Annotated in this window: 39 protein-coding genes (1 of these 39 cut by a window edge); 14 read left to right on the forward strand and 25 right to left on the reverse strand. The window is 35.8% G+C overall.

All coding sequences use genetic code 11. From position 1 onward, the window contains the following. The 9 genes from ABEB23_RS12545 to ABEB23_RS12585 all read left to right on the forward strand — a co-directional run. A protein-coding gene (locus ABEB23_RS12545; protein WP_348812945.1) for a S9 family peptidase crosses the window boundary here: on the forward strand, positions 1-743 show its 3' end. 1,510 nt of this gene lie to the left of the window's left edge; the window shows 743 of its 2,253 coding nt (coding positions 1,511-2,253); the start codon falls outside the window, past its left edge; its stop codon occupies positions 741-743. 61 nt (positions 744-804) lie between these two features. Continuing rightward, positions 805-3,867, forward strand: a complete 3,063-nt coding sequence (locus tag ABEB23_RS12550) for a beta-L-arabinofuranosidase domain-containing protein (RefSeq protein WP_348812946.1) — start codon at positions 805-807, stop codon at positions 3,865-3,867. Between the two features lie 37 nt (positions 3,868-3,904). After that, positions 3,905-5,596 (forward strand): DUF885 family protein, encoded by a 1,692-nt coding sequence (locus ABEB23_RS12555; protein ID WP_348812947.1) that lies wholly within the window; start codon positions 3,905-3,907, stop codon positions 5,594-5,596. 86 nt (positions 5,597-5,682) lie between these two features. After that, entirely contained in the window at positions 5,683-8,373 is a 2,691-nt protein-coding gene (locus tag ABEB23_RS12560; protein ID WP_348812948.1) for a DUF5695 domain-containing protein, read from the forward strand. Positions 8,374-8,406: 33 nt separating this feature from the next. Then, positions 8,407-10,482, forward strand: coding sequence for a beta-galactosidase (locus ABEB23_RS12565; protein ID WP_348812949.1), 2,076 nt, complete (start codon positions 8,407-8,409; stop codon positions 10,480-10,482). 36 nt (positions 10,483-10,518) lie between these two features. Further along, the gene (locus ABEB23_RS12570) at positions 10,519-12,663 is read left to right on the forward strand and encodes a family 43 glycosylhydrolase (RefSeq protein ID WP_348812950.1); all 2,145 of its coding nucleotides are present in this window, start codon (positions 10,519-10,521) and stop codon (positions 12,661-12,663) included. A 569-nt stretch (positions 12,664-13,232) separates the two neighbouring features. Further along, positions 13,233-13,826 carry a DUF937 domain-containing protein gene (locus ABEB23_RS12575; protein WP_348812951.1) on the forward strand — a complete coding sequence of 198 codons (594 nt, stop codon included), beginning with the start codon at positions 13,233-13,235 and terminating at the stop codon, positions 13,824-13,826. 376 nt (positions 13,827-14,202) lie between these two features. After that, the gene (locus tag ABEB23_RS12580; RefSeq protein WP_348812952.1) at positions 14,203-14,973 is read left to right on the forward strand and encodes an LOG family protein; all 771 of its coding nucleotides are present in this window, start codon (positions 14,203-14,205) and stop codon (positions 14,971-14,973) included. 47 nt (positions 14,974-15,020) lie between these two features. Beyond that, on the forward strand, positions 15,021-16,415 hold the full coding sequence (locus ABEB23_RS12585; RefSeq protein ID WP_348812953.1) for an MBL fold metallo-hydrolase: 1,395 nt from the start codon (positions 15,021-15,023) through the stop codon (positions 16,413-16,415). A 57-nt stretch (positions 16,416-16,472) separates the two neighbouring features. Here ABEB23_RS12585 and ABEB23_RS12590 read toward each other — a convergent pair whose 3' ends face one another. The 5 genes from ABEB23_RS12590 to ABEB23_RS12610 form a co-directional block, all read right to left on the reverse strand. Continuing rightward, positions 16,473-16,835, reverse strand: coding sequence for a nuclear transport factor 2 family protein (locus ABEB23_RS12590; protein ID WP_348812954.1), 363 nt, complete (start codon positions 16,833-16,835; stop codon positions 16,473-16,475). Positions 16,836-16,922: 87 nt separating this feature from the next. Then, a complete protein-coding gene (locus ABEB23_RS12595) occupies positions 16,923-17,831 on the reverse strand; it encodes a pseudouridine synthase (protein WP_348812955.1) in 909 nt (302 codons plus the stop codon). Positions 17,832-18,113: 282 nt separating this feature from the next. Beyond that, positions 18,114-19,070, reverse strand: coding sequence for a geranylgeranylglycerol-phosphate geranylgeranyltransferase (locus tag ABEB23_RS12600; RefSeq protein WP_348812956.1), 957 nt, complete (start codon positions 19,068-19,070; stop codon positions 18,114-18,116). A gap of 33 nt (positions 19,071-19,103) precedes the next feature. Further along, a complete protein-coding gene (locus ABEB23_RS12605; RefSeq protein WP_348812957.1) occupies positions 19,104-20,042 on the reverse strand; it encodes a mevalonate kinase family protein in 939 nt (312 codons plus the stop codon). Positions 20,043-20,131: 89 nt separating this feature from the next. Then, positions 20,132-21,214: a diphosphomevalonate decarboxylase gene (locus tag ABEB23_RS12610; RefSeq protein WP_348812958.1), complete on the reverse strand. Its 1,083-nt coding sequence runs from the start codon at positions 21,212-21,214 to the stop codon at positions 20,132-20,134. Between the two features lie 272 nt (positions 21,215-21,486). Between ABEB23_RS12610 and ABEB23_RS12615 the strand changes: the two genes are divergently transcribed. Further along, positions 21,487-21,963, forward strand: coding sequence for a TspO/MBR family protein (locus ABEB23_RS12615; RefSeq protein ID WP_348812959.1), 477 nt, complete (start codon positions 21,487-21,489; stop codon positions 21,961-21,963). Between the two features lie 56 nt (positions 21,964-22,019). Here the strand turns inward: ABEB23_RS12615 and ABEB23_RS12620 are convergent, their stop codons facing one another. The 11 genes from ABEB23_RS12620 to ABEB23_RS12670 all read right to left on the reverse strand — a co-directional run bounded on the left by ABEB23_RS12620 (position 22,020) and on the right by ABEB23_RS12670 (position 37,622). Continuing rightward, the gene (locus tag ABEB23_RS12620; protein WP_348812960.1) at positions 22,020-22,751 is read right to left on the reverse strand and encodes a BamP family beta-assembly machinery protein; all 732 of its coding nucleotides are present in this window, start codon (positions 22,749-22,751) and stop codon (positions 22,020-22,022) included. 97 nt (positions 22,752-22,848) lie between these two features. After that, positions 22,849-24,057 (reverse strand): BaiN/RdsA family NAD(P)/FAD-dependent oxidoreductase, encoded by a 1,209-nt coding sequence (locus ABEB23_RS12625; protein ID WP_348812961.1) that lies wholly within the window; start codon positions 24,055-24,057, stop codon positions 22,849-22,851. Next, positions 24,054-24,731, reverse strand: coding sequence for a glycerophosphodiester phosphodiesterase (locus tag ABEB23_RS12630; protein ID WP_348812962.1), 678 nt, complete (start codon positions 24,729-24,731; stop codon positions 24,054-24,056). The genes ABEB23_RS12625 and ABEB23_RS12630 overlap by 4 nt, the downstream gene beginning before the upstream one ends. Before the next feature lie 80 nt (positions 24,732-24,811). Then, on the reverse strand, positions 24,812-26,476 hold the full coding sequence (locus ABEB23_RS12635; protein WP_348812963.1) for an alpha-amylase family glycosyl hydrolase: 1,665 nt from the start codon (positions 26,474-26,476) through the stop codon (positions 24,812-24,814). A 13-nt stretch (positions 26,477-26,489) separates the two neighbouring features. Then, the gene (locus tag ABEB23_RS12640) at positions 26,490-28,862 is read right to left on the reverse strand and encodes a glycoside hydrolase family 31 protein (protein WP_348812964.1); all 2,373 of its coding nucleotides are present in this window, start codon (positions 28,860-28,862) and stop codon (positions 26,490-26,492) included. A 9-nt stretch (positions 28,863-28,871) separates the two neighbouring features. Then, complete coding sequence (locus ABEB23_RS12645) at positions 28,872-29,798, reverse strand: alpha/beta hydrolase (RefSeq protein ID WP_348812965.1); 927 nt, start codon at positions 29,796-29,798, stop codon at positions 28,872-28,874. Between the two features lie 87 nt (positions 29,799-29,885). Further along, positions 29,886-31,763 (reverse strand): glycoside hydrolase family 13 protein, encoded by a 1,878-nt coding sequence (locus ABEB23_RS12650; RefSeq protein WP_348812966.1) that lies wholly within the window; start codon positions 31,761-31,763, stop codon positions 29,886-29,888. 222 nt (positions 31,764-31,985) lie between these two features. Further along, a complete protein-coding gene (locus ABEB23_RS12655) occupies positions 31,986-34,289 on the reverse strand; it encodes a glycoside hydrolase family 65 protein (protein WP_348812967.1) in 2,304 nt (767 codons plus the stop codon). 119 nt (positions 34,290-34,408) lie between these two features. Next, complete coding sequence (gene pgmB / locus ABEB23_RS12660) at positions 34,409-35,062, reverse strand: beta-phosphoglucomutase (protein WP_348812968.1); 654 nt, start codon at positions 35,060-35,062, stop codon at positions 34,409-34,411. Positions 35,063-35,079: 17 nt separating this feature from the next. Beyond that, complete coding sequence (locus tag ABEB23_RS12665) at positions 35,080-36,411, reverse strand: MFS transporter (protein ID WP_348812969.1); 1,332 nt, start codon at positions 36,409-36,411, stop codon at positions 35,080-35,082. 188 nt (positions 36,412-36,599) lie between these two features. Continuing rightward, positions 36,600-37,622 carry a LacI family DNA-binding transcriptional regulator gene (locus tag ABEB23_RS12670; RefSeq protein WP_348812970.1) on the reverse strand — a complete coding sequence of 341 codons (1,023 nt, stop codon included), beginning with the start codon at positions 37,620-37,622 and terminating at the stop codon, positions 36,600-36,602. Between the two features lie 237 nt (positions 37,623-37,859). On the opposite strand from ABEB23_RS12670, the gene ABEB23_RS12675 reads away from it, so the two are divergent. The 4 genes from ABEB23_RS12675 (at position 37,860) to ABEB23_RS12690 (ending at position 46,495) form a co-directional block, all read left to right on the forward strand. Then, entirely contained in the window at positions 37,860-40,802 is a 2,943-nt protein-coding gene (locus ABEB23_RS12675; protein ID WP_348812971.1) for a SusC/RagA family TonB-linked outer membrane protein, read from the forward strand. 17 nt (positions 40,803-40,819) lie between these two features. Then, positions 40,820-42,418: a RagB/SusD family nutrient uptake outer membrane protein gene (locus ABEB23_RS12680; protein WP_348812972.1), complete on the forward strand. Its 1,599-nt coding sequence runs from the start codon at positions 40,820-40,822 to the stop codon at positions 42,416-42,418. A 22-nt stretch (positions 42,419-42,440) separates the two neighbouring features. Then, positions 42,441-43,547, forward strand: coding sequence for a SusE domain-containing protein (locus tag ABEB23_RS12685; RefSeq protein ID WP_348812973.1), 1,107 nt, complete (start codon positions 42,441-42,443; stop codon positions 43,545-43,547). A 74-nt stretch (positions 43,548-43,621) separates the two neighbouring features. After that, entirely contained in the window at positions 43,622-46,495 is a 2,874-nt protein-coding gene (locus ABEB23_RS12690; protein ID WP_348812974.1) for an alpha-amylase family glycosyl hydrolase, read from the forward strand. Positions 46,496-46,606: 111 nt separating this feature from the next. On the opposite strand, the gene acs is transcribed toward ABEB23_RS12690, so the two are convergent. The 9 genes from acs to ABEB23_RS12735 form a co-directional block, all read right to left on the reverse strand. After that, a complete protein-coding gene (gene acs, locus ABEB23_RS12695) occupies positions 46,607-48,514 on the reverse strand; it encodes an acetate--CoA ligase (RefSeq protein WP_348812975.1) in 1,908 nt (635 codons plus the stop codon). 56 nt (positions 48,515-48,570) lie between these two features. Further along, entirely contained in the window at positions 48,571-50,466 is a 1,896-nt protein-coding gene (locus ABEB23_RS12700) for an acetate--CoA ligase (protein ID WP_348812976.1), read from the reverse strand. Positions 50,467-50,484: 18 nt separating this feature from the next. Beyond that, complete coding sequence (locus tag ABEB23_RS12705; protein ID WP_348812977.1) at positions 50,485-50,847, reverse strand: response regulator transcription factor; 363 nt, start codon at positions 50,845-50,847, stop codon at positions 50,485-50,487. 5 nt (positions 50,848-50,852) lie between these two features. Beyond that, on the reverse strand, positions 50,853-53,555 hold the full coding sequence (locus tag ABEB23_RS12710; protein ID WP_348812978.1) for an ATP-binding protein: 2,703 nt from the start codon (positions 53,553-53,555) through the stop codon (positions 50,853-50,855). Further along, positions 53,548-53,742: a hypothetical protein gene (locus tag ABEB23_RS12715; RefSeq protein ID WP_348812979.1), complete on the reverse strand. Its 195-nt coding sequence runs from the start codon at positions 53,740-53,742 to the stop codon at positions 53,548-53,550. Before ABEB23_RS12715 ends, ABEB23_RS12710 begins: the two co-directional genes overlap by 8 nt. 134 nt (positions 53,743-53,876) lie before the next feature. Then, positions 53,877-54,104 carry a DUF6814 family protein gene (locus ABEB23_RS12720; protein ID WP_348812980.1) on the reverse strand — a complete coding sequence of 76 codons (228 nt, stop codon included), beginning with the start codon at positions 54,102-54,104 and terminating at the stop codon, positions 53,877-53,879. Between the two features lie 11 nt (positions 54,105-54,115). After that, the gene (locus tag ABEB23_RS12725; RefSeq protein ID WP_348812981.1) at positions 54,116-55,651 is read right to left on the reverse strand and encodes an MFS transporter; all 1,536 of its coding nucleotides are present in this window, start codon (positions 55,649-55,651) and stop codon (positions 54,116-54,118) included. A gap of 21 nt (positions 55,652-55,672) precedes the next feature. Beyond that, the gene (locus tag ABEB23_RS12730) at positions 55,673-56,911 is read right to left on the reverse strand and encodes a hypothetical protein (protein ID WP_348812982.1); all 1,239 of its coding nucleotides are present in this window, start codon (positions 56,909-56,911) and stop codon (positions 55,673-55,675) included. Positions 56,912-57,018: 107 nt separating this feature from the next. Next, positions 57,019-57,438 carry an IS1/IS1595 family N-terminal zinc-binding domain-containing protein gene (locus ABEB23_RS12735; RefSeq protein WP_348812983.1) on the reverse strand — a complete coding sequence of 140 codons (420 nt, stop codon included), beginning with the start codon at positions 57,436-57,438 and terminating at the stop codon, positions 57,019-57,021. Between the last annotated feature and the right edge of the window lie 233 nt (positions 57,439-57,671).

Consider the following 57,671-nt stretch of genomic DNA (forward strand, 5'->3'; position numbering starts at 1 on the left):
ATATTTGGGGTGTTATAGTTCGTCCGACTACTTTTGACCCTAAACGCAGTTATCCGGTCATCGAATATATTTATGCGGGACCGCAAGATTCATTTGTTCCAAAAAACTTTCAACCATACTACTGGGCAATGTCATCTTTGGCAGAATTAGGATTCATCGTAGTGCAAATTGATGGTATGGGGACTTCAAACCGATCTAAAGCTTTCCATGATATATGCTGGAAAAATTTAAAAGATGGAGGTTTCCCCGATAGAAAACTTTGGATGAAAGCCGCTGCAGCTAAATATCCTTATATGAATATTGATAAAGTGGGGATTCACGGTACATCGGCAGGAGGACAAAACGCAGGGGCAGCATTAGTTTTTAACTCAGATTTTTATGATGTGGCTGTAGCTTCTTGCGGTTGTCATGATAATCGTATGGATAAAATGTGGTGGAACGAACAATGGATGGGATATCCGATAGGATTAGAATATGAGGCTTGCTCCAATGTAGCCAATGCGGCACAGTTAAAAGGGAATTTAATGTTAATTGTTGGAGAAGTTGATGATAATGTTGATCCGGCATCGACCATGCAATTTGCTAACGCATTGATTAAAGCTAATAAAAATTTTGAATTAATTACGATTCCAGGAATGGGACATTCTGCCGGAGGTGATTTTGGAGAACGAAAACGCAGAGACTATTTTGTTCAACATTTATTAGGTGTTACACCGCCAACTTGGGAAGAAATTTATAATTAGAAAAACCCAAAAAAGAGAATAGAAAAAATAGAGGTTTTGTAAATCAGAAGAAAAACAATTAATGATGAAAAAATATCAGTTATTTATTTGTGCCGTAGTGAGTTTTTGGGCATCATGTACCACAACTTTACACGCACAAAACGGTGATCAGATTTTAGACGGAATTGGTGAAACAGGATTAATTGCTCGCTATGTATTTGATGGCGATGCAAAAGATTGGTCGCGAAATAATTTGCACGGTAAAATTCAGGATGTCAAAGCCAAGTTCGTAAATGACGAACAGTTTGGTACCGTACTTTCTTTGCCGGCAGACAGTAAAGCTTTTGTCTCAATTCCTGGTGATGGATTGATAGGAGAAGAATCACTAAGTATTTCAGGATGGATTTATTTACGTTCTACACAAAAAGGGCAACGATTTTTTGATTTTGGAAAAAACATCAATTCCCATTTGTTTTTTGCTCCGACAGGAACAGAAAAGGAAGATGGGGTTCAGACGGAAGTTATTACAGAAACCGGCGTAAAATACAAAACAAAATCAGCGGCTTTAGAAACGGGTAAATGGAATCATGTAGCCGTGGTTATTAATATTCCTTCAAAATTGATCAGTACGTACATGAATGGTGTAATCGTGAGCGAAACCAAGAATGCAGAACTGGATTTGGCAAAATTATTCGATTATAACTCGGCTGAAAAAAACAGGCTTTACATAGGAAAATCGCTTGCAGATGAAAACATTTATTTGAATGCAAAATTGCACGATTTCAGAATTTACAGAGTTCCTTTAACGGACAAACAAATTAGCAGAATTTACAATAATGCTTTGAAAGAAGGTCAGGAAGAAGAGGAATCAGGAGAAGAACAAACAGCAGATTTACCAAAGTTTTCTGAAACAACTCCGCAGCTTTATAATGCATTCCTCATGAATGTTTCAGATGTTAAAGTAGAAACCGTTGTAGGGTCACTTCCACGATTACCAAGTTACATAAAAGGTGTTTACAAAAATGGAATTGAAGGACCTGAGGTGCGTGTGATTTGGCCTTCGCCAAAAGACAATAGCCAAGTCCTTAAAAGTGGTCAATATACGGTAACCGGAACTATTTCTGGTACAGATTTAAAACCAAAAGCCATCGTAACTGTAAAAGAAGCTAAAGAAGCTGCTACACCAGACCGTAAACTGGAAGTTTTCAAATTGGATCAGGTTGCATTAAATACTGATCTTAACGGAAATCAAACCAAATTTATAGAGAATCGCGATAAGTTCTTAACTACACTTGCGACAACAGATCCGGATTCTTTCCTATATATGTTTCGTAATGCCTTTGGACAAGAACAACCAAAAGAAGCAGAACCACTTGGTGTGTGGGATACGCAGGAAACCAAATTGCGCGGTCATGCTACAGGACATTACCTGACTGCAATTGCTCAGGCGTATGCGAGTACAAGTTATGACAAAACGCTTCAGGCTAATTTTGCCAATAAAATGGATTATATGGTAAATACTTTGTACCAATTATCTCAGCTTTCGGGCAAACCAAAAACAGCAGGAGGAAAATTTGTGTCAGATCCAACTGCTGTTCCCTTTGGTCCTGGCAAAACAGCCTATGATTCCGATTTGAGTCCAGAAGGTATTCGTACGGATTATTGGAATTGGGGAAAAGGATTTATTAGTGCTTATCCGCCAGATCAATTTATTATGTTAGAAAACGGAGCAACTTACGGAGGGCAGAAAACTCAAATTTGGGCACCATATTATACGTTGCATAAAATTCTTGCCGGTTTGATGGATGTTTACGAAGTCAGTGGCAATGAAAAAGCGCTTGAAACGGCAAAAGGCATGGGAGATTGGGTTTATGCCCGTATGAAAAAGTTACCAACGGAGACACTTATCAGTATGTGGAACCGATATATTGCCGGAGAATTTGGAGGAATGAATGAAGCTATGGCAAGACTTTACAGAATCACAAAAGATCCTCATTATCTAGAAGTCGCGCAATTATTCGACAACATCAAAGTATTTTATGGCGATGCAAATCATTCACACGGGCTGGCAAAAAATGTAGATACGTTCCGAGGATTGCATGCTAATCAGCACATTCCCCAAATTATGGGAGCACTCGAAATGTACCGCGATTCTGATACCCCAGAATATTACCGTGTAGCCGATAATTTTTGGTATAAAACGGTAAACGATTATATGTACAGCATCGGAGGAGTTGCAGGAGCTCGTAATCCAGCGAATGCAGAATGTTTTATCAGCCAGCCAGCCACTATTTATGAAAATGGCTTTTCATCTGGCGGACAAAACGAAACTTGTGCTACTTATAACATGCTTAAATTAACCGGAGACCTCTTTCTTTACGATCAGCGTGCGGAGTTAATGGATTATTACGAGCGTGGTCTTTACAATCACATCCTTGCTTCTGTAGCAGAGAATAGTCCCGCGAATACGTATCATGTGCCGTTAAGGCCGGGTTCAGTAAAACAGTTTGGAAATGCACATATGACGGGCTTTACTTGCTGCAACGGTACGGCTATTGAGAGTAATACAAAATTTCAGAATTCAATTTATTTTAAAAGTGCGGATAATAATGCGTTGTATGTAAATCTTTATGTGCCATCCACATTAAAATGGACCGAAAAGAATGTGACTATAGAGCAAACGACTTCTTTTCCAAATGAAGATCATACTCGATTAGCGATCAAAGGCAATGGGAAATTTGATCTTAATGTACGTGTACCACATTGGGCAACCAAAGGATTTTTTGTAACGATAAATGGAAAGAAAGAAAAAGTGAAGGCACAACCAGGAAGCTATCTTACTTTAAACCGTAAATGGAAAGACGGGGATATAATTGAGTTGCGTATGCCATTTCAATTTCATTTAGAACCCGTGATGGATCAGCAAAATATCGCCAGTTTATTTTATGGACCTGTATTGTTGGCCGCTCAGGAATCTGAACCACGAAAAGAGTGGTGTAAAGTAACTTTAGACGTAAAAGATATCGGCAAATCAATAGAGGGGGACCCTAAGAAGTTGCAATTTAATATCGACGGAGTTGTTTTCAAACCTTTTTATGAAACCTATGGGCGTCATTCAGTTTATCTGGATGTGACACTGAAATAGTTGAGATTAAAGCATTAAGAATCACCAAACCAATAGTATGAAAAAATCAATTCTAAGCTTTATTTTATTTTTATTTATGGGAACGCCCCTGTTTTCCAGCGAGCTTATAGATGTAGTGAATACCTATCAGGCAGATAAAACTGCCTTACAAAATTTTTATACTAATAATGAGTCAGAAGAATATTATCTGCGATTTTCTAAGTTTTATGATGATTGGGAAAAAACAGTAAAAGATATCGATTTTAAAAATTTATCCAAAGATGGAAAAGTAGATTATTTGTTATTAAAAAACCTGATTAGCAAAGAAGATTATTTTTTGCAGATAGAGTACAAAGCGTATAAAGAAGTGGCTTCTGTGGTTGATTTTTCAGATGATATTAGTCTTTTTATTAAGGAAAGAAGAAGAGGAAAACGGCCAGTTTCAGATCAATTAGCCAAAGCTTTTGATGTGGCAGGAATTAGTATTGATAAGAAAATGGAGCTGCTTAAAACGAAACCTTTTAAAGATTGGTTTGCGGCAGAAAAAGCAGCAAAAGTGATCATTTCTTTTGAGAAATCATTAAAAGAAGCTTATGGTTTTTATTACAGTTATGATCCCGAATTTACCTGGTGGATGGAAAAACCGTATAAAAGTTTGTCCGATAAATTAAAGGTTTATGGGGAATTTCTAAGGACAAATTATTCGAAAACAAGTGTAAAAGATGATGGTAGCGGTATTATTGGAAAACCCATTGGAAGAGATGCTGTAATCAAAAGTCTATCGTTTGAATATATTCCGTATGCACCCGAGGAACTTATTGCTGCAGCCCAAAATCAATTTGAATGGTGTAAAAAAGAAATGATCAAGGCTTCTACAGAGTTGGGGTATGGTAAGGATTGGAAAGCTGCATTGGAACATGTTAAGAATACTTATGTACCGGCAGGTGAACAACCGCAGACAATTAATGATTTATATGCTCAATCGGTAAATTTTATTGAACAAAGAGATTTAATCACTATGCCTGATTTAGCAAAAGAAACCTGGCAAATGATTATGATGACGCCGGAACGTCAAAAGGTAAATCCGTTTTTCACAGGAGGATGGGAAATTAGTATTTCATATCCTACCGAAGAAATGGACCAAAGCGATAAGCTAATGAGTATGCGAGGTAATAACCCAAACTTTTCTCGAGCTACCGTTCAGCACGAACTATTACCGGGTCATAATTTGCAATTCTTTATGAACAGCCGTTATAAGTCGTATCGCGCTCCTTTTGAAACACCTTTCTGGATGGAGGGATGGGCTTTATATTGGGAAATTAATCTTTGGAACAAACAATTTCCGCAAACACCGGAACAAAAGTTAGGTATGTTATTTTGGAGGATACACCGATGTGCCCGAATTATTTTTTCATTAAAATATCATTTAGGTCAAATGAGTCCGCAACAATGCATCGATTTGTTGGTCAATGACGTCGGTCATGAATATGCCAATGCCGAAGCCGAAGTAAGGCGTTCCTTTGCCAGTGGAGATGCTCCTTTGTATCAGGTAGCCTACATGACAGGCGGATTACAATTTTATGCTTTGCGGAATGAATTACTGGCGAAAGGTTGGACTGAAAAACAGTTTCATGATCGCGTGTTAAAAGAGAATATAATGCCTGTAGAAATGCTTCGGGTTTTATTGGAAGACCAGACAATTTCTGAAGAATATAAAACGAATTGGAAGTTTTCCACAGATTTCAAATAATTAAGATAGTTTAGATTTTATCATTTAAAAAAGTATAACAAAGAGGTTAAATAGAGTCTGTTTAGATCTTGAAAAACAATAAGAATATGAAAAAAATACAACTTTTAGCTTTAATGATTTGTTGCGCAATGGCTTCAAATAACCTTCAGGCACAAGAATATTGGGATAAAATTAAAGCGAAAAAATCAACGCTTGAAGTAGAAAAAGGATTTATCAATTTGAGTACAAAATCTTTTGAACTAAAATTATTGAAATCATCTCAAACTGTAGCGGCTTTGTCTCCTCTTACAGATAAAACTTTCGATTTTACGCCAGGAGAGCGACTTTCTATTCGAGATAAAGACGGTCTTTACCAATTGGGAGATATCAATCTTCGAATTAAAGCAGCAGACGGAAGTTGGAAAAGTTATTCTACAGCTACCCAAAGAGCATCTATTACCGCTTTGAATGTTTCCGGAAATGTTTTGGCGGCAGCCGATCTTTCGAACACATTAGCGACAGATATTCCTGTATCGATAAAACGTTTTTATGAAGAAAAAGCAGGGAATTTAATCTTGCGTTTTGAAATTACAAACAAATCGAATGCCGCCCAAGAAATTGGTGCATTGGGTATTCCGATGGTTTTTAATAACATTTTGGAAGGAAAAACATTAGATGAAACACATCTTCACAATGTGTTCTTTGATCCTTATATTGGTAAAGATGCAGGTTATCTTGAAGTGAAACGATTAAGTGGTCATGGACCGGCATTGTTATTACTTCCAGAAGAGAATATGCCTTTTGAAGCCTATCGTCCACTATTGGATGATGACACCCCAAGAAGTATTGTTTTTGAAGGTTTCCATGAATGGATGCCATTCAGTAAAGCGTATGCCGATCAGGAATGGAAAACTGCTGAGCAATGGAATACGCCAACTTCATTAGTACTTCAACCCGGAGAGGCTAAAAGTTTTTCATTGAAGTTTGTATTGGTTGACCAAATTGAAAATATTCAATCTAGTTTAATTCAAAATGAGCGTCCTGTTGCAGTGGGAGTTCCGGGTTACGTTTTGCCTCAGGATGTTGATGGACAGCTTTTTTTGAAATATAAAAAAGCAGTAAAATCTTTTAAAGTAGAACCAGAAGGAGCTTTGACAGTAGAGGAACAATCAAAAAACAAAAATGGATATTTTCAGTACGCTGTCCATGGAAAAAAATGGGGAAGAGCGAGATTAACGGTAGTTTATGAGGATGGATTACAGCAAACAATCAATTATAAAGTAATAAAATCAGAAACAAATGTGGTGTCTGATTTTGGACATTTTTTGACAACAGCCCAATGGTTTGATGAAAAAAATGATCCTTTTCATAGAAATCCTTCGGTAATCTCCTATGATTATGAAACTAAAAAACAAGTGACTCAGGATAGTCGCGCTTGGATTTGTGGATTAAGTGATGAAGGTGGGGCAGGAGGATGGTTAGGTGCCATAATGAAGCAACTCATAGAACCTGACAAACAAGAAATAGAAAAGTTAGAGCAGTTTGTTGATAAAACTTTGTGGGGAGGAATTCAATATAATACAGCAGATACGCTTAAGTATGGAGTTAAAAAAAGTGTGTTTTATTATGAACCAACTTTAATGCCAGAAGGAACCTACAGCAAAGATGTGAATTACAAAACCTGGGCAGCATGGGACAAAAAAGGGGCTGATGATCCGGGAAGATCGTATAATTATCCGCACGTTGCCGCTGCCTATTGGACCATGTATCGCTTGGCCAGATATCATGATGGTTTGGTTACCAATCATGCCTGGGATTGGTATTTAAAAAATGCTTACGAAACCAGTATTGCCATGACAACATTAGCGCCCTATTATGCTCAGTTTGGACAAATGGAAGGAACGGTTTTTTTATTGATTTTAAAAGATTTAAAAACCGAAGGATATACAGAAATGGCCAATAATCTGGAAGCTAAAATGAAAGTTAGAGCAGATCATTGGAGAACATTAAATTATCCTTTCGGAAGTGAAATGCCTTGGGATTCTACTGGTCAAGAAGAAGTGTACATGTGGTCTGATTATTTTGGATATACCGATAAAGCGAAAATCACGCTGGATGCCATTCTAGCATACATGCCCACAATGCCGCACTGGGCTTATAACGGAAACGCCCGCAGGTATTGGGATTTTTTATACGGTGGTAAATTATCTAGAGTAGAGCGTCAGATACATCATTATGGTTCGGCTTTAAATGCAATCCCGGTTTTGGAGCAATTCAAAAAAACTCCTGATGATTTTCATTTGCTAAAAGTAGGTTATGGTGGATTGTTGGGTGGAATTTCAAATATTACTGAAGATGGTTTTGGAGCTGCAGCTTTTCACTCTTATCCGGAAACTTTGAGAATTGATTATTTATCAGGAGATTATGGTTCTGGTTTCTTTGGTTACGCTGTCAATACGGCTACTTTTATTACCAATGAAAAAGAGTACGGCTGGCTAGCTTTTGGAGGTAATTTAAAAGAAAAAGGAGATGAGGTTGAAGTAGATATTACAACTGCTGCAAAATCTAAAATATTTATTGCGCCGAAAAAAGTATGGCTGACATTAGACGCAGGAACTTTTAAAAAGGTAAGCTACAATACTAAAACGGGCACTATTACAATTACTTTAGATGCTAAAACAGCTTATACGCCTAATGCTTATTTAAGAGTAGATAAGGATGTAAAATTGCCTTTTGAAAAAATTAGAGGTGCTTATAAAATCGCTTTGAAAAATAAAGCGATTCAAATTAAACTATAATATGGAATGAAGCAGAAATCAAAAAAATACTTCTTGAAAAAAGCACTGTTTATTTTATTTGGATTACTGATTAGTTTAAATTCAGTTGCTCAAAAGTTTGATAAATATTTTCCTAAAAAAGACCTGACTACAGTAGGAGTTTACTATTATCCTGAACATTGGGATGAGGGTCAATGGGATCGTGACTTGAAAAAAATTGCCGAAATGGGCTTTGAATTTACCCATTTTGGCGAATTTGCTTGGGCGCAGCTAGAACCGCAAGAAGGAGTTTATGATTTTAAATGGCTGGATAAAGCTGTTGGTATTGCCATAAAATATAATTTAAAAATTATCATGTGCACTTCGACAGCAACTCCTCCTGTCTGGCTTGTTCGCAAGCATCCCGATATTCTGGCTACTTATGAAGATGGTACAAAAACAGATCACGGTTCAAGACAACATGCGTCATTTTCAAGTAATTATTATCGAACTTATTCGATGAAAATGATAGAACAATTAGCAACAAGATATGGCAATAATAAAAATATCATTGGATGGCAGGTAGATAATGAACCTTCACGTTTTTTGGATTATGGTGCAGATGCACAACAACGCTATCGTAATTGGTTAAAAGAAAAATATGCAACTATTGATGCCTTAAATCAGGCTTGGGGAAATAGTTTCTGGAGCGGAACGTATTCTGATTTTAGTCAAATTAATATTCCGTTGCATAAAGAATGGGGAATGAATTTACATTCTCAATTAGATCATTATCGATTTGCCGATGAGGAAACTGCCACTTTTCTGGATGAGCAGGCTGTAACAATACGCAAATATGCAAGTAAAGACCAATGGATAACTTCTAATTACAGATCCAATTATAATGAAAGTTTCGTTGGAATGAGCAAAGAGCTAGATTTTGATTGTTATACACGATATTTGGTTTATGGTGGGAGTTTAGGAATCGGTTCACAAGGTTATCGTTTAGGCGATTACACCAGCATTGGTATGTCAAATGACTTTTTTCGTCCTCTGAAAGGCATGTACGGCTGTATGGAATTACAGCCGGGACAGGTAAATTGGGGAAGTATTAATCCGCAGCCTTTGCCGGGAAGTATTCGTATGTGGTTGTGGCATGTTTTTGCAGGCGGAAGTAAATTTGCTTGTACGTATCGTTTTCGTGCGCCTTTATATGGTTATGAGCAATATCATTATGGAATTGTTGGCACAGATGGTGTAACACCGACTCCAGGCGGTTTAGAGTTTAGTCAGTTTATTAAAGAAATAGATACGTTACGGAAAAAATATGATCCTAAAGCGGCATTACCGAATGACTATTTAAAGCGTAAAACTGGAATTTTATTTAATGCCGACAATGTTATGGGCATCGAATTAAACAAGCAGACAAAAGAGTGGAATACCATCGGGCACTTTTTAAAATATTATAAAGCTTCAAAGTCTTTTGGCGCTCCAGTTGATTTTGTTCGGGATACGAGTAATTTCTCAAATTATCCTTTTCTAATTGTTCCCGCTTATCAGATGATTGACCAAAAAATGATTGATAAGTTAACTTTATATGCCAAAAACGGTGGAAACTTAATATTGAGTTGTCGATCTGGAATTCAGAATCGTCAAGGGCATCTTTGGGAGGCTAAATTTTATGAACCGATGTGGAATTTAATTGGTTCTCAAATAGAATCGTATGATTTGTTAATGCCGCAATCGCCGGGTGTAATAAAATTTAATAATCAGGAATATGCATGGACAAGCTGGGGAGATTTATTACAACCTAATAAAGAAACTGAAGTTTGGGGAACCTATGAAAGTGAATTTTATGCTGGAAAACCAGCAATTATTTCTCGCAATCTAGGTAAAGGAACGGTAACTTATATTGGTGTAGATTCAAAAAATGGTGAGCTTGAAAAGCAAGTTTTAAGAAAATTGTATCAAAAACAAAATGCTTCAATAGAAAATTACCCTGAAGGAATTATGGTTGATTATCGTGACGGATTTGGTATTGCAGTCAATTATTCAGATAAAATCTATGAAATCAATTTACCAAAAAGTGCCAAAATTATTATTGGAAATAAAGCTATCAAAACTGGCGATGTACTGGTTTGGAAGTATTAATAAAGAAAAGCGATTCAAATTAATTTATAATATGCAATGTTGAAAAAGAAACTATTTTACAGTCTCATTATACTTGTTTTTACAGGAAGCATTTTTGCCCAGAAAGATGTTGATGTAAATTCACCCGGTGCTAAAAATCCTATTTTGCCGGGCTGGTTTGCTGACCCTACCATTAAAAAGTTTGGAGATATTTATTACATCTATGCTACTACAGATAACGAAATGCTGGCATCGGGCGCTCCTACGGTTTGGTATAGTAAGGACTTTAAAAACTGGTACAATTATATCATGGAAATTCCTTCTTTTTCAGCCAAATCCATAACTAATTTTTGGGCTCCAGATATCATAGAAGGAAATGATGGTAAATATTATTTGTATTTTGGAAACTGTGAAATGGGCTGTAATATTTACGGTTATGTTTCAGATTCGCCTGTCGGGCCATGGAAAAAATTAAGTGATCAGGATGTTCCTGTAATTTCAAATGGATATCCCAGAGAGAATTTCCCATCATTAGATGCACAGTTTTTTAAAGATACTGATGGTAAAATATACGGTTATTGGGGAACCTGGGTGCATTACAATGGCGGCTATGCAGTTGGAGAATTAAATAAAAAGAATATGAATGAAATGATTCATTCAGCCAATATACCATTAGAACAAACGCCTGCTCCATTTGAAGCAGCTTATATGATGAAAAAAGGTTCTAAGTATATTTTGATGTATTCCGGAGCATCTTGTCATGATGAAACCTATAATGTACGTTATTCTTATTCCGATTCGCCTTACGGGCCTTTTACTCCCGGAAAAAACAACCCTATTTTGAGTACCAATGAAGATCAAACTGTTCATGGTCCCGGGCATCATTCAGTTTTACAAGAGAATGACGATTATTACATTGTGTATCATAAGCACGATTACCCGATGACTAGGGGAGGTCTTGCCAGACAAGTTTGTATTGATAAAATGATTTTTGAAAATGACTCAACGATAAAAAAAGTTGTGCCTTCAAGTAAAGGAATAGACGATTTGGTAAAGTCTGAAGTTCCGGAAGATATTGCTTTTGGGGCAAAAACATCGGCTTCTTCCTTTTATCATTTAAAATCTACTCAGTACGATTATGAGTATAAACCTTCTTACGCTACTGATGATAATAATGCCACAATGTGGAAAGCGGCTGATAATACATCTCCGCAACATTTGATTATTGATTTGGGGTCAGAGAAAAAGATAAAAAGGGTAATGACTCAATTTGAATTTGCCAGTTATTATTACCAATATAAATTGGAGTATTCTTTGAATGGCGATAAATGGTATGAGTATGCCGATAAATCCAAAAATCGTAGAGCGGGAAGTCCAATGATTGATGATAATAATGTAACAGCACGTTATATAAAACTAACTGTTTTGGCGACCGAAAAAACTGGACTCTATGCTGCAGTTTGGAACATCAAAGTGTACAGTTCTTTATTTGATCTTCCTTTACAATTACAAAATAAAGAATCCAATGCAATTCCTGCTGAAAAAAGCACTAAGAAATTATTAGTTGATTTGGATGCCAGCCGAATTTCTAACAATTCAGTTATGACTAAGATTTCTAATAAAGGAGCTATTGGTGGAATTTTCACAAAAAGCGGCGAAGTATCTTTAGAAAAATTGGAAGGGATTAAAGCTTTTAATTTTATAAACGGAGCTTTGACTTTAGATAAACCGGTACCCAAAAGCTTAGCATGGAATGGCTCTTATACCGTAGCGACTTGGGTTAAAAATCCTGAAATAGCAAAGGAAGGAGAAATTGTAGCATCATGGTGTGATAGAAACGAATTTAGCCTAGCCAATTCGTACAATGCTTTGGCTTACAATAGTGGAAATTATGGTGCAGGAGTACATTTAGACGGTCATTTTGATATGAGGTTCACTAAAACCCCGGAAGCTAATAAATGGCATCATATTGTTTTAACTTTTGACGGTGTTGTAGAGAAAGTGTATGTGGATGGTATTTTAGATAATTCGCAAAACATGCTGTTGTCTTCGGCGATTGATAAAGCCAAAATTATAATAGGAGCATCCGATATTGGAGAAAATTTCTCTGGTTTTATAGCCTCATTACGTCTGTATGATTATGCTCTTAATCAAGAAGATTTAATTCAATTGATGAAGCAGACAAAACCTAAAATAGAATAAAGCAAGAGTGATTTAGCGTTTAACGTAAAAATTATATAAAAAATGACAATAGGTGTAGGAGGATCCGGCGACCATTGAATTAGAAAAATAGAAAGAGCTTTCTGTTAAAGCTGTATATCTTTAAAAAAAGAAATCCCAGGAACTACTCTTGGGGTTTTTTTATCATTTCGTTGAATTGTGACTCTTAGATGTTTTTTGTTTGTAAAAAAAAATAATTACTTTTTTAATAGATTTAGATCCTAAAATTAAGAGGGTTATAGTGCTCTACTTTTGCCTTTTATATTTTAGTGTCAGATAATTCTTGTGATTTCAACACTTATTATTCATATGCAAAATCTTCTCAATTTGAAGCGTTTTTTTGTCGTATTGAAAAATTCTCCTTCTGTGTAAAAGGATTCGAGAACTAAAAAACATTGTTGATTCCTTAAGTAATTTTCCTTTAACGCGGTGGATATTAAAAAACTATCTCTTTTATTTGGTAATTATAAAATATTTTATAATTTTAGCACATAATCGATAAAAAGCCACGTTTTGTCGATTATTTAAAATTAATCTAAACGGAATTAAATATGGCTACTAATCTGCATACCCAATTGACAAGCTTTATTTCACCGTTTCTTGTTTCTAAATTTAGCAAAAGCTATGATGAAAGTGAAGCCTTGTTGAAGCGATCAATAGAAACAAGTATTTCTACTATATTAATTGGATTGGACAATAAATCCGAAGAGCACAGTTTATACGACGAATTATTAGAATATATTTCGAAATCTGAATTCTACTCTGATATCGATTTTGGAACAACAAAATCAATTGTTATCAATAACTCTTTTAATAAGGAAGGTCATCAACCCTTAAATCTCATTTTTTCAAATAAAAAAGACAGGATTTCTGAAATGATTTCAAACGAAGTAGGGATAAAAAGTGAGACCGCCTGTGCTATACTCAATTTTTCAGTAATGCTTATTTTTTCGTATTTAAAAAAACAAGATCAAAATATCAAAAGTCTCCAGTCTCTTTTGAGTGAGCAAAGAAGAATAATGTTGAGTACGGTGCCGGAAGGAATCCGGATTCTTCTTGGAGTGTCTACTTTTGAAGTTATAGAAGACAATAGCCAATCCAGTTTTGCGTCAAGTATTTATAATTTTTTTCTTGGCCAATTTTAGTTTTAATTCCTTGATACTTTATTGAAACCTTCGCGTAAATTTCTTCGTAATGGTATAATAAGGCAGCCCTTTGTTTTGTTTTTTGCAATATCTGTGAGATTTGATTGTTCGAGCTTTTTATGGCACTGGACAGAAGTAAAATCTTTTCATTGATACACTCCCGAAATAATTATTTTATTTTCTTTCCTTTTACTGTTTTTCTTTTTTACAAATCAATTCGTTTTTACTTTTTTGACCATCGAGATAGCTTTGGATTAGCATCTTTAATTAAAAAAAAGACCAATTTTATATAGGTAATTCTTTCATTTTTAATACCTTAGTGTGAATAATTTTATCCTAAATAATTAAAGTTATGTGCGCAAAAGAGACAAATAATATGAAACGTTTAACCCCTGAAGAATGGGAGCATGCGTGGCAGCAACATTGGAAAAAAGCCCAATTGGACTATGAATTGCCTGTCGGTGAATCAGAGGAGCATCAGTTTTTAACGGAAAGAAGGACTCCTGAAAAAGAAAAAGAACGATTAGAGCGAATTAATGAGGAGTTTGAAATGGGTTTTAAAAAATTGGGTAAGCTTGGACCGGCTGTTACCATTTTTGGGTCAGCCAGATTCAAACCCGGTGAACCTTATTATGAACTATCAAGAGCTACTGGAAATGCTTTTGCCAAAGCTGGTTTTACAGTTTTAACCGGAGGCGGGCCAGGAGCTATGGAAGCAGCTAACAGAGGTGCAAAAGAAGCTGGCGGGCCAAATTATGGACTTAATATTATATTGCCTAAAGAGCAACAACCAAATCCGTATGTAACGGACAGTTTTGAGTTTAATTATTTCTTTATCAGAAAAGTGATGCTTGTTAAATACTCTTGTGCATTTATCGTTATGCCGGGAGGTTTGGGAACATTAGATGAGTTGTTTGAAGCGGCTACTTTAATACAGTGCAACAAGATAGGGCCATTTCCTCTTATTTTAGTGGGAGGCGAATTCTGGAAAGGACTTCGTGATTTTGTGTCTTATATGGCAGACCAAGGTGTTTTTAGTCCGGAAGAAATTGGGTTTTCACGAATTGTAGAAACTCCTCAGGAAGCAATCGAAATGGTACTGGCCAGTTTACCGTCGGATTTTAAAAAAGGATTAAAAACTTTATAAGGCAAGTAAGGAAAAAAGGGAAAGTACAATCAAACACAAAAAAAATAATGAAGATAAAAGTGTTAGGCGCGGCTGGAGGAGAAGTAACTGGTTCTGCATATCTTATTCAAACAGACAAGGCTAACGTATTGGTCGATGCGGGCATGTTTCAGGGAGGGAAAGAATCGGAAGCAAAAAACAAATTGCCCGAAGGGGCTACTCCTAATAATATTGACGCACTGTTATTAACCCACGGACATTTAGATCATACAGGTCGTGTGCCTTTGTTGATTAAGTATGGTTACAATGGACCAATTTACAGCACAGAAGAAACCTTAAAACTGGCGCAGATTATTTTGCAGGACTCGGCTCGTATACAAGTGTCTGATGCTATGAGAAAAAACAGAAAACAATGGAAAGAGGGGCAACCTATCGCAGAACCTCTTTACAATACCGAACATGTGGAGTTTATCAAAGAGCTCACACGTCCGGTGGAGTATAATACCGATGTTGAAGTGGCAGAGGGAATAACGGCTAAATGGATTGAAGCCGGACACATGTTGGGCTCAGGAAGTATTGAAGTAAAGGTTACTGAAAATGGAAGGACCCAAACAATTGTTTTTTCAGGGGATTTAGGCCCGCTTACTTTGCCATTGTTAAGGCCTTTCGATCATTTTCATCATGCTGACTTGGTTTTTATGGAATCTACTTATGGAGATCGTGATCATAAATCGTTTGATGAAACGATGATTGAATTTGAGAAAATAATAATTGAGGCGTTTGAGTCGGGAGCAAAAATTTTGGTACCAACCTTTGCGATAGGCCGGGCTCAACAAATTATTTATCATTTGGCCGAACTTTTTCATTCACATAAGGTGGGGCCTTTTCCTGTTTATCTAGATAGTCCAATGGCTATAAGTGCCTTTGCTGTTTATAGAGACCATCAGGATTTGTTAGATGAGGAATTTCAAGAGTTAAAAAGGAGAGGTGCTTTTCCTTTAGACTCTGAGTATTTTATCCCTTGCACTTCATTAGAGGAATCGAAAAGCCTTAACGACCAGAAAGGTCCTTGTTTGATTTTGGCAGGAGCAGGAATGTGTAATGGTGGTAGAATTCTACATCATTTATTTCACAATATTGAAAATCCGAATACTCATGTGTTAATTGTCGGGTATCAATCCTATGCGTCCTTAGGAAGAAAATTAGTTGAAAAACAACCCACAGTAAGAATTTTGGGAGAGGAAAAAACGGTTAGGGCCCAAGTCCATACCTTAAGTGGTTTTAGTGCTCATGCCGGACAAACCGATTTGTTAAATTGGTTCTCCTATTTGGCACCGTCTAAACCCAAAGTGGTTATTACACATGGTGAAGATATGCAGAGACAAGCGCTTGCTTTCCAGATCAAAAAGAAATTTGAATTGGATTCAATCTTACCTGAAATAGGTGATGAAATTGAGTTGTAATTGAGTTGTAATGAATGTACTAAGCAAAAGAGGCTATTTTGATAGCCTCTTCTGTTTTTATCCATGATACACTCTGGAAGCAATTATCTTATTTTCTTTTACTTCAAGAACTTCGGCAACCAGCATATCATCTTCACCATCTACCGTTCGGATATATTCCATAAAAACACGATCTCCATTTGCCGTCAAAGATTTTACTTTGTAATTCAAACTGGGCAAACGATCAAACGCATCTTGCCACCATTGTCTTAGCGCTTCTTTACCAGTCACTAAACCATTGGTTTCCGGTTTGTGGATTTTTAGTTTCGGACTAAAATGCACTGCTTCTTCATCATATAAAGACAATAGTTTGTCTAATTCTTTGTTGTTAAAAGTTTCAAACCATTTGAATGCAATAGATTGTAATTTTTCAGGAGTCATAGGCTAAAATTGTATTTTTAATTAAAAAATCCCTTTTCACTAACTAAGTGTAAAAGGGATTTTATGGTATAAAATTTTAAAAAACGATTAAACGTTTTTTAAGTTAATGATTTCTTGCTCAGTAAGCATTCTCCAATTTCCTCTTGGTAAATTTTTCTTAGTTAAACCAGCAAAAGAAACTCGGTCGATACGCAATACATTATAATCAAAGTGCTCAAAAATTGAACGAACCACTTTTACGTTAGAAGATCTTAATTTAAGACCAATCTCATTTTTTGGTTCATTTTCAATGTAACTTACGTCTTCCACAAAAACGCGGTGACCATCAAGAACAAGTCCTTTGTTTATTTTTTCTAAATCTTCAAATTTCAGATTTTTATCTAATGAAACCTGATAGATTTTAGATGATTTTTGGTTTGGCAGGGTAAATTTACGAAGCATATCCGTATCGTTTGTAAACAATAACAAACCGGTTGTGTTTTTGTCCATTCTTCCTACCGGAGCAATTTTTGCATTGGTAGAGCCACGAACCAATTCTAATACGTTACGGAACTCCTGACCTTCATCAAGCGCAGTTGTAAAGTTTTTTGGTTTGTTCAATAAGATATATTCTTTTTTCTCCGGAGTTAAAACCGCCCCGTCAAAATTCACAATATCTCCAGGTTTTACCATATATCCCATTTCAGTTACAGGGACATTATTCACTTTTACGTTACCGGATTGAATATAAATATCCGCATCACGACGAGAACATACACCAGAGTTGGCGATATATTTATTCAAACGAATTTCATCAGCTACTTTTGGTCTCTTTGCAGCCTGATTTGGTTTTTTCTCTACTTTATTGCTAGCTGCCTCAGCTACTTTAGTATTTATTTTTGCTTTTTTAGGCCCTTGTGCCCGTTTTTGCATCGCAGGTTTTGGCTTGTTAGAACTTGGTCTAGAACTATTTGGTCTAGCGCCACTTCTTTTATTATTGCCTTCCTTATTATTCATAATAATCTATAATTTGCGCAAAGATAGTATTTATATCATTGAGAAACGATTTTCGGCAATCAGAAAACGCTAACTATTTAATTAATAGAAATTAAGATTGATTTTCAGGAGCTGTTTCCCGCTATTCGCTATATCTTTTTTTACAACTTCCTGCCTGAGGGCTGCAAGCTGTAAAAAAAGGATGCCGCTGCTATCGTGGCTAGGGCTGACGGAGAAATTTGGGAATTTTTAATCGAATTGTTTTTTATCTTTTTGACTTTGTTGTGTAAATGAAAGGAGCGTTTAAATCATCATCAACAGTCGTTTCCCATGCCACAGCACAGCCGGGTTGATGAGCACAATACAAAAGACCCCTGAAACAATCAGGAATTTCAACACATTATGCAACAAAAGAAATTGTTCCTTGGCATTTGATTTCCATAAAAACAATAGGAAGAAAATTAGAACGATTAAGCAGGAATAAAAATAAATATCCATATAGCCTACATCGTAAATTTCGATCAAAATATAAACCGGGACAATGGTCAAAAGCGTTAAGGCCGTAATGGTTTTTTTAGAAATTTCCTCCCCATAGACAATCGGAATCGTTTTGTAACCATTCGCCAAATCGCCTTTTAAGTTTTCTAAATCTTTAATCATTTCCCGAACCAGTAAGAGTAAAAACAAGAAAGTGGCATGTGCAAATATTACGGCCAATTGTCTCTTGTAATTTTCAATTTCTTCAAATGAAATCTTGTTGTAAAAATACAATAGAATGGCAAAAAAAGGTAAAACAGCCAGTAAAGCCGCAGTTAAATTACCAACAATCGGATATTTTTTTATTTTATGGGAATAAAACCAAATCAGGAAAATATAAGCCGAAAAGAATAAAAAAGCACGCCAGGAAATGTACAGCGCCATTAAGGTCGCAATAAAGTTGAGCGTAAAATACACGTTCAATTTTGTTTTTTGACTGACCAATCGGTCGAGCATGGATTTGTTCGGACGGTTGATTAAATCCTTCTGGCTGTCATAAAAATTATTGATGATATAACCCGAAGCAATCGTCAGTGAAGAAGCAAAAACAATAATAAACAAGTTGAGGTCAAGCAATACGGCCAACGCTCTTTTTTCGGGAGATAAAATAAATATCGCCGACAGGTATTGCGCCAATATGATAATCGGAATATTGTAGCCTCTAACGACAGAGAACAAACTGATAATTTTCATCAACAAAAGCTTGTGCTGCCTGCTTAACATTTTAAGAGTTTAGTTTTTAGAAATCGAAGCTTTTTAGAATTGATAAACCACTTCTAATTTATATCCTTTCAAAGATAATTTGGCGCGTTCTAAATCTTCAGTGAACCCAAGGATATAACCGCCGCCGCCAGAACCACATAATTTTAAATAATAATCATTGGTATCAATTCCTTTTTGCCAAATACCATGAAATTGCTCTGGAATCATTGGTTTGAAATTATTCAAAACAACTTTCGATAATTTTTTAGTATTCATGAATAAAGATTTCATGTCGCCACCAAGGAAATTTTCTACGCAAGCATCCGTATATTTAACAAATTGATTTTTCAGCATGGTACGGAAACCAATGTCTTTCAGGTTTTCCATGAAAATATTCACCATAGGAGCAGTTTCCCCTACAATACCAGAATCTAACAAAAATACCGCACCTTTTCCGTCAAAACTTTGTGTCGGAATTCCCGTCGCTTCAATATTGTCTTTCGAATTAATCAAAATAGGGATACTCAAATAGCTGTTCAAAGGATCTAAACCGGAACTTTTTCCGTGAAAAAAGCTCTCCATTTGAGAAAATATAGTTTTAAGTTGCAATAATTTTTCACGAGTCAAATTCTCAAGAACTGTGATTTTATTATATGCATATTTATCATAAATGGCAGCTACTAATGCGCCACTGCTTCCTACACCATATCCTTGTGGAATACTGGAATCAAAATACATTCCGCTTGCAACATCATTTTTTAAAGTCTCTATATTAAATGTAACCAAATTGGGTTGCTCAGTTTGCAAGTGTTCTAAATAAACAACAAAACGTTTCAAATGACTATTTGAATCAATCGCTTCTTCAGAAGGATTTTCATTTCTTTTTAGTGCACCATTATAAAAATTGTAAGGAATAGATAACCCTTTTGAGTCCTGGATAATTCCATATTCTCCAAAGAGTAATATTTTTGAATAAAATAAGGGTCCTTTCATATAATTTAATTGAAAATTAACAATTGGAAATTGATAATTAAGTGTTTTTTTTAGGCTTGTAACTTTAAAAAAATTAAAGATATAAAAAATTAGCTTTGAATTGCTCCTTTTCCAATTTCGTCACAAATGTACTGCTCATTTTGACAATAGCCAACTAATTCGGCCGCAATAAATTGCAATACTTTTTCTTTAGTGTTATTTGGATATAAAACATGCACATTGGCTCCCGCATCAAGGGTGAAACAAACTGGAATTTTAGTGTCGTTTCTGAATTTCCAAATCGCATTGATGATCTGCAATGTGTTCGGTTTCATCAATATAAAATAAGGCATAGAAGTCATCATCATCGCATGTAATGTCAAGGCTTCACTTTCGACAACTTTAATGAATTCCTCTAAGTCGCCACTTTCAAAAATAGAGATTAGTTTATCCAAATTTTCATGAGCTTGTGCAAATCGCCTTTCGGCAAAAGGATGGTCATGCATCAAATCGTGTCCAACAGTACTCGAAACTTGTTTTTCACCTCTGTCAACCAGTAAAATGGTATCTTGAAAATCCTTGAAATTATCGTGAATGGCATTTGGAAATTCTACTCCAAATAAATCAGAGCTTCCTTTAATATTCGCATGATTTCCCCAAACTACCACTTGGCCTTTTACACTTCGACAAGCACTTCCCGAACCTAAACGCGCTAACATAGACGCTTTTTGATAGAAATATTCCTCGGTCATTTCAGGATTTAATGCTTTTTCTAAACTCATTAAATTCATGGCCAAAGCCGCCATTCCAGATGCCGATGAAGCAATTCCGGAACTGTGAGGAAAGGTGTTTTCGGTATCAATGGTAAAATGATAATCTTTCAAAAAAGGCAGGTAGATTTCAATACGCTCGAAAAATTTCTGAATCTTCGGTTTGAAATCTTCTTTCGGTTTTCCTTCAAAAAGTAAGTCAAAAGAAAAATTTCCAGTATTTATTTTTTTGGCGAAAGCCAGTTTGGTGATCGTTTTACAATTATTCAAAGTAAAACTAACCGAAGGATTTGCTGGAATCTGATTCTCTTTTTTCCCCCAATATTTTACAAGTGCGATATTACTGGGTGCGCTCCATTGGAAATTTCCGCTTTCTATAGTTTGAGAATATGTTGATGGAATAAAATCGGTTGCTTCAATCATGAATAATAAAATTTACGCAAAGATACTTTTTTTGATTTATTTGTTTATTTGTTTGTGAGCTTAATCACTAGAAAGTTTAGAACTCCTAAAAATAATAATGATGAAATTACTTCAGCACCAATAATTATGAATATACCCAACTTGTTGAATTGCCTTTGAATTACCGTTGTCTTTAGTCAACGGTAATTCAAAAAAGATTTTTTTTCTTTTGAAAGATTGTCGGCAAACGTATAAAGTTTTGATTAATTTTGAAGCAAATTGAAAAAAAGAGAATGAATAAAATTACCCGAATATTGACCGTTGTTGTAACTTGTCTTGCTATTGGTTATTTCTCAGGAATAGTTACCCGTTCCAGTATTACAACTTGGTATCCAACTTTGATAAAACCAAGTTTTAATCCGCCCAATTGGATTTTTGCACCCGTTTGGTCTATGCTATACGTGATGATGGGAGTTGCCGCCGGATTGGTTTGGAGTAAAATTGAATCAGATAAAGAAGCCGTGAAAAAAGCCTTGGTGGTTTTTGCAATTCAGCTGGCTTTGAATGCACTTTGGTCGTACCTCTTCTTCGGATTACACAATCCTCTTTTAGCCGGTTTAGAAATTATTATTTTATGGTTGATGATTTATGAAACCTATATTCAATTTGCTAAGATTAATAAAATTGCAGGTTATTTATTAATACCTTATTTACTTTGGGTCAGTTTTGCAACTGTTTTAAATGGAAGTATTTGGTGGTTGAATAGATAGTGATCAGTTCAGTGTTATAGGCAATTGTGAATGAAACCAATTTTGTTTTCAAGGACTTATAGTTTTTTGAATTCAATATTTTTGTTTGATAAAAAATCCATCATGCTGAGTACATTAGGATGTTCTATAAGTGTTTTTGATTTCGGGTCTGCATCACAAAAGTCAAGAAAAAGAGCTATTTCCTCTGGTTTTAATTTTAAATTTTCAAGATAGAATTTTTCGTCACAGCTGTTTTTTGCCAGTTCTTTGAATTCAATTTGGGGGAATTTGGTGTAGTTTGGTTCTTTTTTTGAATGTCCAAAAAGAGTTTTGGCTATTCCTGCTAAATTCAATCCTTTGTCTATAACACCATCATAAATTCCTGGGGTTTTTAATCTGTTTTCGGTTCTTTCTGCTGTAATCTCGTCTCTTTTTATTTGCTCCCATTTTGTGTCTAATTTCCAATCAATTTTTGGAATTTGTCTAATTATAATTTCCTCCAGTTCTTCGGGTTTTTTAACCATTGAAACTGAAATGTTTTTGTTCTCAATGTCATTTGAACTTAATTTCAGTCCTTTTAAATAATATTCTTTGCTGTAAAAAATAATACTGTCATTGACTTTTGCTGATAATACAAACTCCCCATTGATATTTGTAGTAGTACTTGTTTGGGTTGTTTTATTGATCACGTCTACATTATGCAAGAGGAAACTATCACTTGATACAGTGCCTTTTAGTAATTTTTCTGTTTGCGAAAAACTAATTTGATATAAAAAAAAGCACAACACAAGGAGTAATTTTACCTTCATAAGTAAGAATTTATTGAAGTAAATGTATCCTAATATTGCATAAAGAAAACTTAGAATTGATGTAAACTTTTGTTAATTATTTTTAAGATTTTTTTTACTAAATCGCATTCGCAACAATAAAACCGCTCGTCCACGCATTTTGGAAATTAAATCCTCCCGTAATGGCATCAATATTCACTATTTCCCCTGCAAAATAAAGATTTTCATGGAGTTTGCTCTCCATAGTTTTGAAGTTGATTTCTTTTAAATCAATTCCGCCGGCAGTCACAAATTCTTCTTTAAAAGTACTTTTTCCATTTACTTGAAAAGTCCCATTGGTTAGTTGATTGACTAAGTTTTGCAATTGCGTTTTTGATAAATCTGCCCATTTGGTTTCGACTTCAATTCCGGAGGCGAGTACCAAACTTTCCCATAAACGGTTAGGGAAGTCGAAAGGAGATTTTTTGGAAACGGCTTTTTTAGCGTGTTCCTGTTTCAACTCTTTCAATTTTTTTTCCGCTTCATTGGCTTCAACATCATTTAACCAATTTACAAAAATGGTGAACTGATAATTTTTGTCGTGTAAAATACGTGCGCCCCAAGCGGATAATTTCAAAATTGCCGGACCGCTCATTCCCCAATGGGTAATCAATAACGGACCGCTTGATGTGAGTTTTGTATCTTTTACTTTTACAGTTGCATGGGCTGCAACTCCGGGTAATTCCTTTACCCGCGGGTCTTTAATGTTAAACGTAAATAGGGAGGGGACCGGAGTCACAATTGCGTGTCCAAAAGTTTGCAGCAGTTCCCAAATTTTAGGATTGCTTCCGGTTGCCAGAATTAATTTTTCGGCAATATAATTTTCGTTTTGTGTTTCAATTTTCCAGAAATTATCTTTTTTGAAAATGGATTGTACGCTTTGCCCTGTCAGGATTTCGATTCCCAATTTCTGACTTGCCTGAATAAAACAGTCAATTATGGTTTGTGATGAATTCGAAACGGGAAACATACGTCCGTCGGCTTCAATTTTTAATTCGACACCGTGTTTTTCGAACCATTCGATCGTGTCACCAGAGCAAAACTGATGAAAAGGTCCTCGTAATTCCTTTTCGCCACGCGGATAAAATTTTACTAATTCGTTAGGTTCAAAACAGGCATGGGTGACATTACAACGCCCTCCGCCAGAAACACGAACTTTTGAAAGGACTTCCTTGCCACGTTCTAAAATGGCAACTTTTAACTTGGGGTTTTTCTCTACAATATTGATTGCCGTAAAAAATCCTGCCGCGCCACCGCCTACTATTATGATATCGAAATTTTGGTTCATATTCTATCTGGGAAATCAGTAATTATCCCGTTAACGTTGAATGATTTTAATTTTTGAATGTCTTCTTTTTCATTTACAGTCCAAGGAAAAACCTGCAATCCTTTTTCTTGCATTTGAGCTGTATTTTCTTTGGTTAACAAATGATAATAGGGGTGAATCGCTTTCGCCTCAATGTATTTGGCGAAAGTGAAAGCGAGGTCTACATCATGCTCTGTCAGAACGCCTAATGGAATTTTCGAATTCGATAAGTGGATGTCCAATAAGGCAAGCCAGTCAAAACTTGAAACTAAAAAATGCTCATATTTCCAGTTTCTCTCGAAAACGTATTTCTCAATTAAAGTGGCCGCAGGTACGGTAGTTCCTTTTCCCTTCAATTCAATATTGATGAAACATTGTTTATTAACCAGGTCAAAAACTTCTGCCAAAGTTGGAATCGTATGCTCTTTTTCTATTCGAACGGCTTTCAGTTCGGGCAAAGATAGTTTATTTATAAAACCTTGACCGTTGGTTGTTCGGTCAATTGTTACATCATGAATGACTATTATTTCCCCATCCGCACTTAGGTGTACATCGAGTTCAATTCCGTCAACGCCCATTTCTATCGCTTTTTGAAAGGAGATTAAGGTGTTTTCGGGGGCATACCCTTTCGCTCCGCGATGTCCTATTTTGAGCATTGTTGTTTTATTTTTCACAAAGATAAACATAAAAAAAACGCCTTCATTTCTAAAGGCGTTTTGATGAAAATTATTTCTGTTTAGTTTTTCAATTCTAATAGTGCGAAAGCAAATTCAGAATTGATAGTTACTTTTCCACTGGTAACTATTACTTCTTTTCCGGAATAAGCATCTTTTAATTTTGTGCCATCTGCAAAAACAGAACCAACGGAAAGTTCTTTTTGACCTATTGGCAAGTCTAATCCAACGACAACTTTATCTGTAAAATCTCCTTTTGTAAAAGTTCTGCTGAAAGTATATGGCAGATTCGAAATTTGAGCATGAATTCCTGCACCAACAGCTGGGTGATTTTTTCTGAATTGTCCTAGTTTTTGCCAATGCAAAAGTGTTTTTTGAGTTTCTGTATTGGATTTAATCTCATCCCAATTCATAAACGAACGTAACGTAGCATCACCTTGCGTTCCTTCGATTACTAAGGAGCGTGCTGATTCATCACCATAATACACCTGTGAGATTCCTGGAGAAAGCAGCAGTTTTGTTCCGCTTTCGATTGTTTTAGTACGTTTAGCATCAAATGGACCACCGTCATCATGGGAAGACAAATAGTTTAGTACGCTAAATCCTTTCAGCTCATTGTTCAGTTTGTTTGAGTATTTTGAAAAAATGAATTCATAATCTTTTTTAGCATCGGATTTAAATTCAAAATTGATCATATTATTGAATCCGTTTTCGTAATAATTAACCTTTTTGTCTCCAAAATCAAATAGTTGTCCACCGCTAATGCCATAATTATATACTTCTGCAATGGTATAAAATGGGTTACTGTCCAATACTTTAGTTGGATTGTTTTTTTTCCAAGTTGCAAAGGCATAATCACATTGTGTTTTGAAATCGGCCCAAACTGCTTCTTCTGTATGTTTAACAGTATCGGCTCTGTAACCATCAATTCCGAATTCAGTAATATAATCAGTTAGCCATTTAATAATGTAGTATTTAGGCAATTTAGGATAACCGGTTCTTTTAAAAAAAGCGTCTAATGAGGCCATTTCTGATTCATATCTGCCTTCTGTTTTCCATTTTTCAGCTAAAAAAGCAGGGATTTCAACTTCCTGGGTGCTTTCTGTTTTTACATCCGGAAGATTTTTCACCAAAGTACAAACGGTGGTGTTTTCGAAGTTACTGTAAGTGCAGGTTGGTCCGGTGCGTACCCAATCATTTGGCCAAACGGAGTCAACTTCTGTAACAGGACCAGTATGATTGATTACACCGTCTAAAACAATACGAATTCCTTTAGCATGGGCTTTTTGAACTAATTCCGCTAAGTCCTTTTTGGTTCCAAAGTTTGGATCCAGGGCAGTCCAGTCTCTGGTCCAATAGCCATGAAATCCATAACTTAAACCGGTTCCTTCATCGACACCGTCATGAATTTGTTCTACAATTGGCGTAAGCCAAATCGCATTGATTCCTAATTGTTCAAAATAACCGTCATCGATTTTTTGAATGATTCCTTTGATATCGCCACCTTCAAAACCACGCAATTTTCCGGTTGGTTTGTTTCTGTTGAAGTTAACGTCTTTGGATGGATCACCATTATTAAAACGATCCGTCATTAAGAAATATAAATTGGCACCTTCCCAAACAAAAGGGGTTTTACTAGTCTCTTTCATGGCTACATTTTTTGTTGATGAACAACTGGATAATACTATTGAAATGGCAATCAAAGCGTAAAAAAGATTCTTTTTCATCGTTTTTTTAATTTTATTTTAGTTGAATTACTATGGTATTTGTGATTCCTTTTTTTGAAACCAAAGGAATTTCTATTGTTTTGCCTTTACTGATAAAAGTAGTTTCTTTTCCGTCAACAGTCACTTTTTTGATTTTGTCATTTAAATTGTGAAGGACTAAAGTAATATTTTTTTCAGCAGTTGGAAATGATTTTCCTGTTTCGGTTTGGATAGTTAAGCTGACCGTTTTTTCATTTGAATTATTATAGAAATTGATAATTTCATACTCGCCTTTTTCGAATGCGTTTGGTGTTTGTCCATTATCATTGTATAATTTTCCTTCACTTTTTGGTATTTTTTCATCAAAAAAGAAATGCAGATCAAAATTATTCAGGCTATATTTTGATGTGTTTTGAATCGTTTTTATCATAGGGATAAATGCACCTCCGCGAACAAAAACCGGAATATGTTCATCTACAACTGCAATATTTGAAGAGGTTCCTGCATCGTGTTTTGCATCGGTATAGAAATCAAACCAATTATTGTTTTTTGGAAAATAGATAGTTGTTTCTTTTAGTCCTGCCTTGGTAATTGGTGTTACTAAAAAGTCATTTCCCCAAAAATAAGTTTCAGAAACACTTGATAATGCTCCGTTTTCGGGTTCTTCAAATAATAAAGGACGCATTAAAGGTGTTCCTTTTTGGTTGTTTTCAAATGCTAATGTATAATTGTAAGGCAACATTTGGTAGCGCAATTCTACTTGTTTTTTAGCAGCTGCTTTGGTTACAATGTCTTTATAAACGGGTTCTGACGCTACAGATTCTCCTGCGTGCGGACGGAAAAGAGGTTGAAAAACACCATATTGTAACCAACGAATATATAACTCATTATCGAAATAATCACCGGCAAAACCTCCTAAATCAGAGTGCATATACCCAATTCCTTGCATTCCCATTTGCAACGCAATTTCGGTTTGAGATTGCAAGCCTTCCCAAGAACGACTCACATCGCCCGACCAAGGGATTATTCCGTAATGTTGGGAACCGGAATAGCCGGAGCGCATCAATATAAATGGGCGAGTAGCCGGAAAGTCTGTTTGGTAACCATCCGCAACTAATTTAGCCCAATTGTGTCCATAGATATTATGAACTTCATCGGCTTTACCTTTTACTGTAATGCCTTGAGAAGGAAAAGCTTCGGGTTCTCCTAAATCGCCCCAAAGACCACCAACTCCTTGGTTAATTAAGTTTTTGTAGATATTCCAAAACCATTGTTTTCCTTCGGGTTTAAAAACATCGATGATGCCGGTATTGCCAAAATAGAAATCATAAATAAAAGGATTTCCTTCTTTATTAGTTGCTAATACTTTTTTGTCTACTGCTTCTTTCCATTTGCTCGAAGTGGTCAAAACAAAAGGCTCCGTTATCAAAACGGTTTTAATGTTTTTGGCATTCAGGTCGGCAATCATTTTAGTAGGGTTGGGGAAGTTGTCTTTGTCCCAATCTAAATTCCCTAATGTCCCTTGAACGGTTTTACCAAACCAGTACAAATCAATTATTATTGCATCAACAGGTATGTTGTCATTTTGAAATTTTTCAATAGTTTTTTCAACTTCTTCTTGACTGTGGTATCCAAATCGGCTGGAAAAATTACCAAAAGTCCATCGGGCTGGCAGCGGTTGTTTTCCCGTTAAACTGGTGTAATTTGAGACGACATCAGTCCATGAGTCACCTGCGATTACCTGATAGGTTTTGCGGCCGGAAATTGTTTCATAGGCCAAAGTGTTGTTTTTCTTACTGTCTAAATCTAAATACCCAATGGCAGCATTATCAAAATGGACTGCGTACATTTTTGAAGATAAAACCACTGGAATACAGAAATTCAGTAACTCAGCCCTGTTTGAGTAGCCATATTGGGCACGGTTGTATAATTGTAAACGGTTGCCGCGACGATTCATTCCCAATGCTCTTGAACCACCCCCGTAGAGAACTTCAGAATCATTTAGATTGAAGTCTAAAATTTGGGTACTGTCTTTTTTGATGTATCCATTTTTCTCTGAAAGCAGGATTTTGTTTTTATATAAATAGGAAATCTTAAAAGGTGATTTTTCTATGGAAACGGTTATTCCACTAGTAGAAAAAATTAATCCGTCTTTAGTCTCTTTTAGTTTCGAAATCCGGGTTTTAGGAACCAAAACTACGGCATGAGATTCTGGATTGTATGTTTCTCCTTTCGGAACAAATGAAGTCTCCACGATTTTGTCGGAATAGGGCTTTATCAGATACAGGCCATCAGAAGTTTTGATTTCTAAGGTGCTGTTTGATAATTTAGAGCTCTCATATTTTCGATTTGCATTTTGGGCAAAGGAAAAAGTTGATATTAATAAAAGTAGTAAAAAATTTTTCATATCGGTTTGTTATTTTTTAAGCAAAAATTCCAAGGGGAAATGCAATCTTTCGTTCCAGGATCTTTCCGAATGGTCTTTTCCGGGAAAGAATTTTGTCAAGCCGTTTTTCTCGGTGAAACCTTTGCTTTTCAGAACCACATCAACTTTTTTTTGCAAAGGCGGATACATTGAATCAATGGTTTGGTCACCATAATCAAAATAGATTTTATGTGTTTTTGGATTAGGCAGATTAATTTTTAGATAATTTATAAAAGTATCCGGAATTGGATTGTTTTCAGCTAGAAAAATACCGGGCCAGTGTGTAGAGATGCAGGCTGCGCCGCCAAAAACAGTTGGGTATTCACAAAGGGCATACATTGAAATAAGACCGCCCATACTGCTTCCTGCAATAAAAGTGTGGTTTTTATCTTTATGAACCGAATAATTTTTGTCAACAAATGGCTTGAGTTCCTTTACTATAAAGCGCAAATAATTATCAGAAGTGGGCTGAAAATCAATACTGCTACCTCCTTTTTCCTGAATTTGCTTGTTTACGTATTCTCTTTGTTCGGTAGTAAGACTTTCAAAAGGTTTTTGGGGGAAATAGGTTGCGTGTCGCGTCGTTCCTTCACTCTCTATTCCTACGATAATACAGTCCTGTATCTTGCCGTCTTTTATTAATTGGCTTGCCACATCATCGACTTCCCACGCTTCTTTGTTCCAAGTTATGTTAGGGTCAAAAAGCATTTGGCCATCATGCATGTACAAAACAGCATATTTCTTTTTTGTGCTGTAATTTTCAGGAAGCCAAATTATTATATTCTTGTCTGGAGTAAAATTGGATTTAAAGGCTTCTATTCTTTTAATACTTCCAAAAGTGACTTTAGGCAAAGTCTGGGCAGTGATATTCAGAGTAAAAAGGATTGAAAACAGTAATATAAAAATATCTTTTTTCATAGTATATTTCTTTTAATCATAAAGGTCATTTAAGAAAACCTAAACAAGGAAAACTTAAGTGAACTTATATGTTTTATATGATTTAAATTATTGCAACTCTAAAAGCAAAACGGATTGACTTTCTATTGTAATGTCGTTTTTCAAATCAACTGATTTACCGCTTAGAACATCTTTTCCAGCAGTGAAATTTTGAATATTTTCTTGGAAACGATTGGTTTTTATGGTTTGATTTTTTTCACTGTTGTTGATTACAACCATCACTGTTTTAGTATCTGTATATCTAAAATACACATAGACATTGTCTTCCGGAATATAATGTGTTGTTTTTCCAGAATGTACGACTTCATTAGTTTTTCTCCATTGGAATAATTTAGAAGTAAAATCAAAGAATTTTTCCTGTTCTGCAGTTCTTCCAGATTTAGTAAAGGCATTGTTGGAATCCCCTTTCCATCCACCAGGAAAATCTAGACGAATAGCGGCGTCTCCTTCGCTTTTATTTCCAGCCATACCGATTTCTGAACCATAATAAAGCTGGGGAATACCGCGAACAGTAGCAATCAATGTCATTGCCATTTGGTATTTTCTGAAATCCTTTTTGTAAATTTCGTTGAAACGGTTGGTGTCATGATTTTCGACAAAAGTCAGGATGTTGTTGATGTTTGGATATAGAAAATCATTAGCGAAATTCTCATAAATTTTGATTAAGCCTTTATCCCAAGCCGCTTGATTTTCGTTGAAAGCCACGCTTGTTGCATTGTGTAAGGTGAAATCCATTACACTTGGTAAGTAGGAATTGTAGTTTTGAATAGCAGCGAGTTTACTGTCTTTTTGCCAATAGGCCATTTGAGCCTGATCATGCATCCAAACTTCCCCAACAATATTAAAATTAGGGTATTCGTCTGTGATAGCTTTGGTCCATTTTGCAATTCCATCTTTGTCATTATATGAATAGGTGTCTACTCTGAATCCGTCTAAATCGGCATATTCAATCCACCAAATAGCATTTTGTGTCAAATAGTTTAATAACAGAGGATTTGACTGATTAAGATCAGGCATCGATTTTACGAACCATCCGTCCATACATATTTTGGCATCAATTTTTGATGCGTTGGGGTCAAATTGTGTGGTCATTCTGTAATTGGTTTGAGCATAGCCTGGAAATTGATGCAACCATTCATAAGTTGGCAAATCATTCATCATCCAGTGCGCTGCACCCCAATGATTGGTTACGTAATCCATGATCAGTTTCATGTCTCTTTTATGTAATTCAGAAGATAGTCGAAGATAATCTTCATTTGTTCCGTAACGCGGATCTATTTTGTAAACATCAGATTGTCCGTACCCATGGTAGGATCCCTGACTATCGTTGTCTTCGCAAAGAGGCGTTGGCCAAAGGGCAGTAGCTCCTAGCTCTTTGATATAATCCAGGTTTTGGATAACACCTTCAATATCGCCTCCGTGTCTGCCGCCAGGATTAGTTCTGTCAGCTTTTTCAGTAACCGATTTTTCGCTGTCATTTTTGGGGTTTCCGTTTGCAAAACGATCAGGCATGATTAAGTATATCATATCTGAGGCATCGTAACTTTTGCGTTCAGCGGAATTTGCTCTGCGTTGTTTTAAAGAATATTTATGGGTGAAAGCTACTTTTTTGTTTTTCGAAAAAGAGAAAACAAAATCCTGTGCTATAGTGTTTTTAGTGTCAATAGTTACGAAAACATAATTTGGATTTTCGGTTTTCTTTATTTCCTTGATGGAAATATTATTAGATACAGTAATTTCATTTTCCGCAATATTTTTGCCATAAAATAAAATCTGTAGTTCGGGATTGTGCATGCCGGCATACCAAAACGGAGGTTCAACTCTTTGTATTTGGGCGTTTGTGTTTAAGGATAGTAATAAAAGGAAGAACAATACCTTTTGAGTGAAATTTTTGTTAAGGAACGATTGTGATTTAATTGAGGTCATAATCAAATACTTTTGGTTTTACTTTTGAATATTTTTTTATTTCAAATGCTAAAAAGATTAAAAAAATGAAAAACTAAGTTCTTTGATGGTTCGCCACAATCGAAGACCTTACTTTTTCAGACAACTATCAATAAACAATCCCAATAGAAATTGGGATTGTTGTGATAGCTTATGCGCCTTCTGTTTATTGATAGAATTGACTACAAGTTCTAACAATTAATTTTAAACTGTAATCAAATTGTTTGGAGAAACAATTACTGTTTTTCCATTGTTTACTATAGTTAAATCAGTATCTCCATCTATTGAAAACGTTGTTTCATTATGATTAATTGAAACAGTTAGAATTTGATTTCTGAAATTGATTTTGAAGGAATAACCGCTCCATTCTTTTGGAATTTTTGGAGAGAAATGTAAAGTGTTATCTTTTACTCTCATACCACCAAACCCTTCTACGATGCTCATCCAGGTTCCTGCCATAGAAGTGATGTGACATCCTTCTTCTACTTCTTTATTGTAATCATCCAAATCCAATCGGGATGTTCTCAAATAAAAAGTATAGGCCATTTCCATCTTGTCTAATAAAGCAGCTTGGATAGAGTGTACGCATGGTGAAAGGGAACTTTCGTGAACTGTAAACGACTCATAAAATTCAAAATTGTTTTTCAATTCTTCTTTTGAGAAATGATCTTCAAAGAAGTAGAAGCACTGTAAAACGTCGGCTTGTTTGATATATGGAGAACGCAAGATTCTGTCCCAAGACCATTTTTGGTTGATTGGTCTTTGGCTTTTGTCCAAATCTGCCACTCTAACCAATTCTTTGTCTAGGAAACCGTCTTGTTGCAAATAGACTTTATGTTCGTCTGAATAAGGGAAGTACATATTGTCAGCAACTTTTTTCCAAGATTGTAATTCAGTATCGGTAATATTTACTTTCTCAGTAATTCTTTTATGGTCTGATGGGTACTCAAGCGATACTTTTTGAATTTGTTCCTGTGTGTATTCCAAACACCATTTTGCGATATAGTTGGTGTAGAAATTGTTGTTCACATTGTTTTCGTATTCATTAGGTCCTGTAACTCCAAGAATAACATATTTGTCAAGGTTCGTAGAAAAATTAGCTCTTTGATGCCAGAAACGGGCAATACCAATTAAGACTTCCAAACCTTTTTCCGGGATGTAACTATAATCACCAGTATAACGGTAATAATTGTAAATGGCAAAAGCGATAGCTCCATTTCTGTGAATTTCTTCAAAAGTAATTTCCCATTCGTTATGACATTCTTCTCCATTCATGGTTACCATTGGATACAAAGCAGCGCCATTTGTGAATCCTAATTTACCAGCGTTTTCAATTGCTTTATCCAATTGATTATAACGGTAGGTTAATAAATTTCGGGCTACTTGCTGGTCTTTTGTTGCCATATAAAAAGGAATACAATAGGCCTCGGTGTCCCAATAAGTAGATCCACCGTATTTTTCACCTGTAAATCCTTTTGGTCCAATATTCAAACGGGAATCTTTACCCAAATAGGTTTGATTCAGCTGGAATATATTGAAACGAATACCTTGTTGTGCTTTCACATCACCATCAATAGTGATATCTGACATTTCCCAAATTTTTGCCCAAGCATCAATTTGTTCTTGTAATAAGACCTTATATCCTTTTGCTAAAACAGATTGAATTAGTTTTTCGGCAGCAGTTATAGTGTTTTCATGATTTAAAGAAACGGTATAACCACCAATTTTTTGAATACTTGATTTTTCACCTTTGGCTATAATAACACCATATGAAAATTGAATTTTATCAGAAAAAGCATCAATAGAAGAAGGGGAAACATGAATATTTTCACCATTCGTCCAAATGCTGTTATGCATAAAAGTAGTTACTTTGAAATGCGTTTTGAAAGTTTGTGCTGTTACAAAAGCTTCATTTCCTGATTTTTTTACATCTAACGGTTCCCAGAATTTTTCTTCCCAGTTCGCGTCTTCATTGGTTACTCCACCATCTACATAAGGTTTGTAGATTATTTTTGCATCTTTATTTAAAGGAGTGATTTCATAATTTATAAAACCTGCTTCGTCTAAATTAAGGGAAAGGAAACGACGTACGTTTACTGCGATTTCAGTGCCGTTTTTCAGTGTGGCTTCAAAGGAGCGGTTGTACCATCCTTCTTTCATATTTAATTCGCGACGGAAGTTTTTCACCGCTGCACATGAATTCAAATCCAGATTTTCACCATTTATTTCAATGTCTATACCAATCCAATTTGGAGCATTTAATACTTTGGCAAAATATTCTGGGTATCCATTTTTCCACCATCCCACTTTAGTTTTGTCCGGATAATAAATTCCGGCGATATAGCTTCCCTGAAAGGTTTCTCCGCTGTAACTCTCTTCAAAATTGGCACGTTGTCCCATGGCCCCGTTTCCAATACTGAAAAGACTTTCAGAGGATTTTACACTTTCGACATCAAATCCTTCTTCTATTATTGACCAATTATCTGGCTTTATATAATCTTGGTTCATCCTTTTTTTGTTTAAAGTTTAAAAAGAATAAGGTTTAAAAGGGGTAAAGTTTCATAATCATAATAACCCGCCATTCCTTTTTCTCTTTTGTTCTTGTTTCTTTCTATTCTATCTAAATTTTATTTTTTTATCAAAGCCTCTAAGAAGCTTAAATCTATATGCGTGAAATCTTTGAAAATATATTGAGCTTCATGCAAAACAGATTCTTCTCCAATTCCTACACTTACCATTTTGCCAATATTAGCTGCTTGAATTCCAGCGACAGAATCTTCAAATACAATTGAATTTTCGGGCTTTGTTCCCAATAATTTTGCAGCTATCAAGAAAACTTCAGGATCAGGTTTTGCATTGCTGACATCATTACCGTCCACAATAGCATTGAAATAATGTAAGATTCCTGTTTTTTCAAGGATTGGTCTCGCATTTTTACTGGCGGAGCCTAAAGCGATTGGCTGGTTTTGTTCTTTTAAAAATTTCAAAACCGGCAAAACTCCCGGAAGAATTTCACTTTCATCCATGTCCACTAAATAGGAGAGATAATCTTCATTTTTTTGAATTAACCATTTGTCTTTGTCTTCCTGGGAAGCTTCGACCTTACCTAATTCTAAAATTATGTCCAGAGAGCGCACACGGCTGACACCTTTTAATAATTCATTGTGTTCTAATGTAAATTCGATACCCAATTCGGATGCAATTTTTTGCCAAGCTAAATAATGATATTTAGCGGTGTCAACAATTACTCCGTCCAAGTCGAATATAAATGCTTTAGTCATTTTAATTTTAATATAGATTATTTTGTAGTTGATGCGGTTTCCTTAACAAAAGAAACGCCTAGACCTGCAATTAACATAGAAGCTCCTGCGATAACTATGATCGCCATTGGTTGACCTCCAAATAAGGCAATTAAGGTGCTGCCTAGTAAACCAGCCGCGATTTGTGGTAAAGTAATGGTTGCGTTAAACAATCCCATGTAAACTCCCATTTTGTCGGCAGGTAAAGAACCGGATAACATGGCATAAGGCATAGCTAAAATAGCGGCCCATGCTAAGCCTACTCCTACCATAGAAACTAATAACAGATTTTTATCCTGTACGATGAACATTGAGATTAATCCAATGCCTCCTAGTAAAAGAGAAAAACTGTAGGTTTTTTTTCGGCCAATAGATTTTGCTATGGATGGAATTAACAAAGAGAATAGTGCTGCTATTGCACTGTAGAATGCGAACATCACACCAGTCCAATCACCAGCTTCGTTAAAACCAATTGATTTTGCATCTAATGCTTCAGGACCCCAAACTTGATTCGCAATAGCTCTGGTCGTGTAAACCCACATTAAAAATAAGGCAAACCAAGAGAAAAACTGAACGAATCCCAATTGCCAAAAGACTTTTGGAGCTGATACGATCAAATTAAAAATATTTGATTTTTCTTTTTTCTCGGGAGCGTCTAAATCGATTTGGTTATACTCGGCATGTTCTTTTGGTGCGTATTCTTTCGTTTTAAAAACAGTCCATAACACACTTACAAGTAAAATAGCTCCTCCAATATAAAAGGACCAAATTACTGATTCAGCAACTTTTTCACCTGCAGCAGGCACATTTGCTACCCCTGCTTTTGCAAGAATCCAAGGGAGTAAAGAACCAAAAACAGCTCCAAAATTAATTAATGCACTCTGTAAAGAATACCCAAGGTTACGCTGGTCATCATTCACCATATCGCCAACAAGAGCTCTAAATGGTTGCATGGTAACATTAAACGAAGTATCCATCAATAAAAGCATCACTGCACCAAAAAGTAATGGAGGTAAAAGATAAGCGAAGTATTCTGCGTTTGGCATAAAAAACATGGCCAAGGCCGAAACAACTGCTCCAAAGAATATAAATGGAATTCTACGGCCCAATCGGGTCCAGGTTTTATCGCTCGAAAGACCAATGATAGGTTGAACAACTAAACCTGCCAGAGGCGCAGCTAGCCAAAAATAACCAATGCTGTGAACATCGGCACCTAAGGCTTCTAATATCCTACTTGTATTTCCATTTTGTAGAGAATAACCAATTTGAACTCCTAAGAATCCAAAACTTAGATTCCAAATTTGCCAAAAACTTAATTTGGGTTTTTCCATTATCGTAAATTATTTTAATGTACGATAAGCGCTTTGCTTATCAAAACTTAACTCATTTTCGAAGTAAAAGTAAAAGCTTTGAGGGGTAAATATATAAATATATTTTAAACTTTTATTTTTCAAATTAAAAAAATGGCAAACTTTTTCAACTACAAGGTTGTAGTAATGAATTAAATAGCAGAAAAATACTAATTGGTAGACTCTCTTTCTATCAAGTGTGTTTCGATTACTTCAGTTTTATAGTTTTCTTCTCCTTCTTCTTCCTCAGCTTCTAATCTTTTGATCAGCATTTTTGCAGCTTTATTACCCATTTTTCGTCCGCTTTGACTAACAGTAGTTATGGTTGGTGTGGAATATTTTGAAATAATTCCGTCCGTAAAAGCAATAACAGCTAAATCTTTGGGAACGTTTAGTCCTATTTTGTTGGCTGTTTTTATAATGGTCACCGCAAAAAGTTCATTCACTGCAAATACAGCATCGATTGCTTTGTCTTCCAATAATTTTCCTATTGTAATTTCGCAGGTGTCTACATTTTCAATTTTGATGATTAGATTTTCATCAAATGGGATTCCGTTATCCAATAGTGCTTTGATATAACCGTCTGTTCTTAGTTTACCAACGCTCACATAGTCTACAGTAGTGACTAGGGCAATTTTTTTCTTCCCTTTGTCAATCAAACTTTGCACGGCTTCATAGGCAGCTGATTTGTCATCGATGATTACTTTGTCGCAAAGAATTTCATTAGTAACCCTGTCAAACATAACAACAGGCATGCCTTGGTTAATTACTTCAGTGATATGATGAAAGTCACCTCTAAATTGGGTTTCTTTAGAAAGGGACATAATAAATCCGTCAATGCTTCCATTAGCAAGCATTTCCATATTTAATACTTCTTTGTCAAAGGAGTCATCCGACAAACAGATAATTACACTATAACCATTTTCATTTGCAACATGTTCGATACCATTAATAACGGTCGAAAAGAAATGGTGGACAATTTCGGGAATGATAATGCCTATGGTTTTTGTTTTTCGATTTTTTAAACTTAAAGCAATATTGTTGGGCTTGTAGTTATAGAATTTAGCAAAGGCTTGTACTTTTAATCTGGTTTCTTCTCCTATTTCCAAGCTGTTTCTTAATGATTTTGAGACCGTAGAAATAGATACGTCAAGCTCTTTTGCAATTTGTTTTAATGTTACCTTCTTTTTCATGGATGTAGGTTTGGAAAAAATTATTTTATTAATAAAGGTATGTTTTATTTTGATTAATGACAATTATAAGCTTAAAAACTTCAATAATATAGAAAGTTTTCAACACTATTTCGTTTTCGTAAGCCCTTATGATTTATGTCATGTCGGTCGCGTTAATATTTTCCTAATTTTGGAATTCGAAGTAAAATTAAAAGCTTAAAACTACAACCAAAACTCAAATTAATTTAAACAAAAAGTATGAAAACAATTTATAAAAAGTTGTTATTTTTATTACTACTCCTGCCTTTTAGTGTTCTGGCTCAGAATACACTAAATGGTATTGTTGTTGACAAAGTGTCGGGGCAGCCAATTCCAGGAGTAAATGTAAATGTACAAGGCGCCAATAACGGTGTTTCGACAGATTTTGATGGAAAATTCCAAATAGGAAATCTAAAAAAAGGCGATAAAATCGTTTTTTCTTTCATTGGCTACAGAAGTTCTGTTGTTAATTATGATGCGCAAAAATCACTAAATGTTTCTTTAGAGGAAGATGCTAATCAATTGAAAGAAGTAGTTGTTCAAGTAGGTTACGGTACTGTTAAGAAAAAAGACGCAACAGGAGCTGTTACTGTATTGGGAACTAAAGACTTTAATAAAGGGCCTGTTACTTCAGCAGACCAGATGATTACCGGTAAAGTGGCTGGTTTACAGATCATCAACGGCGGAGGGTCTCCGGGTGAAGGGGCAGTTATCAGAATTAGAAGCGGATCTTCTTTATCTGCTAATAATGATCCATTATATGTTATTGATGGAGTTCCTGTTGCGGCTGGAGGTGTTAGTGGGGGTAGAAATCCATTGTCTACAATCAATCAAAACAATATTGAATCGATTACAGTATTGAAAGATGCTTCTGCTACTGCAATTTATGGATCTCGTGCCTCTAATGGTGTTATTATCATCACGACTAAAAAAGGAAAAGCAGGAGATGTTCAAGTAAGCTATAACGGAAGTTTCCAAGTTTCTGAAATTACAAATACAGTGGATGCTTTAACTTCTACTCAATTTAAAGATTTCATCACTGCTAATGGTTCGCCTGCGCAACAAGCTTTAGTTGGTGCTGCTAATACTGATTGGCAAGACGAAATCTACAGAACAGCAATGGGTACAGATCATAACATCGCTGTGAGTGGTGGTGCTGATAATGTAGGGTACAGAGTTTCTGCAGGATATGCTAATTTAAATGGTATCTTGAAAAGAGATAATATGGAAAGAAGTACTTTGCAGGCTTCTGTTACAGGTGATTTCTTGGATAAACATTTAAAAATCCAATTAAACAATAATACTGCTTATATTAAAAATAATTACAGTAATAGAGGTGCTATTGGTGCTGCTATCGCTTTTGATCCAACGCAAATTGTAAAGAATGCTGACGGAACGTATTACCAATGGTATACTTCTCCAACAGAAATTAATCAATTGGCAGGAAGAAACCCATTATCTTTAATAGAGCAACAAGATAATTATGGTAGTTCTTTTAGAAGTATCGGTAATATTCAAGTAGACTACAAAATGCATTTCTTGCCAGAATTAAAGGCAGTTGCAAATTTAGGATATGATGAGTTGAGTGGTAGATCTTTTGGTGGTGTTCATTCTGATTTTCTTAATGGTTTAGATGGATCAGGATTCAATAATACTTATGAGAATACAAATTCAAGAAAAAACAAATTAATGGACTTGTATTTAAACTACAATAAAAAAGTAGAGTCTATTAATACTTTATTTGATGTAACCGCCGGTTATTCTTACCAAGATTTCAGGGATTCAAATGGTGGTTTTTCATACAATTATGAAAATGATGTAGTAACTGATGTAATCGGTGTTCCTTCTCGTGTTAATTTGCAATCATTTTTTGCAAGAGCAAATGTTTCTATAACTGATAAGTATTTATTAACATTGTCTTACAGACGTGATGGTACTTCGAGATTTACTGAAGATAATCGTTGGGCAAATTTCCCTGCTGTAGCTTTAGCATGGAAATTAAATGAAGAAAACTTCCTAAAAGATGTTGAAAGTATTTCTACTTTAAAACTTAGAGGGGGATGGGGTGTTACCGGTCAACAAGATATTGGGGTAAGTTATCCTTCAATTCCTTTGTATTTGGTGTCCAATGCTTCTGCTCAGTACCAATTTGGAAACACATTTTACAATACATTCAGACCACAACCTTACAATAGTAATTTGAAATGGGAAGAAACGACAACAGTCAATGTTGGTTTGGATTTCGGATTCATAAACAATAGAATTAGAGGTACTGTTGATTTGTATCAAAGAAATACAGAAGATTTATTATTATACACGCAAAACCCTTCTTTCTTTGGATTCTCTAACTATGATAATTATAACATCGGGACTATTGAAAACAAAGGTATTGAGTTATCTGGTGATGTTATACCGGTTAAAACGGATAGTTGGGAATGGACAATTGGCGGTAACGTAACGTTTCAAGATTCAAAAATCACTAAATTAACTACTGTTTTGGATAATACTCCGGGTATTAATGTTGGTGGTTATGCAGGTGCAACAGGAAATACAATACAAAACCACCAAGTAGGTTATTCTCCAAGCTCATTCTATGTGTATGAGCAAGCTTATGGTGCAGATGGTAAACCATTAGACGGAGTTTATATTGACAGAAATAAAGATGGTCTTATAACTGCGGAAGATAAATATCGTTTTCACAAACCGGCAGCTGATGTTTTTTACGGATTCAACACAAGTTTGACTTACAAAAATTGGGATATGGCGATGAACTGGAGAGGATCTTGGGGTAATTTTAATTACAATAACGTAGATTCTAATAATGGTTCTTATCAAAATGTATTGCTAAGAGAAACGGATTTATCAAACGGTGTTGAAAATCTTTTAGAAACTGGTTTTACTACTCAAGATACTAAAAGATACGAATCGGATTACTACATCCAAGATGCTTCTTTTGTTAGGTTAGATAATGTAAGTGTTGGGTATACTTTTAATCAAAAAGAAAACGCTGCAACCTCATTAATTAAATTGACTTTGGCAGCGCAAAACGTTTTGTTATTCACGGATTACAGTGGATTAGACCCGGAAATTTCTGGAGGTATTGACAATAACTTGTACCCACGACCAATTACTTTCACGTTAGGTTTAAACGTTAATTTCTAATACAAATAACAAGAAAAATGAAAAAGACACAAATAAAATTATTGGGTATTTCTTTGTTACTGTTGGTGATGTTATTCCCATCGTGTACAGATGATTTGAACCAAGCGCCTGAAAGCTCTAATGCTATTCCCGGTGAAGAGTTTTTTACGGATGCCGCTTCTTATAAGCAAAATCTAGCTAAATTATATGCAGGATTTGCTACTTCTGGTCAAACAGGACCATCAGGATCTCCTGATATTTCTGGAATTGATGAAGGGGAAAGTCAATACGTAAGAGGATTTTGGTTGATGCAGGAATTAACTACTGATGAGGCTGTTATTGCATGGAATGACGGAACGATAAAAGATCTTCATAATCAAACTTGGACTTCTTTAGATCGTTTTATCACAGCAACTTTTGCACGTTTCTCTTTTCAAATTGTAAACTGTAATGAGTTTTTAAGACAAACTACAGATGAAAAATTGGCTGCGAGAGGTTTGGATGCTGCTTTGATCGCTGAAATTCAAACTTACAGAGCTGAAGCTCGTTTTTTAAGAGCGTTGACATACTGGCATTTAGTGGATATGTTTGGTGGTGGTTCTTTGGTTACTGAAGATTCTCCAAGTTCATTCTACTATCCAGAATATGCAACTAGAGCTCAACTGTATGAATTTATTGATACGGAATTAACGACTATTACTCCGCTATTGAAAGCGCCAAAAACAAACGAAGCGTACAGAGTAGATCAAGCTGCTGCTTGGATGTTACAAGCTAAATTGTATATGAACTCAGAAGTGTATATTGATACTCCTAAGTTTGACGCGGCACTTCCTTTAATCAACAAAATAATTGCTTCAGGGTATTCAATTCATAATAATTACAATGAGTTGTTCTTGGCTGATAATAATAAAAACGGAGCTCAAAACGAATTTATATTTGCTATAGGTTTTGACGGTATCCATACTCAAACTTATGGTGGGACAACCTTCTTGGTTCACGCACCAGTGGGAGGAAGTATGCCTGCATCTGAATTTGGAATCAATGGTGGTTGGGCTGGAATCAGAACAACATCAGCTTTTGTCGACAAATTTGCTGCGAATACTACAGATACCCGTGGTCAATTTTATACTGATGGGCAAACTAAAGAAATCGTTACTATTGGTTCGTTTACTGATGGATATGCGGTTCAAAAATTTAGAAATGTTGATGTAAACGGAGTTCAAGGTTCAGATAAAGCTGGAAACTTTGCAGATACAGATTTTCCTATTTTCCGTTTGGCAGATGCATATTTAATGTATGCTGAATGTGCTGCAAGAAATGGAGCAGGAGGGGCTACTAAAGCTCAGGCAAGAACTTATGTAAATGCGTTAAGAACCAGAGCAAATGCTGCAACAGTAAGTGAAGCTGACATAACAGAAGATTTTGTGCTTGATGAGAGAGCAAGAGAATTGCATTGGGAAGGACACAGAAGAACGGATTTAATTCGTTTTGGCAAGTTTTCAGGCGGTAGTTATTTATGGCCTTGGAAAGGAAATGTATCAACTGGAGCGCCAACGCAATCATTTAGAGATTTATTCCCGATTCCAGCAACTGCATTATCTTCAAACCAAAAATTACAACAAAACCCAGGGTATTAATAATATAAAAAATAAATAAACGATGAAAAATATAACGAAATCAATAATTGCTTTATTCGCGGTACTTGCTTTGTCTTGTAGCGTAGAAGATGTAGAAGACAGACCAGTAATTGAAGGTGTAGATACTCCTGAATTAGTTGCTCCGGAAAATGATAAAGCATTTGTATTACTTGAAGACAATGCTAATGATGTGGTAGAGCGTTTTGTTTGGTCTGCAGCTACGTATGCTGGAGATGTTGAGATAGGATACAAACTTTTAATTGATGTTAAAGGTGGTGATTTTACAAATGCAGTTGAATTAGGAGGTACTTCTGGTGCTACTCAAATTGAAGTTTCTGTAAAAACATTAAATCAGGCTATTATTGCTTTGGGAGGTATTCCTGAAGAAATAGGTTCTTATGATGTTAAAGTTCAATCAAGCCTTAGTGGAGTTGAAACAATGATTTCTGAGACTCCATTGAGTATATTGGTTACTGCTTATACAGGATTAATCCCTTACGCATTTACTGATTGGTATTTAGTTGGAGATGCAACAGCTGCTGGTTGGAATAACAACAATAAGAATCAACCATTATTTAGAAGCGGTACAAATGCAAATGAATACAAATTCACAGGATTCTTCAAAGCAGGTGCATTCAAATTAATCAGCTCTCCAGGTAACTGGGCACCAATGTATGGTAAAGGGGATGGAGATGCTATCGTGGCAAGACCAACTGAAGCCGATGCAGATCCAGCATCTTTCACTATTGCGGCTGACGGATATTATACTTTTACAATGAATACTGAAACATTAACTTATACTTTAGTGGCTTATGATGCTACTGCTGCTGCAAGTTATACTACTATTGGTATTATAGGAAGCGCTACACCTTCAGGATGGGATGCTTCTACGGCTCTTACACAATCTGCTTTCAATTCGCATGTTTGGTCTTTAGACTTACTGATTTTAAATGAGGGTGAAGCTAAATTTAGAGCTGATAATCTATGGACTAAGAACTGGGGGTCTAATACTGCTTTTTCAGGTGTTGGAGTTCAAGAGGGAGCTAATATTCCTGTAGCAAAATCTAAATACAAAGTTTATTTCAATGATTTAGACGGAAGCTATTTATTGATTCCAAATCAAGAATAATAATTTATTGTAATTTCAAAAAGGGCTATCATTGTATAGCCCTTTTTTTTATATAAACTAATTAATAACAAACTATGAAGAACACTTTACTTTTAGGATTGTTTTTTCTTTCGATTTTTGCTTCGGCACAGCAACAAACGGTTACTTATTCCATAAGTCCTGCAACATTCGAGGAAACAACAGCTATTACTATTACCATTAACGGGAGTAGTGTAAACGAGACCACTTGGGGTGTTACGGGAAATGCATTGTACTTATGGGCTTGGGCCTTTGATACCAATGATACTGCCCAGAAAGGGACTCCTCTCAACGGTTCTTGGACGGCTTCTGATGAAGCAAGTAAATTCACTTACAATTCCGGCAGTGATACTTATACCAAAACAATTACGCCTACAACCTATTATAACACAACTGGAATAGGGAAAATAGGCTTTTTGATAAAAGCCAAAGATGGTACCGGTGATAAAAAATCACAAGATATTTTAGCTGAAGTTGGAGCTTTCCAAGTTAATATGACAGCACCATTGCAAAACAGTTCAACCATTATTGCTTCTGGGGAAAGTTTAAGTATTACAGCTAACAATTCCAACGGAAAAGCTTTATATAATTTAAAGGCAAATGGAGTGAGTATTACGAATGCTTCCGTATCAAGCTTTAGTTATACCCATACTAGTATCACAGAGAATCAAAATTATGAATTGGAGGTTACGCAAGGAGCTACAACGATCATTAAAAAATTCAGTGCAATTGTAAATCCTGGAACAGTTAGTGCTACAATGCCGGCTGGTTTGTTGGATGGAATTAATTACAATGCAGGCGATGCCACCAAAGCAACTTTAGTTTTGGATGCACCGCTTAAAGATTTTGTCTATGTAGCAGGTAGTTTTAATAACTGGCAACCAACAAACACCTATGTGATGAAAAAAGATTCAGGATCAGGGAAGTTTTGGCTAGAACTAACAGGTTTGAACTCAGGGACTAATTATACCTATCAATATTGGGTAGTTGATGCCACGCCTCTTGCGGGTTCTCCATCTCTGGTTAAGACTGCCGATCCGTATTCTACTCTAGTATTATCTCCTTCTGATGATTTAGGTATTTCCGCAAGCACATATCCTAATCTTCCTGCTTATCCAGTGGGTCAGGAACGCGAGGTAACTGTTTTACAAACAGGACAGACACCTTTTGCCTGGAGCTCTGCAACGACTAACTTCGTGAAACCGGAAAAAGAAAAATTAGTGGTTTATGAAGTTTTGGTAAGAGATTTTGATGCGAATAGAAACTATCAAAGTTTAATTGACCGAATTGATTATTTCAAAAACCTGAAAGTGAACGCCATTCAATTAATGCCGGTAATGGAATTTGAAGGAAATGAAAGTTGGGGGTATAACACTTCTTTTCATATGGCTCTGGATAAATTTTATGGAACTTCGACTAAGTTCAAGGAATTTATTGACCTATGCCATCAAAACGGGATTGCAGTAATTCTTGACGTCGCTTTGAATCACGCTTTTGGAAGAAATCCTATGATAAGAATGTGGATGAATGATACTGATGGTGATGGATGGGGTTCGCCTTCGACAGAAAACCCATATTTTAATACGGTTGCGAAGCATACTTATAGTGTGGGGGAAGATTTTAATCACCAACAGGCTAGAACTCAGGATTATGTAAAAAGGGTAATTAAGCAATGGGTGGAGGAATATAAAATTGATGGTTTGCGTTGGGATTTAACAAAAGGGTTCACTCAGTTATGTACTTCGTCTGATCAAAATTGCACAAATACCTACAAACAGGACCGCGTTGATGTTCTAAAAAGCTATGCTGATTATTCTTGGGGATTGGATCCAACCCACTATACCATTTTTGAGCATTTAGGAAATGATGATGAAGAGCAACAATGGGCGAATTATCGTATTGCAGAATCACCAAGTAAAGGAGTAATGATGTGGGGAATAATGAATAGTCAGTACAATGATTTGTCTATGGGATATAGTAGTAATATCTCCCGAATGAATAGTGTAAGCAGAGGATTCACCAAGAACAGATTAATGGGTTATGCCGAAAGTCATGATGAGGAACGTTTGATGTATAAAAATTTACAATTTGGGAACAGTACCAATGCTTCCCATAATGTAAAAACGCTAAGTACCGCATTATCGAGAATGTCGGCTATAGGTGCTGTTTCTTTATTAGTTCCGGGACCAAAAATGATTTGGCATTTTGGAGAGCTGGGTTGGGAATCTTCTATTTTTACGTGCAATAACGGAACCGTAAATACGTCATCAGATGCTACATCAGGTGATTGTAAATTGGATACTAAACCGCAGCCACAGTGGACTAATAACTGGTTAGGCGATGCCAGTCGAAATAAAATCTATACGGATTGGTCTAAGATGATTGCATTGAAAACTGTAGAGCCTGTATTTTTAGGAACTGCAACCATGGCCAATACCAGTTCTTTGTACCCAAATATTAAAATTAGCAATAGTGCTTTGGCTTCGACAGAGCTTAAGGATGTTTTAATAATAGCCAATTTCAATGTGACTACTCAAAATGTACCAACAGGTTTTCCTTATACCGGAACTTGGTATAATTTGATGGATAATACAACCATTAATGTAACGAATATAAGTGCAACTATTTCACTTCTTCCCGGGGAGTTTAAAATTTATGGAAATAAAGCAGCCACTTTAGCCATTGCGGACTATGAAAAAGCGGCAACTATTCAGTTATATCCTAACCCCGTTTCCAGTTACTTTACCTTAAATGTTAGCACTACGAAAGTACAATTATTCTCCATTGGAGGACAATTAGTAAAAAGTTTTGAGGGTGATCATTCTGAAAACACTGTATTTGATGTCAAAGATTTGAGTAATGGACTTTATATCGTAAAGGTCCTTAATGAAAACAATGAAGTGCAGGTCATAAAATTGCTTAAAAATTAAATTTTTTTTGAAATAAGCAGAAAAGGCTGTCCGTAGAAAGACAGCCTTTTTTTATAAAAAAAACTGCTCCAATTTTGGAACAGTTTCTCTACTGCAATTAACAATTAAAAACTAAATTTTTCCGTTTTTGATTTCTTCTACAATTTCAGGATTCAATAAAGTGGTTATATCACCAAAATTAGAATAATCGCCTTCAGCTATTTTACGCAAAATGCGGCGCATGATTTTCCCGGAACGTGTTTTAGGTAAACCAGAAACAAATTGAATTTTGTCTAACTTGGCAATAGGTCCAATATGATCTGAAATTTGTTGATTAATCTCTTTGCTTAGGTTTTCACGATCACGATATTCACCGGATTCTTTAAGAATGACAAAACCATAAAGAGCATTTCCTTTAATGTCATGAGGGAAACCTACAATAGCACTTTCGGCAACTGCTGGATGCTCATTAATAGCGTCTTCTATTGGGGCCGTTCCTAAATTATGTCCTGAAACAATAACCACATCATCTACACGACCGGTAATTCTGTAATAGCCAACTTCGTCACGTAATGCTCCGTCTCCCGTGAAATATTTTCCTGGAAAAGCACTAAAATAGGTTTCTTTATAACGTTGATGATCACCCCAAATGGTTCTTGCAATTCCTGGCCAAGGGTATTTAATACACAAACTTCCGGTTACTTGATTTCCTTCAATTTCATTTCGTTTTTCATCCATTAAAACGGGCTGAATTCCAGGTAATGGTAAAGAAGCATATGTCGGTTTGGTCGGTGTCACAAAAGCAAGAGGCGAAATCATGATCCCTCCGGTTTCCGTTTGCCACCAAGTATCTACGACCGGACATCTTTTGCCTCCAACATGATCATTGTACCAGTGCCAAGCTTCTTCATTGATCGGTTCTCCTACGGAGCCAATCACTTTAAGGGAGGATAATGGATATTTTTGAACATACTCCAAGTTCTCTTTTGCTAAAGCACGAATGGCTGTTGGCGCAGTATAAAATTGCGTTACTTTATGTTTCTCGATGGTTTCCCAAAAACGGCTAAAGTCGGGATAGGAGGGAACGCCCTCAAAAATTACGGTTGTCGCTCCGTTCAATAAAGGACCGTAAAGAATGTAGGAATGCCCGGTAATCCAACCGATATCAGCGGTACACCAGAAAATATCATTTTCCTCGTAACTGAACACATTTTTAAAAGTATAGGCGGTATAGACCATGTAGCCAGCTGTTGTATGCACCATTCCTTTAGGTTTTCCGGTGGAACCAGATGTGTAAAGGATGAACAAAGGGTCTTCAGCATCCATGATTTCTGCTACATTATTATCTAATGCTTTGTCTAAAAGTGGTTGCAACCAAATGTCGCGGCCTTCTTTCATTTTTACTTCAGTGTTGGTTCTTTTGACAACCAAAACAGATAAAACAGAAGGACATTTTTCTAAAGATTCATCTATGATCCCTTTTAGATCGATGGTTTTGTTGCCGCGATAACCGCCGTCAGAGGTAATGACCATTTTGCATTCGCTGTCATTTATCCTGGCCGCTACAGCCGAAGCAGAGAATCCCGCAAATACAACTGAATGGATAGCTCCGATTCTGGCGCAAGCCAAAACAGAAACAGCCAATTCGGGAATCATAGGTAAATAAATACAGACTCTGTCCCCTTTTTTGATACCTTGTTCTCGTAGAACATTTGCCATTTTAGAAACTCGTTCGTACAATTCATTATAAGAAATGTGTAAAGCTTCTTCTGTAGGATCGTTCGGTTCGAAAATGATAGCAGTCTTATTTCCTTTTTTGGCAAGATGTCTGTCTATACAGTTCTTTGTAATATTCACTTTGGCATTTGTAAACCATTTTATATCAGCTTCAGCCATATTAAAATCAATTACTTTGTCCCATTGTTGGTACCAGGTAAAGTTTTCAGAGGCGATTCTGTCCCAAAATTTACGTGGCTCACGAACTGATTTTTTGTAATGTTTGAAGTACTCTTCTAAATTTTCGATTTTGTAATAACTCATTGTTTTTTAATTAATTCGTTGATAAGCTAATTTGTTATGAAATGTGGTAAGGAGTTTTATTTGTAAACTCCAATTTGGTACTTTGTTAAAACCTCGATGATTTCGCCCACAATGGTTTCGTCATCAATGGTTGAGGGAATTTGAAAATCGCCTCCGTCGGCAATACTTCTCATTAGTTTTCTGAGAATTTTTCCGGAACGGGTTTTGGGTAATCGTTCTACGATGACAACGTTTCGCAAGGAAGCCACCGCACCAATTTGTTGGCGCACTAATTTTATAACTTCTTGTTCTAATTGATAATGTTCAATTTCTTCTCCATGTTTGGTTACCACCAAAGCCAGAGGCGTTTGTCCTTTTAATTCGTCATTTATTCCAATTACGGCACATTCTGCAACTGCATGATGGGAAGCTACAATTTCTTCCATTTCTGCTGTGGAGAGACGATGACCGGCAACATTAATAACGTCGTCAACTCTTCCGGTAATGAAAATATAATCGTCTTCATCTTTGAAACCGCCATCCCCTGAGAAATAATATCCGGGGAACTTGTTTAAATAACCGGCCTGGAATCTCGGATTGTCTTTCCATAAATCCAATAAAGTTCCCGGAGGCAATGGTAATTTTAGCACCACATAACCTTCTTCATTAGGGCCTAATTCTGTTCCGTTTTCACCAAAAATTTTAATATCATAACCGCAAACGGCTTTTCCTACAGAACCTGGTTTTATGGGTAAATATTCAATTCCCATCATATTGGCAATCATTGGCCAGCCAGATTCTGTTTGCCACCAATGGTCAATGGCAGGAATTGGAATATTTTCCTGATACCAGTCTAAAGTCGCTACATCGCAACGTTCGCCCGCTAAAAATTGTGTTTTCAAGGAACCTAAATCGTATTCTTTGATAAAATCGCCGTTTGGATCTTCTTTTTTGATGGCCCGAATAGCTGTTGGTGCCGTAAACATTACATTTACTTTGTGCTCGTCAATCATTCTCCAAAAGGTACTTGCATCGGGTGTCTTGATTGGTTTTCCTTCAAAAATAATAGTAGTGTTTCTGTTAATTAATGGTCCATAAACGATAAAACTGTGGCCCACAACCCATCCTACATCTGATGCTGCCCAGAAAATATCACCTTCGTTTGCATTATAAATTTTTTGCATCGAAAATTTGAGCGTAACAGCATAACCACCGGTGTCGCGCACAATTCCTTTTGGCTTTCCGGTAGTTCCTGACGTGTATAAAACGTACAGCGGATGTGTGGCATTCAGAACAACACAAGGCGTTTCTTCAGATCCATAAACCAAGGCATCATAATCAACATCGTATTTTTTAAACGGAACGCGTGCTCCTAATTTTCGATTAAAAACAACCACTTTTTTGGGTTTATGATTGGCTAATTCAATGGCTTCATCAACCAAAGGTTTGTATGCAATCAATCGGTCTATTTCGATGCCTGAAGAAGCTGTCAAAATAACTCTTGGTTTACAATCATCTATTCTGATGGCTAATTCATGGGGCGCAAAACCTCCAAAAACTACCGAATGTGTTACACCAATTCTGGCACAGGCGAGCATGGCAAAAGCGGCTTGGGGAATCATCGGCATATAAATAACAGCCGTGTCACCTTTTTTTAAACCTAAGGACTGCATACCTCCGGCTAGTTTTGCCACTTCGGTTTTTACTTCCGAAAAAGTATATTTTTTTACGACTTGTGTTACCGGCGAATCATAAATTAGGGCTATCTGGTCACCATGACCATCCTGAATATGTTTGTCAAGGGCCAAATAACAGATATTTAATTCTCCGTCTTCATACCAAAGAGGATATCCATTTTTGTCACTCGATAGAATGATTTCCGGTTTGTTATGCCATTCAATTGTATTGGCTTGTTCAGCCCAGAAGTTTTCCGGCTGTTCAATGCTTGCTGTATATATATCTTTATAGTTCATTTCAAGTCTGATTGTGGTTTATTGTATTAATTCTTGTACCTGTTCTACTAGTTTCTTTACAGAAAAGGGTTTGACGACATATAAATTGGCTCCTAATGCGAGTCCTTTTTCGATGTCTTTTTCTTTGTTTTTTGCCGACAGGAATATGACTTTACAATTTTGTAAACGGTCATCTTTTTTTATTTGTTCCAATGTGGCAAAACCATCCACCATAGGCATCATTACATCTAGAATTATAATATCAGGAAGCTGAGTTTTCAGAATGTCCAGCGCCTCTTGTCCGTCGCGTGCAATATAGACTTCAAAATTGTTTCTTTTGAAAGTATATTCTAATGCCATTACGATATTGGGTTCGTCATCTACAATTAAAATCTTCTTCATTTTCTTTAATTTTCGGTTGTATTATAATTAGGTAAGGTAAAGATGAAAGTAGCTCCGTTGGCTACATTGTCTTCAGCCCATATTTTTCCTTTATGATGTTCTATAATTTGCTTGCAAATCGCTAATCCTAATCCGCTTCCAATTGGTTTTTTGACATTTTGGTTTCGGGATTGGTAGAATTTATCAAAAATAGCTTCGAAATCTTCTTTCATAATTCCTTTTCCGTTATTATGGATTCGTACTTCAATATTGGTTTTGTTTTCAATAATTTGAATCGAAATTTTTCCTTCTTTTTCTGAGCAAAATTTTATGGCATTCGATAATAAATTGTGCATCACCTGGACAATTCGTTCTTCGTCATAAAAAGCTTTTATTTCTTTGTTGTAATCATTGAATTCGACACTGATTTTTTTATTTTTAATTAATTGTTTGAGCGATTCTAATGTTTTTTCAATAGTTTTAGAAATGTTATTTCTCGAAAGGTAAATTTTTTGCTTTCCGGTTTCAAATTTTTCCAAATCCAGAATTTTATCAATCAGTCGATTCAGTCGATCCGATTCGGAAATAATGTTTTGTAAAAACTGTTTTCTTAATTCTTCCGGGATATCTTCGTCATCATGTAAAATTTCACTGGCGGCACGAATGGCTGTTATTGGCGTTCGTAATTCATGTGTAACGGTATCCAGAAATTCATCTTTTTGGATGTCTTTGTAAACCAATTCCTGATTGGCATTTTTTAACTGTTCGGATATTTTTTGTAATTCATTGGAAGTATCCGTCAATTTTTTGTTGATGATGATGTTCTCTTTTGATTCTTCCAGAATGCGTAAAACCTCTGTCAAACTGATTTTATCTTCCTTTACAACGCTTGATATTAGGATTTTGGCGGAAGCCGTACCAATATGTCCGGTCAATAAATTTTCGGCAAATTTTATAAATCGAGCATCGGCAGTGGTTACTTTTTGATCAATATTGTATTTTAAATTAAAAATAGTCATCGCTCGTTTCGTTCTTTCCTCTCCGAGAAATCGTTGTAAAACTTTTTGAATATCCGAGATGTAGGCCGTTCCTTTCCAAACAAAGGCATCTTCATGATTAGTAATGTATTTGTCTATATCCACAAACATTTCGGCATAATTGCGTTCTCTGTAGTTTCCTTTGAAACTCACTGAAATTGCTGAGTAACAGATGATATTAAATAACAAACTCCAGAAAAGTGCATGTGGAATTGGGTCTAAATAATCTAATCCGAAGAGTTGAAATGGTTTTAGCAATTCAATTCCCCAAGGACCTTCCTGTACGAATAAATTGGATGAAGCAGTAATTCCAATTGCATAAGGCATTAAAAGTGTGTAAAAACATATTAAAAACCCAATAATTATTCCAGTGATAGCTCCTTTGCCAGAACCTCTCCTCCAGAATAAAGCGCCAAAGAAAGCGGGTGCCAATTGACCTATAACTACAAAGGATACCATTCCGATGGAAACCAACGAATAGTCCAGAATGAAAATTCGGTAGATAGCATAAGCCAAAATAATAAGCGAAAAAATACCTATTTTTCTACTGTTTACGATTCTCTTGCTGTTCTCTTTCTGTGATGTGTTTTGGAGTGAACCAATGAAACCATAAGGAATCAATAAGTTATTACTTAACATGGTTGCCAAAGCAATGGATGAAACGATTATCATTGAAATTGCGGCTGAAAACCCACCGAGGAATACCAAAACAGTCAGGAAATTGTTGTTGAAAAATTGTGGAATTAATAATGAATAGGTATCTGAATTGAGTCCTTTTCCTTGAAAAAGAATATTACCTCCCCAAGCGATTGGAAAAACAAAAATATTGAATAGCAAAAGGTATAAAGGAAACAACCACATTGCAGTTCGAATATGGGTTTCTTTATTGTTTTCAACAATGGCGGTATGAAATTGTCTTGGTAAAAGAAAAATGGCAAACATCGATAAGACACACAGGAAAAACCAGTTGATTCCGCTAGTGAGATCACCTATGGAGTTCTTCTTTTCAAAATTTTCTAGAACAGCCGCTTTCGTATAAATGTCATCAAAACCATCAAAAACAAAAAAGGTTACATAAGCGCCAATAATTAAAAAGAAAACTAATTTCAATATCGATTCCATGGCAACTGCTGTAACAATACCGCGTCTTTTTTCGGAAGCATCTACATATTTTGTCCCATAATAAGAAGCAAATAATGCCAGGGCAATACAAACATAAGTGGTTGTGTCATTGAAAATATTGGAACTCTCTTGGGTTTTTGTTACAATATGAAAGGTTTCTGAAATGGATTTCAGCTGTAAAGAAATATAAGGTAAGATTCCAAAAATACAAATTAAGGTAACCAATGCGCCCAAGAATCTGCTGTTTCCATATCGTAAAGAAATAAAATCCGCAATACTGGAAATTTTATTCACTCTTGAAATTCGGATAATTCTTTTAAGAATAATCATCCAAGTGGGAATAATGATTATTGGTCCCAAATAAATGGGTAAGTAGCTAAGACCGGAATCTGCGGCTACTCCAATACTTCCATAATAAGTCCAGGCTGTGCAATATACTGCCAACGAAAAGGAGTAAATGTATGGATTGTTTGTCCATTTAGAATGGCTTCTTTTTTCTGCCCAATAAGCAATGTAAAAAAGAATAGACACATAAAGTGCTAGAATGAATAAAAGGCCTACGCTAGTCATAATATCTTTTTATAATTAGGTAGGTTATGGCTATAGAAAACAACCATGCTGAAAACAAATAGACGTAGATAACCGGAAAACCGAATAATGGTTTGGAACTGTCAAATAATAGCAAAAGCGGAATATTCAACGCTAGTAGCATTAGCATTGAAAGTATAACTAACTTTTGTTCATGTCTCTTTTTCATGTGAAGATATTATTTGCTTTTCAGCGGGATGCGCAATCACCATTCTTGCATTTTTTTGAATCATGGTGATTTTATTCTAATGAAAATAAGCAATCTCTACAGGTGAATGTAGAGATTGCAATGATAAAATGTAATCAATGACCTTTTTCGTCATAATCACCCATTAAGGCATAGTAACCAAAAATACCTAATCCTAAAACAATTAATGGGGTTAATATGAAAAGGATGATGATTCCAAATACTAAATCTTCTTGTTTGCCAGATGCGAATTTTGGTAATCCAAATTCGAAAATGCAAAAATAAGCAGCGGCAATAGCTAAGGCTATCCAAATCAATCCTAGAGCTCTTTTTATCTGATTCATGTCTAAATATTTTAAGCGTGAGTGTTTTTGTCTTTATTTTTAATGTAAACCATTCCAACTACAAAGGAAACGGAAGCAATAACGATTGGATACCAGAGTCCTTCCAGATAAAATTCGGCATCGCCGGCATCTTTGGCATGTGTAACAAAGTAGGTGGATATAGCAGGAAGTAATCCTCCGAAAATCCCGTTTCCTACGTGATAAGGCAATGACATAGAAGTATATCTAATTTTTACCGGGAACATTTCTACAAGGAAAGCTGCTATAGGACCATAAACCATAGTAACGAATATTACTTGTATGAATACTAAAAAAATTAATACCCATTGGTCGCTGGAGTTTATAGTTACAGTTGTTTTAGTTTCTACTTTTGGTTTTCCGTCCACCACCATGGCTGTTCCGTTTTCTAAAGATACGGTTTTAATTTCAAGTACTTTTGTTCCGTCAGTATACTCTTTATTAGTAGTATAGATCGAGTCCATAGTTTGTTTTTTGTTCTCTTTCAGTTCAGAAAGGATCGTTGTTTTTTCAACTATTTCGGTTTTGTTTTTGGCATTTGTGGTTTCAAACATTTGTTTATAGATAGGTCTGTACAGTAAAATAGCACATAACATACCACCCATCATAATGTATTTTCTGCCCACTTTATCACTTAACCAACCAAATACAATGAAAAATGGAGTTCCAATTATTAATGCAATTCCCAATAAAGTGTCTACCTGAGAAGAATCAATTGACATTACCGTTTTCAGGAAACTCATAGCGTAAAATTGGCCCGTATACCAAACAACCCCTTGTCCCATGGTAGCTCCAAACAGAGCTAATAAAACAAATTTCAAGTTGTAACGATGTCCAAAACTTTCTTTTAATGGATTTGTACTTGTTTTACCCTCACTTTTGGCTTTGGCGAAAACAGGAGACTCTTCCATGTTTTTTCTAATCAAATAAGAAACACCTACCATGATGATTGAAACCCAAAACGGAACTCTCCATCCCCATTCGTCAAATTGTTCTGGTGTTAAAACGTTTCTGGTGGCCAGAATAACCATTAGGGAAATAAATAATCCTACAGTTGCAGTTGTTTGTATCCAAGATGTCCAGTATCCACGTTGTCCAACAGGAGCATGTTCTGCCACATAAGTTGCTGCTCCTCCATATTCGCCTCCAAGAGCAAGACCTTGAAGCAAACGCAAAATCAATACTAGTAATGGTGCCAGAAATCCAATGGTTTCGTAGCTGGGAATACAGCCTATCAGGAATGTGGCTCCACCCATTAATAACAGGGTAACCATAAAGGTATATTTGCGGCCAATTAAATCACCCAATCTTCCAAAGAAAAGGGCGCCAAACGGACGAACTACAAATCCGGCTGCAAACGTGGCTAATGTAGATAGGAAGGCTGCAGTTGGGTTGTCTGAAGGGAAGAACTTAGTTGATATTACAACGGCTAAACTTCCAAAAATGTAGAAATCATACCATTCAATCATTGTACCCATAGAGGATGCGGAAATCACTTTCCAAATTCCTTTTGTTGATCTATTGCTCATACTTTTTTTGTTTTTTAATTATTATAGATAAATCATTGCTTGTAATGTGACGGTATTTATAGCCTTGTTTGTGGTGTATTTTGTACTTTGATATTCTAAAGTAAATTTCGAGTTATGACCACTTAAAAAGGCATTGGCTCCTAATCCAAATTGACTGGCATTATCATTCAAGGCATCAATTTGTCTGTCATTATAAGAAACATAAGGTTGAAATCTTGTTTTTGATTTACCTGGAATAACATAGCCTACCTGGGCATAAAGCATTGATCCCGTTTCATAGGTGGTTGAGTATCTAAAGTTTTGTCCGTAATTGTTGTTTTGGTATAAAGCATAAGCGGTAAGGGCTGCGCCTTTGGTTCCCAGCGGTGCGTCGTAAAAAGCATCCAGTCCAAAAATAGAAACATCTTCTCCACTTAGAGTGCCCAAATTATCAGCATTCACTGCACCATTCGGATGAAGGAAAAAACCGGCGCCAACATTGAATACTTTTTTAGTTCCTAAATAAGTTCCTACTTTGTACGGTAAAAAATTACTTTCTGCATCTAAAAAGCCATATTCAAAATAGCCTGCATAGGTTTTGCCAGCTTCTTTTGATCCTAATAATCTTCTGCCGGTATAAGTTGCCGGGCCATTATTTACTGGGACTACCGTTGATTGGAGGTTATTGGTCATCGCATCGTTAATTGAAACGCGATATTGCACTTTTCCAAAAGCACCTTTCGCAAAAACACCAATATGTCTGCCAAATTGATCTGAAAGTCCTAAAGTAGCCCAAGTTTGTCTTTGATTATCCAAAGTCATGATGTTTAGTGTGCTGGCACTATTCAAACGAGAAATTCCATTCCAATAGTGCAATCCTCCACCGATGGCATTATTTTTTCCTAAACTGTATTGCGCATAGGCATCGTGTAAAAATAACTGGGAACCTTCTCCTGTTCCGGTTGGACTTAGGTTATTAGAATTCAAACTATTTAATCCAAAATGGGTTAGGATTAAGAAATCTTTACTGATTTGAGCATACAATAAAACTCGGGCTCTTCTTAAGCTAAAGTCGATGTTGGCTTGCTCATTGCCGTTTGCATCCAATGGGCGGTCTGAATTGTATTGGGTCCAAAATTGTGCCCAAGAGATTACTCTAAGATATTTGGAGCCTTCGTCATTCAAATTAAATTTCATTCCGGACCCATAGTCGGGCGACCCCTGTGAAAAACCTTTTAGCGATAATAGCAGAAGTGTTGCTATTAAATAAATTTTTTTCATAATAAAATAGAGTTTGGTTAGTGAAAGTGGTTAGTTTCAACACAGCCAAATTCTGATTTTTTGTTTGAAAAAAAAATTTACATATATATAAATGTAAAGAGCTATAGTTAGTCTTTAAATCTTTCCCATTTTATAAGCATAAACTTGTCTCCGAGTTCCGTTATAATCATACCGGCGCCAGAGAGTAATTCTTTGTTTTTTAAGTATTCCACCAGTTCTAAGTGGTTAAAAATCTTGTAAGTAGGGTGGTAGTTGGCATGAGATGGTTTTTTTATATTGAAAGTCTTTACCCAGTTGCTTATCGTTACATGGGAAACCCCGATAATTCGTTCTATTTCGCGATAACTCAAGCCTTCAAGGTACAACTGAAGAGCTTTGGTTACATAGTAATCATCTATCTTTTTTCCGATTTTGTTAACCGTAAAAAAATAGTTACATTTTTTGCATAAATACCTTTGTTTGTTGTTAACTACACCACTTTTGATAATGTGGGTATTTTGGCATTTCGGACAGGATAAAATTTCCATATATATAAATTTTGCATAAATATATTAAATTAGCAAATATATTTATTGTAATTTGATAATAAATATTCAAAAAAATTGCGAAACACTTATTTATATTGACAAAATTGTGTGTGTTTGATAAATTTTTCGTTTTTGTCACTATGATGCCTTCTTTTGGTAAAACTGTTTTTTATCTATTGGAATTTGTATTTTTTAATTTAAAGATTGAGATATAAAGAGTTTAGTTGCAGGAT

The sequence above is a fragment of the Flavobacterium maritimum genome (assembly GCF_040049085.1).
In the GTDB taxonomy this organism is placed as follows: domain Bacteria; phylum Bacteroidota; class Bacteroidia; order Flavobacteriales; family Flavobacteriaceae; genus Flavobacterium; species Flavobacterium maritimum.

Bases quoted from the DNA above. Each gene is read 5' to 3' on its own strand.
- ABEB23_RS12550 (WP_348812946.1), top strand. From the start codon at position 805: ATGATGAAAAAATATCAGTTATTTATTTGTGCCGTAGTGAGTTTTTGG.
- ABEB23_RS12555 (WP_348812947.1), top strand. From the start codon at position 3,905: ATGAAAAAATCAATTCTAAGCTTTATTTTATTTTTATTTATGGGAACG.
- ABEB23_RS12560 (WP_348812948.1), top strand. From the start codon at position 5,683: ATGAAAAAAATACAACTTTTAGCTTTAATGATTTGTTGCGCAATGGCT.
- ABEB23_RS12570 (WP_348812950.1), top strand. From the start codon at position 10,519: ATGTTGAAAAAGAAACTATTTTACAGTCTCATTATACTTGTTTTTACA.
- ABEB23_RS12575 (WP_348812951.1), top strand. From the start codon at position 13,233: ATGGCTACTAATCTGCATACCCAATTGACAAGCTTTATTTCACCGTTT.
- ABEB23_RS12580 (WP_348812952.1), top strand. From the start codon at position 14,203: ATGAAACGTTTAACCCCTGAAGAATGGGAGCATGCGTGGCAGCAACAT.
- ABEB23_RS12585 (WP_348812953.1), top strand. From the start codon at position 15,021: ATGAAGATAAAAGTGTTAGGCGCGGCTGGAGGAGAAGTAACTGGTTCT.
- ABEB23_RS12590 (WP_348812954.1), bottom strand. From the start codon at position 16,835: ATGACTCCTGAAAAATTACAATCTATTGCATTCAAATGGTTTGAAACT.
- ABEB23_RS12595 (WP_348812955.1), bottom strand. From the start codon at position 17,831: ATGAATAATAAGGAAGGCAATAATAAAAGAAGTGGCGCTAGACCAAAT.
- ABEB23_RS12600 (WP_348812956.1), bottom strand. From the start codon at position 19,070: ATGTTAAGCAGGCAGCACAAGCTTTTGTTGATGAAAATTATCAGTTTG.
- ABEB23_RS12605 (WP_348812957.1), bottom strand. From the start codon at position 20,042: ATGAAAGGACCCTTATTTTATTCAAAAATATTACTCTTTGGAGAATAT.
- ABEB23_RS12610 (WP_348812958.1), bottom strand. From the start codon at position 21,214: ATGATTGAAGCAACCGATTTTATTCCATCAACATATTCTCAAACTATA.
- ABEB23_RS12615 (WP_348812959.1), top strand. From the start codon at position 21,487: ATGAATAAAATTACCCGAATATTGACCGTTGTTGTAACTTGTCTTGCT.
- ABEB23_RS12620 (WP_348812960.1), bottom strand. From the start codon at position 22,751: ATGAAGGTAAAATTACTCCTTGTGTTGTGCTTTTTTTTATATCAAATT.
- ABEB23_RS12625 (WP_348812961.1), bottom strand. From the start codon at position 24,057: ATGAACCAAAATTTCGATATCATAATAGTAGGCGGTGGCGCGGCAGGA.
- ABEB23_RS12630 (WP_348812962.1), bottom strand. From the start codon at position 24,731: ATGCTCAAAATAGGACATCGCGGAGCGAAAGGGTATGCCCCCGAAAAC.
- ABEB23_RS12635 (WP_348812963.1), bottom strand. From the start codon at position 26,476: ATGAAAAAGAATCTTTTTTACGCTTTGATTGCCATTTCAATAGTATTA.
- ABEB23_RS12640 (WP_348812964.1), bottom strand. From the start codon at position 28,862: ATGAAAAATTTTTTACTACTTTTATTAATATCAACTTTTTCCTTTGCC.
- ABEB23_RS12645 (WP_348812965.1), bottom strand. From the start codon at position 29,798: ATGAAAAAAGATATTTTTATATTACTGTTTTCAATCCTTTTTACTCTG.
- ABEB23_RS12650 (WP_348812966.1), bottom strand. From the start codon at position 31,763: ATGACCTCAATTAAATCACAATCGTTCCTTAACAAAAATTTCACTCAA.
- ABEB23_RS12655 (WP_348812967.1), bottom strand. From the start codon at position 34,289: ATGAACCAAGATTATATAAAGCCAGATAATTGGTCAATAATAGAAGAA.
- pgmB (WP_348812968.1), bottom strand. From the start codon at position 35,062: ATGACTAAAGCATTTATATTCGACTTGGACGGAGTAATTGTTGACACC.
- ABEB23_RS12665 (WP_348812969.1), bottom strand. From the start codon at position 36,411: ATGGAAAAACCCAAATTAAGTTTTTGGCAAATTTGGAATCTAAGTTTT.
- ABEB23_RS12670 (WP_348812970.1), bottom strand. From the start codon at position 37,622: ATGAAAAAGAAGGTAACATTAAAACAAATTGCAAAAGAGCTTGACGTA.
- ABEB23_RS12675 (WP_348812971.1), top strand. From the start codon at position 37,860: ATGAAAACAATTTATAAAAAGTTGTTATTTTTATTACTACTCCTGCCT.
- ABEB23_RS12680 (WP_348812972.1), top strand. From the start codon at position 40,820: ATGAAAAAGACACAAATAAAATTATTGGGTATTTCTTTGTTACTGTTG.
- ABEB23_RS12685 (WP_348812973.1), top strand. From the start codon at position 42,441: ATGAAAAATATAACGAAATCAATAATTGCTTTATTCGCGGTACTTGCT.
- ABEB23_RS12690 (WP_348812974.1), top strand. From the start codon at position 43,622: ATGAAGAACACTTTACTTTTAGGATTGTTTTTTCTTTCGATTTTTGCT.
- acs (WP_348812975.1), bottom strand. From the start codon at position 48,514: ATGAGTTATTACAAAATCGAAAATTTAGAAGAGTACTTCAAACATTAC.
- ABEB23_RS12700 (WP_348812976.1), bottom strand. From the start codon at position 50,466: ATGAACTATAAAGATATATATACAGCAAGCATTGAACAGCCGGAAAAC.
- ABEB23_RS12705 (WP_348812977.1), bottom strand. From the start codon at position 50,847: ATGAAGAAGATTTTAATTGTAGATGACGAACCCAATATCGTAATGGCA.
- ABEB23_RS12710 (WP_348812978.1), bottom strand. From the start codon at position 53,555: ATGACTAGCGTAGGCCTTTTATTCATTCTAGCACTTTATGTGTCTATT.
- ABEB23_RS12715 (WP_348812979.1), bottom strand. From the start codon at position 53,742: ATGAAAAAGAGACATGAACAAAAGTTAGTTATACTTTCAATGCTAATG.
- ABEB23_RS12720 (WP_348812980.1), bottom strand. From the start codon at position 54,104: ATGAATCAGATAAAAAGAGCTCTAGGATTGATTTGGATAGCCTTAGCT.
- ABEB23_RS12725 (WP_348812981.1), bottom strand. From the start codon at position 55,651: ATGAGCAATAGATCAACAAAAGGAATTTGGAAAGTGATTTCCGCATCC.
- ABEB23_RS12730 (WP_348812982.1), bottom strand. From the start codon at position 56,911: ATGAAAAAAATTTATTTAATAGCAACACTTCTGCTATTATCGCTAAAA.
- ABEB23_RS12735 (WP_348812983.1), bottom strand. From the start codon at position 57,438: ATGGAAATTTTATCCTGTCCGAAATGCCAAAATACCCACATTATCAAA.